Source organism: Pseudoalteromonas rubra, from assembly GCF_000967655.1.
In the GTDB taxonomy this organism is placed as follows: domain Bacteria; phylum Pseudomonadota; class Gammaproteobacteria; order Enterobacterales; family Alteromonadaceae; genus Pseudoalteromonas; species Pseudoalteromonas rubra_A.
In genome coordinates this window covers 1-57,671 of the sequence record NZ_JXYA01000047.1, presented here as the reverse complement: position 1 = coordinate 57,671, position 57,671 = coordinate 1, and the positions used below count along the sequence as shown (strand labels likewise).

Genomic DNA, 57,671 nt, shown 5'->3' with positions numbered 1-57,671 from the left:
AAGCCCTATGTGAAACAGATCATTACCTTAGACCACCGCCGTGTACCACTGCCAAAAACCAAGGATATCAAGATACTGTCGATCCGTGCCAGCGACTTTGCGGCAGACCCGGGCGTGTTACCCAGCGAGGCAGATCAAGCCGAATTTGGTAGCTGTGTGGTGACCATCCCCAAGGCGCGCCATGATGATATTGCCGACTTTGGTCCTGGCTGGTTGAAGGATAAGATCACGCAACTGGTGAGCCTGCATCTTGCTGGAAAACCATGTGCTGTATTGAAGGGCACGTGAACCAGGTAGTAAGCTAAGCAGTAAAGTGCCTCTGAGGGTCAGAGGCACCGGCAAGTTAAGATAATTGGCAGATCAACATCACCTGATTGTTGAACCTGCTGAGAACGGGGTAGTAGCCATTGGCTTTGCCCCAGATTGCGGCGCGCTCGGTTATGGCACCAACGTGCAGGGCATAGTCAATAGGCTCTGAAATGAGGATCGGTGGTCTTGCGCCCATGCAGCGGCTTTTATCTCCGTATAACGCTTGGTGTTTGTATTGGGCCAAGTCCATAGCTGCGAGCGATTTGAAGGGGAGCATCCATAATGCGCCCAGTAGCAGTGCTGACTTTAGTTTCATAAAAGTATCCTTCTAATTTTGGTTAATAGGTGATTTCTTTTATGTTATCAGGCTTGTTCATTTAATAAACACATAATGTGGTGTTTTTAATACTGTTGTCTTGGGTGGCGGTGGTTTATCCCCGCTACAGATGTGGTATGCAGCTTTAAAGTGCAGAGATAATCACTTTACCCCTGCTCAATCTCTGTTAAAAACTGACTCAGTATTGCTTTACTCTCGGCCAGCCGCGCCGTTTGCGCTTCAACCGCTTTGATTTCGCTGTGTAGCAGGTTTCTGAGCTCGTCACAGGGCTCGAAAATAGGTCTGTCACCACGAATACAGGGCAGGAACTGTAAAATGGTACTGAGCGTCATGCCCGCAGCACTTAAGAGCTGGATACGTGTCAGTGTTTGTATGTCCTTTGAGTTGTAGTCTCGATAGCCTGAGTGGGTGCGCCTGGGGTGCAACAAGCCCTGCTCTTCGTAGTAGCGCAGCATACGTATGCTGATCCCTGTTTGTTTCGATAATTCACCAATTTTCATTTTGCTCCCTTGACTCTCACAGTACTGTCAGGGTTTATAGTACTGGCTTCCATCAATGCATTCAAACCGGGAGTTAATTGTATGAATGAACACACCTTTACACCGCAAACTGTACTTAATGGCCAGTTAATTCAAGAGCCACAGATGAGCCCCCTGGCCTTTGCCGGCTTTGCACATTTTACTGCCATGCAGGTACGAGATGGCAGAGTAAAAGGTATGAACTTGCATCTGGACAGATTACGTAACGCGTCGGTGGCGCTGTTTGGACAGGCCCGGCCTGACGCTGACATTCTGGCTTCAGTGCGCGCTGCTATGGCTGCATCGGACAAAGACGCTTTTTTGACCGTAACTGTGTACTCTGCTCATGGAGAGTTCACCTCTGCCAGCATGCATGGTCAACCTGAGATAATAGTGCGCACTGGCGCGCCTGCAAACGGGCCAACCGGACCGCTTACGCTGCTGGCTACGGAATATAGTCGGCCATTGCCAGACATTAAGCATGTCGGCGAAATCAGCAAAACTTACTATCTCCACAGGGCGGTAGAGCAGGGTTATGATGATGCGGTATTCATAGATAACACCGGCTGTTTGAGTGAGGGAACCATCTGGAACCTGGCCTTTTGGGATGGCGAAGCGGTGATTTGGCCACAGGCTCCAAAACTGCAAGGCACTATGATGAGTGTGCTACAGCGGCAGCTAAGGTTACTTAATATCGAGCAGCGTACCGAGCCGGTCACCTTGAGCCGTGTGCCATCGCTGCGCGGGGCTGTAGTGATGAACTCCTGGACGCCGGGTGTGGCGGTGGCAGAAATTTCCGGGCACAGCCTGAGTGAGTCTGAGTCTTTGCGCACGCTGCTTCATCAGGCTTATCAGGCGGAGCCTGCTCAGGTAATCTAGTGCGCTGAGCCCCGGTAAGCCTGCCGGGGCTCAACGTGATGTGTTTATTCGTTGCTCAACTCATTAAGCTGCTGCTCCACGCGCGTAAGCAAAGGACCAAACCTTTTTTCGGCAGCGCGTTTATTCCAAAAGTAGATCCCCACCATGCCAAACAGTACCAGCAGGTAATACACTTGCATATGAAGTGCGAGTCGGATCACCCCTTCGTCATCCATATTGGCACCCAGTGTGATCAGCATGACACTGACAAAAACCGGCGCAATATACCACCAGACAATGTTCTCCAGTAGTTGCTTTTGCTGAGCAAGCCTTTGCCGCTCTTGGTGTAAATACGCACGGATACTGTCATCTTTGCAGGGGGTTAGACGTCGGGCTTTAAGCAGTTTATATGGAATATACAAGCTGGTGAGTGTTGCCAGCACACAGCCCAAAGACTGCATCCAGTTTACACTGATAGTCAGGCCGTATAGCCAGACGGGAATAAGCAGCAATGAAATGGAGATCTCCATAAAATCGCGTACCTTAATGTCGCGCTGATATTTTTTTGTTTTGGCTTTCAGTTCGTCGACCTGTAATGTCAGTTTTGCCTCAGAGCTGCTCGATTGAATTTGTTGCTCGAAATTTTGCTTTAGATCATCCAGTTTCATGACTCATCTCCTACAAAGTTTTGCTCAAACTCACGCTTAATGCGTTTGATCCGCGAACGCACTGCGTTATCGCTTATTCCCAGGACCTCTGCAATATCCTCCGATTTAAGCCCGTCCAGGTACATGATGAGGACGCCCACATCAATATCGCCCAGCCGATCCATAAACTGCGTCAGAATATCGGCCTGGCAGCCTGTATGCTCAGCTTCAGATTGCTGCGCAACGTGATTTGATATGCTGTGGTGGAGGTCGTTGCGCTTGACCCTGTTTCTAACAAATGAATTGGCGGTGTTGAGCGCCACTTTATACACCCAGGTGCCGATTGATGCGCGCCCGGAGAAGCTTTCATAGCTGCGCCACAATTGCAGTAGGATCTCCTGGTACATATCTTCGCGCTCGCCCGGGCCGCCATAGCGTGAAGCGATATACCGTATTCGCCCGTCGTTCTCAGCGAGCATTTGTTCGAATGAAGGTTGCGTATCCACTTTGTCCCTGCTTTTTGTTGTTGATGTTATTAGGTTAGTCGTGTCCAGGACCTGAATGTGTCATGCCTGTCAAAAAAAGTGCAGCGAATTTAAAAGCGGGAGAGGTATGCCATAACTTTACAGATGGTTATGGCATCTATCCCCGGTTGAACAACCGGGGATGAGTGTAACGAGCGTGCTAGAGTTTGCCTTCAGCCAGACCAATGATAAAGCCATAGCTCAGGGCAATATCATTGATGCGCTTAAAGCGGCCCGATGCGCCACCGTGACCGGCTTCCATATCGGTTTTTAACAGCAAGGTGTTGTTGTCTGTTTTATACTCGCGCAGCTTGGCTACCCACTTGGCAGGCTCAAAGTATTGTACCTGAGAGTCATGCAGACCTGTGGTGACCAGCATGTTGGGGTAGTTTTGCGCGCTCACCTGATCGTACGGAGAGTATGAGCGCATATAGTCAAAATAGACCTTCTCATTCGGGTTGCCCCACTCGTCGTATTCGTTGGTGGTCAGTGGTAATGAATCGTCCAGCATAGTGTTGATCACATCCACAAAAGGTACCGCAGAGTGGACACCGTGATACAGCTCAGGTGCTTGGTTGATCACCGCGCCCATCAACAGGCCGCCGGCGCTGCCACCGCGGGCATAAAGACGCTCAGAGTCGCCATAACCTGACTTAACCAGTGCCTTGGTGACATCAATAAAATCATTAAAGGTGTTCTTTTTATTCAGCTTTTTACCGTCTTCATACCAAGGTCTGCCCAGTGCCTGTGAGCCACGAATATGTGCAATGGCATACACAAAGCCACGGTCCAGCAAGCTCAGGGTGCTGACACGGAAATAAGGGTCACGGGTTGAGCCGTAAGAGCCATAACCGTATTGTAACAGCGGGTTAGTGCCGTCCTTTTTGAACATCGACTTTTTATAGACCAGCGTCACTGGTACCTTAACCCCATCTCTGGCTTCAATAAACAGGCGCTCAGAGGCATAGTCATCGGCATTAAAGTCGCCCAAAACCTTGGTTTGTTTACGCTGTGTTTTTTCCAGCGTATTGAGGTCAATATCATAAATGGTATTGGGCGTGGTCATGCTCTGGTAGCTAACCCGGACAAACTGGCTGTCCAGCTCGTAGTTACCTGTCATCGAGGCCATATAGGCAGGATCATTAAAGGTCAGCGTTTGCTGTTTTTGGGTTTTCAGGTTTAACACATTCAGTGTGCCTATGCCTTCAACGCGAGACTGATACACCAGGTGATCATTAAACAGCTCTACTTCTTCGAGCTTAGCGTCTGGGTTATGTGCAATGATGGTTTTCCACTTACTTTTGTCCGCTACGTCATTCTTGTGGGCTTTCATAAGCTTAAAGTTGACGGCGTTGTCGTTGGTGTAAATGAAATAGAAATCGCCCTGTTTAAGCATACCGTACTCGTGGCCTTTAGTACGTGGCAGCGGACGTTGCGGTTTGGCTTTAGGGTTATTGGCATCCAGGATAGAGAGTCCTTTGGACTCGGTCGCATGGTGGACGATATGGACTTCACTGCCGTCTTTGCTTTTGGTCAGATAAGTGTAGTAAGTATTATCTTTTTCTTCGTAAACCAGTTCATCTTTTGACTGGTCCTCACCTAATACGTGGCGAAAGACCTGGAAACCCAGCAAAGTAACCGGGTCTTTTTTGATGTAGTAAATGCTGCGATTGTCGTTGCCCCATTCAATGCTTTGTGCAGCGCCTTCGAGCTTATCTGTGTAGATTTCACCGGTTTCCAGGTTTTTCACGCTGATTGTGTAGATACGGCGGCTGAGGGTATCTTCCGCAAACGCCATGAGTTTACCATCCGGGCTCACACTCAGTGCCCCCAGGCCGTAATACGACTGACCTTCGGCGCGCTCATTGGCGTTAAAAATCTCCGTGGCATCACTGCCATCGGCGTGTTGGCTGCGATAGTAAGTACGGTATTCCTGATCGCCCTTTACTTCACTGAAGTAATAATAATCACCGCGTTTTAACGGTACGCTACGATCGTCTTTGGCAATTTTATTTTTTATTTCTTCAAACAGCGTTGTGCGCAGCGTATCAATCGGCGCAAGCTTTGCGTCGGCGTAACGGTTTTCCTGCTCCAGGTGAGACAGCACCTCAGTTGAACTGCGCGTGTCATCCCGCAGCCAGTGATAATTGTCGACCAGCTTGTAACCGTGGATCTCGGTTACATGAGGTATTTTTTTTGCAACGGGTGGCTGAACCTGTTGTTGGCTAGCCTGAGTGTCTGTGTTTTGCGTAGGAGTCGTCTGGCTGCATGCGCTGGCCAGTAAGACGGCTCCAGCGAGAGCGCTTAGTTTTATTGTTCTCATGTCTGTCCTTTTTGACATTCGGGAGCGGCCCGTTGATTGGTAAAGCGAGCGGGGCCCAAAATGTGCTTAACTTAATTGTTGTCGGATTGTAATCACATTCGAAACAAAAGTACAAAAAGGCTGAGACAAGCGGGGGTTAGCGAGTAAATAAAGGTAAACGAAGGGGCCAGCTCAGTGTTGAGCTGGCATGCCCTCTGCTAGCAGTTTTCGTTTTCTGCATTAAGGTTTTCTTTGGCTTCCTCGCACAGGTCTTCAGCCTTGTTTTGTACATCTGTGATGGCTTCATCTACGCGCTCGCCTGCATTTTCTGCCGGGCCGTCAGAACAACCGGCCAGACCTAAAACGGTGATAAATAAAGTGGCTTGTAGTGCAGTAATAATGTGGTTCATAATATGCTCCTTAATAAATTCAATGAGGTTACTTTTGGCTGCTAAGCGTTTGGCTTTTTAATCACAGGCAATACAAACGACAGCAAAACCAGGACGATAAACACAAAGAACAGTATCTTCGCTATGCCTGCTGCGGCACCCGCGATGCCCCCAAAGCCTAAGATGGCACTGATCAGTGCAAGTACTAAAAATCCAAGTGACCAACGTAACATGTGAACCTCCTGTCGGTGTTTTGTTAAGCAGGGCAACAGCCCTGCTAAGTCTGTGATGTGACCTGTACAACTAGGCGGTCAATTCCTGAAGTGCTTTCATTTCGTCATGGCAAGCCTGCATGCGGACCTGAACTTGTCTTAAGTCCTGAACACACTGAGGCGGCAATTGTTGCTCTAACGCATCGGCCACTTTATCCAGCACCTTATCCTCGACTTCTTCCAGCTGAGCGATGTAGGTGTGTGTTTTGTCAGTACTCAATACACCCAGCACCTTAGTGTAATGCTCGCGTAACGTAACCAGCATGTCAGAGTCAGTTTCGCGCTCGCCTTCGTCAATCAGCGCGTAGGTTTGCAACTTCGAGATTGCCTGAACCTTTTCAGTGATCATGGTGTTGAAAATGGCACTGATACGCTCATCGTCTACTTTGTCTTTGGCGTCTTTGTAAAACTCCACGCCACCATTGAGCACCTTGACTAATTCCTTCAAAGGTTCCATATCGTAGTTCGAATGTGTCATCGTTTAACTCCTTACTTGATTGCTTAAGTTTGTTTGTTGCTTAGACTAATGCATTGCCCGTACCAGTTTTAAATTTCTTTAATATCAGTGGTTTATGTTTTTGTGATTAAACGGGTGATGCAAGCTTTACCCTGTGTATGTAACTTTTACGTTTAACTACTCTGTACTTCTTTCTCACCTTGCTGTTTGTGTGTGCGCTGGCGCATATTGATTTGCATGTCCTCCAGATTGGCACCGCCTTTGGCGTTAAAATCCAGCGTACGAATTGGAAAGGGAATAAGAATGTCGTTTTCTTCCAGGGTTTTGTGGATTGCAATAATGGCTTTGTGGCGCATCTGCATAAAGCCAATCTCACCCGGATAGTCAATCCAGAACCACACCAGAAGATTGACAGAGCTGTCGCCAAACCCGCAGGCATAGACATCGGTTTCGTGTTGTTTTATCACGCCATCCAGCTCGTTTATGGCTTCCACTATCACAGTTTCGGCCTGCTCAATGTCATCGGCGTAAGAGATCCCTACTTCTATTTCTATTCGTCGGGTGGCCAGGCGGGAGTAGTTGATCAGTTCATTTTTAAACAGGATCTTGTTGGGCACTATGGCCAGCTGACCATAAAAGTTCTCAATTAAAGTATTGCGCAGGTTAATTCGGCGGACGGTGCCGAAGGTGTCGCCGGCTTCTACCACATCGCCAACCCGAAAAGGTTTGCGAATGCCCATTACGACCCCGGCTATCATGTTTTCGGTCATATCCTGAAAAGCAAAACCGATTGCCAGGCCTATGATGCCGGCACCGGCAAGTAGTGACGCCACTGCTTTTGACAGCCCCATAATATCCAGGGCAAAGAAAAACCCGATCGCAACCAGGATCACACGACAGATCCCCGCAATCAGCCCGGCTATCTGATTGGACTCAAACAGGCGTTTAAGCAAGGTCAGCAGCCAGCGAGCAAGGAATTTAGAGAGGACCACAAACACAATAAAAATGAGTGTTGCTATGACCAGGTTGGGCAAATTCTTGATCGTCAGTTCGGCCCAGTGGACGAGCTTTTCATTGATCAGCGACCAGAAGTCTTGTGGGGTAAGTGTAAATGACATAACGCCTCCTTATTTGTATCTGGTGATAGCAGCAGGGAGCGTGCCATTGAACGATGTTTTTAATTTCAATGAGTTAGTAAAAATCGCGCTGATCTGTGTAGAAATTGCCAGTAAATAGTTCCGTGCCGGTATGTAAAAGATACAGACAAAAGGATGAAGGAATTACCTAACTGTATGATTTTAAATGGTTAAGGAAATTGGCATGTAAGCTGCACCTGTGAAAGTGAACTCATCCACAAGGAGAATGATTATGAAACGCACAATTTTAACTCTTGCTTTTGCTACGGCTTTTTCAACAACTGCGGTTAATGCTGCTGACAATCAGTGGGAAAAAGAGGCCAGCGATGCCTGGATAGACGGTAAAGCCGAAGCTACTTTGCTGTTCAATGGCAACTTGAATTCGTTCGATATCAACACAGATGTAAAAAACGGTGTAGTGATCCTCACAGGTAAAGTCGACCATAGCGTTGATAAAAAACTCGCAACTGAGCTGGTGATTGGTATAGACGGAGTAAAAGAAGTAGACAACCGTTTGACTGTGGTACCAGAGGACGAAGATAAAGATGACAAAGGCGATGTTGAGTCTGACTTTGTTGATGCCAAAATCGCGACAGTGATTAAAACACGTCTGCTGTTCGATACTGACATCAGTGGTACCGACATTGATGTTGATGTCGACAATCAAACCGTAACGCTCACCGGTGAAGTAGAGTCAGACGCCGAGAAGCAGTTGGTGGTAAATATTGCAGCCAACGCAGATGATGTAAAACGCGTTAACAACAAGCTGACTGTTGTTGATGAACGCTCTTAGAGCAACACAGATTACTCCCTGGACTTTTAGGCACGCTTGGCGTGCCTTTTTTATGCGTTTTGCACAATGGCGGCTAAATCGGGAAGTGAGACGGGTTTAAGTAACACCTGGCTGACCGGGTAGGAGAGCAGGGCGTCCGGGTCGGGTTCACTGCCGCTGACCACCACCAGTTTAGCCGGGCTCTGGCGCTTATGAACCGCTGCAACCAGTGCCAAGCCGGAGCCATCGGGCAAATTCAGATCCAGCATTACCACATCAAAATCAGCGTGTTTGTCCAGCTCGCTCAGGCCCTCAGCGCAGCTACCGGCAGCGATGACCTCACACTCCAGAGACTCCAGCAGCAGCCTCATTAAGTTGCGCGCATCCGGGTCGTCTTCAACCAGTAAAATCCGCTTATTTTTGGCGTGTGAATCACCCGGCTGTATAGTGAGCGTGTCTTGCGCGGGTTGCGCGGATAAATAGCCCTGTAAACAGGATTCAAGCTGAGTAACGTTAATGGGTTTGGTCAGCGTATCGTTAAAGCCGAGGGCTTTGAGGGTATCCAGGTTACCCTTCTGAGCTGCGGCTGTCAGTGAGATAATCGGTGTACTAATGCCCTGTGCGCGCAGTTTTACAATGGCGTCTTTGCCGTTTAATACCGGCATGTGTAAATCCATAAACACCAGGTCAAAATCCGCATCAGTCTGAGTGAGTAAATCACACGCAACTTTGCCATTTTCCGCAAAGCAGACCTGGGCACCCGTGGCTGTAATGAGTTGCCCCAGCAACTGGCGAATTTCGGGCAAATCTTCGACGATGAGCACCTTACCAGATAAGTTCGTTATCTTTGTCGAAGGCCTATTTACTGTGGTGGCGAGCAGATCTAGCTGACCAAGCTGGCCGGAACATTGACCCGGCTCAATAGTAAAGCTGAAGGTACTGCCGCTGCCCACGCTTGACTCAACCTGTAAACTTCCTCCAAGCAGGCGGATCAGGGCTGAGCTGATGGCCAGTCCAAGGCCGGCACCTTCCTCAGAGCGCGTGGTACTGTCCTGCACCTGCTCAAAGGGCTTAAAAATATGTGTCAGTTTATCCTGAGGAATACCAATGCCGGTATCCTCAATAGAAAAACTGAGCTTACCTTCAGCGGCTGGCCGCACCTCAATTGACACCTGCCCACTTGGTGTGAATTTTATGGCGTTATAAACCAGGTTGATTAGCACCTGCTTAAGACGTTTCTCGTCAGACTCGATATAAGCGGGTAAGGGCACATCGGTGTGAATGGCAAACTTAAGGCCCTTTTTATCCGCCGCCATGGAAAACAGGCTGTGCAGATCGGCAAGTAACGAGGCCAGGCAGATCTCACTGGGCTCAACTTGCAGGCTGTTGGCGTTGATTTTCGACAAGTCCAGCACGTCATTGAGCAGGTTCAGTAAGTGCTGGCTGTTGTTGTGAATGATAGACAGCTCAGGTTTGATATTGTCCAGTTCGCTGCGGGTTAGCAACAGATCGGTGTAGCCCATTATAGACGTCAGGGGGGTACGCAACTCGTGACTCAGGTGCGCCAGAAAGCGGTCTTTGGCGCGGCTGGTGGCCTGTGCCCGCAGCCGCTCCAGGCGTTCACTTTCAAGCTCCCGGCGGGACAGAGCATAGCGGATCGCGCGAATAAAGCGCGGGCTGCTGATCTCAGATTTTAGCAAGAAATCTTCTGCACCCAGTGCCTGTGCATCTGCATCCAGCAGCTCGTCGGCCTGGCCTGTGAGCATCATAAACGAGGTGTTGATGGGCAGCGATTTGGCAGCTTCAAGAATGGTCAGGCCGGTATGTCCGCCAAGCTGATGGTCAAGCAGGCAGAGATCGAACTGATCAGATTCCAGTGCCTGAAGCACTTCGTCGAGTTCACTGAGCCAGGTTACTTCAAACAGATAGTTAGGTATTTGCTGTAAGTAATCCAGTGCCAGTATATAGTCGTCTTCGTCGTCCTCTACCAGCAGTAGCTTAACCACCTGCGCATGTTGCATCTGTGCCTCCTAAGGTAATTCGACGATTTCGATCCAGTATTTACCAAGCTGACGCATCAGCTCCACCAGGCCATCAAAATTCACGGGTTTGGAGATGTAAGAAGCCGCGCCAAGGTCGTACCCTCTGAGTTTGTCTTCTTCTTCTTTTGAAGTTGTAAGGATCACCACAGGGATTGAACGCAGTGTGGGGTTGCTCTTGATTTTTTGCAGCGCCTCACGGCCATCCATACGTGGCATGTTCAAGTCCAGCAGGATAATACTGGGCCGAGGGTGTTTGGTTTTGTCTTCGAACGGCGCTTCATTGTTTAGATATGCCACCAGTTCAACGCCATCTTGCACAAAGTTCAGGTTGTTCAGCACCCGGCTTTCCTGCAGGGCATCCTGGGTCAGCAAGCGATCGTCTTCATCATCGTCTGCCATCAAAATATTAATGCGTTTGGTCGGTGAACTGCTCATCGGCGTTGTCCTTTAATGTAAGAGAAGAGGCAAGGTCGGGCAGCAGGATCCGAAAAGTTGTGCCCTGGCCTTCTATACTGTGTGCGCTGATCTGTCCGCCATGACGCTCAACAATACGTCGGCATACGGCCAGACCAATCCCAGTGCCTGCATAGGTTTTGCGATTGTGCAGGCGCTGAAATGGAGTAAATATTTTTTCGCTGTATTCGGCGGCAAAGCCAATGCCATTGTCGGTCACATCAATTTCCAGCCAGTCGCATTCAATGTCTTCAAGCAACTTATTAGGTGCGGTGGTCTGGCTCATGGTAATGGTGATCTGTGGCGGTACGCCCTCGCGGCGGAATTTCATGGCGTTGGATAACAAATTCAAAAATAGCTGATGGAGCTGGCTTGGGTCGCCTTCAATGGTTGGCAAAGGGTCGACCTGAATGCAGGCATTAGCGTCGTTGATTGCGATTTCAAGGTCATCCAGTACTGTGTTAATCAGCGGGTTCAGTGCCACATCTTCAAATTCTTTGCCTTTGGTGGTCACGCGGGAAAGCGCGAGCAGGTCAGTAATTAACACCGACATGCGGGTTGCGGCGTTGTCCATTCTCGACAGGTAGTCTTTACCTCTGTCATCCAGTAGTGTTTCGTAATTGGCTTTGATGCGATCGGAGAAGGCGCGAATTTTACGCAGTGGCTCTTGCAAATCGTGCGAGGCAATAAAGGCAAAGTCTTCGAGCTCCCGGTTACTGCGGGCCAGCTCATCGGCGTAAAGCTCCAGTGCCTGAGTGCGCTCTTTGACTTTGTCTTCAAGTTGTTCGTTGTAGCTCTCGAGCTGTTCTTTGGCACGACGAACACTGTGCAGGTGCTTGAGTAAAAAAAATAAAAACAAGGTACTGACCAGAATGCTCAGCACAGTAAACCACACGAGGTTGTCCTGGGCGGTTTCACGCGCCTGTGTCAGCCGCGCCATCAGCAGGTTCCGGATCTCCATTTCTTCGGTCATGATAGTGGCATACATAGCACGCAAATCTAGTCCGGTACTTCGCACGTCGTCCAGCATTCTGTGTGGCACAAGCTGCTCATTGTCACGAGCAAGCGCAACGCTAGCCGACAGTGCCTCAAACTTTATCTGGGCATGCTGAATGTATCGCTCAAGGCGCTTTTGCTGTGGTGGACTTTCCGACTGAATGGTCTGCGCCTGTTGCAGACTGTGCTCGAACTTTTTTAGCGCAATCTTATATGGGTTCAGATCGCTTTCACGCTGAGAAATAAGGTAGCCGCGTTGCCCGGATTCAGCATTAAGAATATCTATGTGCAGCTGATCGACTCTAAGCATGACCTCGCCCGTATTTTGCAAACTACCCTGGATCCGGGCGATTTCATCGGTATTTTTTAATCCCAGCGTGGCCACTAACACGATCCCGATAAGGATCAGCAGTGGGATCAGCCAGATCAGTTTTTGGATACGGTTTGGTTGAGTGAGTGAGTGCAAGTCAACTCCCACTAGTCTTGTGTCATCAGGGTCTGTAACAGTTCGCTACAGGCCTTGCTGGCTTTAATGATGTCGTCGGCTGATTTCTGGATTTCGGCTTCTGAGCCCGGTTGTTGGCTCAGGATTTTGATAAGCTCCGCGTGCATCGAAATATGGTTAAGTGGCTTTCTGGCATCATGGATCAGGGTTGCTAAATCGGGTTTGTCTGTCATTGTTGCCCTCACTTCACTGAGTGTCTTCAGAAGTTGATTGCTCGTAAGCATTCAAGCGGTTATAGAGTGTTTTGGTGCTGATCCCGAGCATTTTGGCCGCCAGGGTTTTGTTACCATCAACCGAGTTTAGGGTTTGATAAATCAGCTTTTTCTCGACTTCTTCGATGGTTTCTCCGACTTTAACGGGGGCGGACGGGGCTGCCACGCTGGCGGTTGTTGCAGCAGGCTCAGCTGGCTGGACTTGTCCTTGGCTCTCCTGTTGAGTTGTAAATGGTGAGCTGATAATCTCGTCTATCGTGAGTGTTGTTGTATCCGGGTCTGCCATAATAAAGGCCCGATGGATGCAATGCTTAAGCTCACGTATGTTACCCGGCCAGCTGTGTGCGGCCAGTACTGAGTGAGCCTGCTCGCTCAGCTGATAGTGGGTCTTGTATTCCTCATTAAGCTGGTGCACAAAGTACTCACTGAGCAGCGGAATATCCTCAGGACGTGCGCGCAGTGGCGGAATTTCGATGGGAAATACTGCCAGACGAAAATAAATGTCTTCTCGCAGAACATTTTTATGCGCAATTTCAGCAAGAGTTCGGTTGGTAGCAGACACCACCCGGCAGTTGACCTCTATGGGTTTTGCGCCACCTACCCGGGTAACGGTTTTTGTTTCCAGTGCCCGCAACAGGTTGGGCTGCATTTCTATCGGCATTTCGGTGACTTCATCCAGGAACAAAGTACCATCCTGGGCCAGTTCAAAGACCCCTTGCTTTTGGCCGACTGCGCCGGTGAAAGCGCCTTTTTCATGACCGAACAATTCGCTGCCGATTAGATCTTTGGCTATCGCACCACAGTTAATCGCAACTTGCTCGCCACTACACTGGCTGGCGTTATGAATGGCCTGTGCAACCACTTCTTTACCTGCACCGCTTTCTCCCATCAACATCACGTTGGCATTGGTTTTGGCAACCCGCTCTATCATAGTGACCAGCTTTTTCATGGCCGGAGAGTGGCCAATAAGGCAGCCAAAATGACGTTCAAAGGGGTCTGCCTGGCTCGGTTTTGCCGCGGTTTTTCTGTTCAATACGCGCTTAACGTCATCGGCTTCAATGGGTTTGGTCAGGTAGTTAATTTGGTCGTCGCACATGTTGGCCAGCGCGGCTTTAACAGACGGGTGGCCGGTGATAAGTGTAATATGCGCTGACAGCTTTTGATTGCGAATATGGTCTATCAGGTGCAGGCCACTGCCATCGGGCAACATAAAATCAAGAAACAGATGATCAAAACGCATATCCGCAAGCCATTGTTTTGCTTCTTCAATACTGCCTGCGGTGTAAACGTCACAGCCAATAAACTCAATGATCCGTGCGGCGATTGTGGTAAATTCCTGGTCATCATCAACCAGTAAAACGGTTTTCATTCAGGTTCCTTGTTATTAATTTGGTGCTGGCTTTGGTGCCATTATCCACAGTGAATCCGGGTTCACCTCTATGTTCAGGTTTTCGGCACTTTTTACTTCACCATCAATACTATACTGTATTTGTTCTGCATCTGCGTGTAAAGCCACTTGCTGGCAGCGGGTGTGCGAAATGGCGCTTTCCTGAGCAGTTTTGCCAGACAGACCCGTTGCAATGAGCTGTGCCACACTCAATGCACGCGATGTCGACTCCGGCTCGTGACGGATCAGCGTCAGGTCCAGCAAGCCATCCTGATAATCTGGCTCACCAGCGCCCTGGGCCAGCACTGTGGTGACAGGAGCTGCGTTGGCCACCACCAGGCTGGCAATATCCAGGCTTTGCTGTGGTTCGTTATCGACACTGAGTGTCACGCGTTGCTTTTGACCATCAGAGACGGCATTAATAAAACCGCTGATGTAAGCCAGCTGACCACTGCGATTTTTTTCACTGCGGTTGGCATGCTCAATCATCTGGGCTTCAAAGCCGAAGGCTGCAACCAGCAGGCCGGTTTCGCCGTTACAGCGCATGGTGTCTATGCGGATGTGGTGTTCGCTCAGCAGAGTGTCACAAGCACAATTAATGGGGTCGACCTTACTGCGTACGCCCAGCAGTACGTGCGCCAGTGCATTGGCAGTTCCCAGCGGAATAAACCCCAATTTACAATCGCTGTTAACCAGTGCATGGGCAACGGCAGTCAGTGTGCCATCACCACCACAGGCAACCAGACGTTCTGTGTTTTGGCTCAGTTTGCTTGCCAGTGCCGCAACATCGGTGTCTTTTTCTGTAAAGTGCAGCTGAGGAGTGTACTGGCTGCACAGCAAGCCAATCACCTGATTATCGTATTGATGCCACTTTCCCGAGCCTGAAACGGGATTGATGATCATCGGCAAGGCTGGGCTCGGGGTTTCGTGCACCTGCTGCATGAGGGCACTGAGACGGCGGTGCTGGTAACGGTTTAAGCGCGCCGTCTGACGCTTGCTGTTGATAAACTGCATGGCATCATCCACAGACAAAGATGGGTCTTTGGCCATCAGGTACGCTGCAACCACAAACACCGAGCGGCCACGTCCAAGCGCACAGTGGACCACCACCTTTTTGTTGAGTTGATGCATAACACTGAGCCAGCTCAATGCCTGCCTCAGCTGAGCTTCGCTGGGCGTTTGATGATCTAAAATAGGGATATTCAGATAATACAGGCCCTGCTCTTCGGCAGACCAGTTTAGTCCGTCAAATTCGGCGGTCACATCTAAAATGGCTTCAACCTGTTTGGATTGCAGCATAGGAATGTCGCTTGGAAATAACCGACAAGCCAGAAACAGATTGTCTTGCACTTCCTGAACGGGCGGTACACTGTCCTGATATCGTTGCCAGGCGTTATAAAGCTGAGCCCCCATAAAATAGGGCATGAGTAAAACCTTGATATAAAAAGGTACTTGTCCTGTGGTCCGTTTTCGAAATAGCCCCGGTCTGTCCAGGGCGTAAGCCACATAGACACAGCCAACAGAAGCACAGAGCCAGATGGAAGGCAACAGAAACACGCTGTCCAGGCTAAGCATGGTTAGTAACAAAGTAAACAGCCAGAGAGTAAGATAGTAGTGCGCAGTGCTCATGAATACTCCTTAATTGAGAGACAGATAGACACTATTCAATTTTCATTCCGCTTTGAGGGCCATGAAAACCGGGTATATTCACTTCAATGTAGGAGAGATTTACAGAGTGTGTAAAATTTACCGACTCATATTGGCGCATAACAAACTTGCATCTCTGACATAAGATATGAATGAGTTGGAAGAAGGGTCACAGATAAATTACTTTGCCAGCCAATCAACCACAAACAGGGAGCCTGACAACCCCGTCTGTGGCAACAAGGATCAGGCTCTGGCTAGTTTTTTCAGCGCAGAGCGGGCTTTTTTCTGTAGCTGGTTACTTAGTGTTTCTGTCAGGACTTCGTTCAATAATTGTTTTGCCATCGCGGTTTTGCTGCTGTCTATGGCTAACTCGGCCAGCCTGAATTTGACCTGGCTTTTGTCGGGTAAATCGTAGTAGTAGACCGCCTCTTCAAGATACTGGCGCAGTGCTGCCTCACCTTCGCTGTGATACTTGCCTAATTCTTTGCTAAGCAGTCCGATAAGGACCAATGCCTGGTACTTGGCCTTTTCCTGCTGCGTGTGGGTTGTTTTCAGGGTTGCGGCTTTGCGCAATTCAATCAAGGCTTGTTCGTTTTGCTCGCGTTCGCGATATACCTGGCCCAGGGTATAAAAGAAGCGTGGATCAGTGTCAAAGCTCTGCTGGCCAATGGCAATTAAGCGGGCGAACTCTTCGCTTTGATCTGACATGCCAGCGAGGTGCAAGCGGGTCAGGAAGGCTTCAAAGGGTGCGGTCTTTTCTAACTCTTTAATATGTGCCAGAGCGGCCTGCTTATCGCCACCAAACATGGCTGGGGCATTAATGTAAAACTTGATAAGCGCAGTGCGATACTCAGCATTGTCCGGGGCCAGTTCCACGGCTTTGATAAACGAGGCTTTGAGCTTTTTAATATAACCGGAGACGCTGAAAATACTTGCCTGCTCAGCGATTTTGGCGACTACTTCAACATGGGCAAAATAGAGCTCGGGATTGTTGGGGTGCTGAGCGAGTGCATTTTCTATGTGTTGCAGCGCGGCTTCGTCCTGATCTTTTTTTAGCGCAATGCGGGCCAGAAGCAACGGCTTTTGATAGTCAGTGGTGTGTTGCTGTATCAGCAGCGTGTGCGCCAGGCGCAGATCCCCTTTTTCGAATGCGGCAAGACTGCGCTCCATACTGGCAGAGGCTGTGGTGCTGCAAATAAGCAGTGCGAGGGCTGTTAAAGAGGCGTTTTTCATGTGTCTGTTTCCTTCTGAGTATTTTAGAGTCTGCGTGTTACTTTATCCCTGAGTGCGTTGGGCGTGCTCTGAGCTAACTTATGGTGCTTCCCTGGGGCAATGTAGCCGGCGCGCGCCATCGGAGGGTTGTCCAGGCAATGGCCAACAATAAGCTAAGCTGAATGGCGGCCAGAAACAGATAAAACGGATCTGTTTCTACACCACTCAGTACAAACACAAAGGTCAACTGGACAGCGACAAGATTACAGACGCGGTTTAGCTGGTAGCCGAGAAATTGAGAAAAGAGGATCATCATAATCGGCACTTCGATTAGCAAAGCCGAGACCAGTAGCAGTGGCTGAGATAGCTTAACAGAGCCGGAATATCCACTCATCAGCGTATCGATAACGCCGGGTGTAATAAAGGCCGAGACAAAGGCCAGAATATCGGCATAAACCATATTCAGCATGACCAGCAGCCACAGTGTGGCAAGTTTGCGGCGAATATGGGCATCCTGTGATGTGTCAGCGGTTGTCATTGAGATTGTCATACGTGGTTCCTTAAGTCATATTGGGGTCCATGTCACGGTGTTTGCCCTGATGTATCAGGGCTGCACTCAGACTAGCCGCGCTGAATGAAGGTGTCGTCCTGGCGTAAAGGCTCGGACAGTTTTGCGACAAAGAAAAAATTAAAAGCAAACAAAACAAATAACTAGGAATGACTTTATATTGAGTGTCAGGGGAGAGAAGTGGCTGAATCTATTGTGATGGTGCTCACGGCAATGCTGCTTGGGCAAGTGGTAATGAGTGTTCCGGTGTTGCTGATCAACCGTGCAACGCGTGCGTATCGATTGCCGCTGGCGTTGTTTCTCATTGCCTGTGGCGTACTGGCGCTCAATGCAATCGTGCCCGTTGCATTCCCCGACTGGTATCAGGTTTATACTGTGGTTGGGTTTCCCATGCTGTTTGTACTGTGTCCTGCGTTGCGCTTGTACATTGAGGGGCTGACAGCACAAACACACTGGACCCTGAGCAAAGCGACATTAAAGCAATTCGTTTTAATATGGCCTGCACTGGCAGTATCTTGTTTGATGGCTTTATTACCGATGCAGCAACACCGGGCATTGTTTGTCACAGATGAGGTGCCAGGCGGGCTATACGCTGTAATACTGGCCGGTGCTATGCTGGTGCTGATGTGCTTGTGGTTGTTCGAGTGTGGGCTAACCCTGCTGATGATAGCAAAGCGGCTGCTGGCTTTCAGAGCGGCACTAAAAGAACGTTATTCCAATCTTGACGACCCCAGAATATTTGCTGCAAAAAGGCTCGTTTTTATCGCCATGTGTATCTGGGTGTTGGCACTGAGCTCGGCTTTTTTGTCCAGCTTGCTGGGACATACCATACTAACGCTGGGCAGCGAAATGCTCATTGCACTGATACTGATCTGGAGCATCACTTTTTTTGCCATGCAGCAAACCTCGCCATTACTTGCGCCTGAAGCGGATTATGCGGTGAGCAAGCAGGGGGCGTTAAGTGAAGGCACTGGCAGTAAATATCACAAATCAGCGCTGGATGAGTCCCAGTCTGCCCGGATAGTCAACAAAATCACGCACGCCATGCAAGATAACCAGCTCTATCTGGATGCCGATCTGACACTGCAAAAACTTTCGCAAGTAAGCGGTGTCTCTCCTAACTACCTTTCTCAGGTGTTAAACGAAACACTGCGAATGAACTTTTTTGATTTTGTCAATCACTGGCGCATTGAAGCCTCGAAAGCGCGCCTGCTGACCAGCCAAGACTCAGTATTGCATATCGCACTTGAGGTTGGGTTTAATGCCCGCTCTTCATTTTATAAAGCATTTAAGAAAGAAACGGGCCTGACACCGGGGGAGTATAGGCGTGAGAACGTCTCGACAAGCGAATAATGGGCTTGCCTATTTTAGTGATGAGCAGGCGGGTAAATCAGTAAAACTTACACATTCCCAGTCCCAGCGTTTCGCCGTTGCGCAATGCGTAGCCGTAGCGTAGGTAGAAGGCCTCTTTGCCCTGTGCTGCCAGCAATGCCGCGGTTGCGCCGCTGTGGCAATGTGCCGATAAGTATTGCTCAATGCTATCCATAATCACATGACCCAGGCCACAACCCTGATGATCCGGATGCACTATGACGTCCTGGATGTAAAAGTACATTTGCCCATCGCCGACCACCCGGCCACAGGCCACCAGTTGTTGCTCTTTACGACATTGCACCCAGTACAGTGAGGCCGCAATGCTGGCTGTGACTTGTTCATGGGTTGGGTTTTGCCAGCCAACACTTTCGCGCAGCGCGCTGAACTCAGTCGCTGCGGGTGGGGTACTTAATATCTCAAGCTCAGTCATCAACATCAAACCTGTCCACCAGTTGGTCAAGGTTATTGGCCAGCTCAACTAATTGGGTTGCGCCGGCGTGCAACGCATCGGCAGAATCCCCCACTTGTTGAACTGACTGGCTGACGCCCTGAATGCGAGACTGGGTTTCTTCGGCGGCTTCACCCTGAGCGTTTGCCTGGCGGGAAATGTCAGCAATGATGTTTTTCACACGAGAGACCGAGCTGGCGATGTCGTCGAATGCCTGATGTGCCAGCTCCGATTGCTCAATGGCCTGTTTGGATTCATCGACACTGGCGGTCATGCGCTCAGACACGCTGCGAGTCTGCTCTATCAGTTTTGTCAGTACCTGTTCGATATCCTGAGTTGCATCGTGAGAGCGCTGTGCCAGTGTTCGCACTTCGTCTGCCACCACGGCGAAACCGCGACCTTGTTCGCCAGCGCGGGCGGCCTCAATGGCGGCGTTCAGCGCCAGCAGGTTGGTCTGCTCGGCAATGGTACGGATCACTTCCAGAATATTGGTGATGTTGTTACTTTCGTTTTCGAGCTTGCTCATGGCGGTTGCTGAGTCGCCCAAAGAGTCGTTGAGCTTGGCGACCTGCGTCACTGTGTTTTGGATCATCTTATTGCCGGTCTCAGTGTGCTGCTCTGTGATGGATATTTCGTTGAGTGCATCGCCACAGTTGTCGCTCACCGTCATGGCCATGCTGGCCATCGACTGCGTGGTATCTGTGGCGGTTTGCGAGGTTTTTTCCTGATGGCGGCATTGGTTGCGGATATCATTGATCCGCGACTGCGAATTATGGGCTTCACTGTTGAGTGTGCGGGCATTGCCCTGAATGTCTTTGACCAGCGCATTTATTGAATTTAAAAATTGATTAAACCAGGTTGCCAGTTCACTGATCTCGTCATTGCCTATCACCTGTAGCCGTTTTGATAAGTTGCCCTCACCCTGGGCAATTTCTTTGAGGCCGTCCGAGACCATTTCAATGGGGTAGACAATTTTGTTGGCCAGTACAATAGCAATGACGACAAACAGCGCCAGCATTACCACTGCGATAATACTGATGCTGTAAGTCATGTTGTAAGACGAAGTGAGGATCTCGTCTTCTTCAATAATGGCAATAAAGGTCCAGCCGAGTTCGTCAGAGCGATAAAACTTGGCGTTGAACATTTTGTCCTGGTGCTCCAGCGTAATAAAAGGCGCATTCCCCGCGTTGCGGATTGCTTTATATCGGGCGTCGCTCAGGTCGCGGATATTTTTGAAGTTGTTATCGGCATTTTTGGGATCGGCCAGCACGGTGCCCTGATTGTCGAGCAGCAATAAATAGCCGGTATTGCCCAGTTTGATGTTGCTAACAATGTCGGTAAGGGTCGATAAGGTCACGTCTAATGATTGAACACCCAGCAGGTCGCCGTTTTTCAGGATCCCGGTGGCCACAGAGACCATGGCCTGTCCGGTAACCCCTTTATAGGGCTCAGTGATCACCACCTCAGATGGCTTGGCGCTCACTTGCTGATACCAGGGCCGCTTGCGGGGGTCGTAGTTGCCAAGTGGCTCGGCCGGGTACTGGATAAAGCCGCCGTCGCGGGTGCCCAGGTACACAAACAACAGCTCCGGATGGGTTTTGCCAAAGGTGGTGTACAGATCAAAAATGGCGGCCTCTGCTGCCCCGGAGGCTTCTGGCGTCATCATTTTCTCTGCGCCAAAATAAGTGGTGGTGTCTTTGCCTACGGATTGCACGGTTTTGCTTTGTGCTAAGAATCGGGCATTGCTCTTCATCTGGTCAAAAAAGATGATAAAGGCGTTTTCTATTTGTCGGATCTCGTTGACCGATGTTTCTAAGAATCGGTCCAGTGACTCTTGTTTGGTGCGCGAGATACTCATGATGGATATAGCAAGAATTGGAATGATAACGGTCATTACAAAGCTTAAAATCAGCTTTCTACGCATTCTCATGGGCAACCACCTCGGTTTTTATTGTAATAATAGTGTAGTTGTGAACAGAGCTGTTTGCCCCGAATTAGCCCAATTTATGGGCTTTGAATTAATATTACAAACTTCTGTGGACTGAACAAGGCGTGCTGTAATAAAAGTGACAGCTGCGGGCTGAGGTTGGGTGATGCAGGACCCTAAAAAGCGGGGGCCTACATGATGAGTTGGCTCGGTGGGGAGATTATTGTATATCGTGTTTTTTCATCAGCTTATAGAAGTCTGAGCGGTTTCTTTGTGCCAGCTTAGCGGCTTGCGGCACATTGTTCTGACATAACGCCAGTACTTTCAGTATGTAATCTCGCTCAAACTGACGCTTGGCATCATTAAGCCCGATAAACGCCTGGCGGTCGTCCTGCGCCGGCAAGGCATTGAGTACACTGTCCTCAGAAATATGGCTGCCCGGCGTCATTGCCACGCAGTACTCAATCACATTGTGCAACTGGCGGATATTGCCGGGCCAGGCATAGCTTAACAGGGCGGTCATGGCATCCGGGGAGAGCCGTTTGGGTGTTTTACTTAACTGACTTAAAAACAGGTTCGCCAGCAAGGGAATGTCTTCAACACGTTCTTTGAGCGAGGGCAGCGATAACTGCACAACGTTAAGCCGATAATAAAGGTCTTCTCTGAATTTACCTTCGCTGACCGCCTGCGCAATGTTTTTGTGGCTGGCCGAGAGAATACGCACGTTCACGGTTTGCTCCTGATGCCCGCCAATCGGGCGCACGGTTTTTTCCTGCAAAACCCGCAGCAGCTTGACCTGCAAGTCGAGCGGCATATCACCGATCTCATCCAGCAGCAGTGTGCCCTGATCGGCGCTCTGAATGAGTCCCTGTTTATCTGCAATGGCACCGGTAAACGCGCCTTTTTTATGACCAAATAATTCGGATTCCAGCAAGTGTGCGGGCAGGGCACCACAGTTTATGGCGATAAATGGCCCCTGGGCATGGCTGCTTGCCCGGTGAATAGCCCGCGCGGTGACCTCTTTACCGGTACCGCTTTCGCCCTGGATCAGAATATTAGCCTGACTGGGGGCGATGGCTTTAATTTGTTGCACCAGCTGGCGCATGCTCGCGCTCTGGTGATACAAACCATGAAAATTATCTGGCTCGGAAGCGTGTGACGTACTTTGCTCCGGTAGGGCTTTGTTAATTGCCGCCAGCAGCTCGTCACTGTCGATAGGCTTAGTAATAAATGCCGTGATCCCCTGCTGAATGGCATCTACCGCATCGGGGATAGAGCCGTGTGCGGTCATCATGATCACCGGCAGGCCCGCATAGCTAGCCTGTAACTTTTGATTCAGGGCCAGGCCGTCCATGTTATCCATGCGTAAGTCGGTCAGCACCAAATCGATGGCGGTGTTTGCCAGTTGTCGCAGTGCCGCATGCCCACTGCTGGCCAGCGTTACCCGAAAGCCATGACTTTCCAGTCGCATTGCCAGCAGCTCGCTCAGGGCCGGGTCGTCGTCTACCAGCAAAACAGAGGTACTGTGCGTTGCAGGCTGAGGATCTGTGGTCTCGATTTCTGTGTAAGACATTATTGCTGCTCCTTGGGTGTCTGAAGGGACTCATTCAGGGGCACGTCCTGAAGTCTTTGTTGCTCAATATCGGCAAGCTCCTGTTTGAGGGTCATCAGGGCCTGATTGGTTTGGCTCAGCTGTGATTGAATTTGGCTCAGTTTGGCATTGCTGCGATGCAGGCGGATTTTTTGCCCCCGCAGCACCTGAGTGTGTTGTTTCAGGGTGTTAAACCACAGCTGGTAGTGCTCCGGCCAGGGCTGACTTTGCTCAAGCGCGGTGATCAGTTGTAACTGTCTGGTGGTCGACACGGTGTTGCAGTAGTCGTGCATAAAGGTTTCAATGGCGGCCTGACCAATATAGCGCGCCGATTTGTTATGCTGTGGCGGCAAACCCTGCTGGCAAACTTGCAAATAACGCTCGAGCAGAACGTTCAGTGACGCATAGTCCGGGCTCACTGTTTTACTTGGCCCGATAAAGCTACTTTTGTGTGTATTGGGGCTGAGCTGACAGCCACTCAGAACGACAATGAGCACTAAGCTCAAAAGCGGGATCCTCATTTGCTTTTTCCTTGTTTTGGCAAAGTTATACTAAATTCGCAGCCCGGATGGGTATTTTGCCACCCTAACTGGCCGCCAAACTGGGTCACGCACTCCTCAACTATGGCCAGCCCCAGTCCGCTGCCTGCAACCTGATTACGCTGTTTGCCTCGAACAAAGGGCTTAAACAGGTGCCTGGCTTCTTGCGGGTCGAGCCCGGGCCCATCATCGCGGACATTGACTTGCCAGTGGGCTGGGGTGTCTGTTAGGTCTATGCTGATTTGGCTCTGGGTATACTGAATGGCATTGCCAAGCAGGTGTGTTAGCGCCAGTTTGACTGGCATTTCGGGTAAGTGAGTGAGCGCAGGGTCAAAACGCCAGTCAATCTGGATACCTGCGCTTTGCAGCCGCTGTGCAAAGTGCTCTTCAAGCAGCTCTTTGATTGCCTGGGCGCTACAGCGCGCCTGTTGATTATGCGGATGGCTGGCAGCGCTGAACGTGAGCAGATCTTCAATCAGTTGAGTGAGTTTGGTCACTGAGGTGCTCAGAATACCGGTAACGCGCCGCTGCTTGTCGTTCAGCTGGCCCAGATGCGGCGTATTCAGTAACTCAGTGCCTTCTTTGATTGAGGCTAGCGGGGTTTTTAGCTCGTGCGACACATGGCGCAAAAAGGTTTCTTTTTGTTGCTTGCTGGCGGCCAGCTCATTACGTAACTGCTCGAGTCGCACACCCAGCTGAGTAAACTCATGACTGCCGGACAGTTGAATGGGCGTGGCAAACTGACCGGCACCCACGACCTCAATGGCCTGCTCCAGCTGAAACAACTGGCGGGAGATCCGTTTTATCAGCCAGATACTGAGCCCGATCAAAACAGGTAACAGTATGCTCAGTCCGATTAAAAAGCGTTGCCGGATCTTACTTTGTTGCGCCAGCGCTTCGTTGAGCGTGTTATCGAGGGCCAGCTGGAGCGATTGTGACTCTTGGGCCAGGACATTGACCATGGCTGATAAGGTTTTACTGTCTGGTGCCTGAGGCTGTGACAGGGGCTGTTGCCAATTTGCAACGGCTGCGCTTTTTTCGAGCTTTATCAGTAGTTTTTTGAGCGAATTTTTACGCTTTTGCCAGTTTTCGTTGATACTTTTTTGCAATTTTTCGCTTTGTAGCAGCTGATTGTTCAGCTGGGCCTTTTCGAGCGCCTGTAGCGCGTTTCTCAGCTCATTAAACTCTGATGTAACCTTCTGATTATTAGCATAAATATCCTGTACTACTCGTTGCTGATAGGCAACCGATTGAATAAACCACAGGGTGAGCAGTAACAGGGGCACCAGGGCCAGTAGCAGCGCCATCAGTGCCTGTTTCCACAACGCCTGAGAAAAAAATTGTTTGAGCGGCTCACGAGCGCGCGGTTCTGAGCTGGCATGCTGCATAAAATATCTGGCTTTTTAGTGCGATTTCGGTCCGCTGTTGCTAAATAGCAACAGGTCTAAGTTGTTGATTTTTAAAGTTGAGCCAAAAACGCAGGTTAAACAATGTTGCCATTTAGCAACAAATCACCTTAATCCCACCTGAACTTTTTTACCCACCTTTTATTAACTCATTGAAAATAAATAACTAAATAAAGCTGGCATCAAAGTTGGAATAGTCTTGTCAAACGCAGCCAACAAACCCCAAACGGTTTCGCGGCAGCAGCATTAACAGCAAATACGAAAAACAGAAGGAAAGTAACATGAAAACATCTATGACAATGATTGCGGCTTTGGGTCTGACTGTACTAGCAACCGGAGCGATTGCAGGCGGTGACTTCGAGAAGTATGACACAGATGGTGATGGCGCTATCAGTCTGAGTGAATCAAAAGCAAATCCCAGATTGATGGGCCAGTTCAAAGACCTGGATAGCAATGGCGATGGTCTGCTGAGCAAAAGCGAATTTTCTGGCTTCAATAGCTAAACACCGCCCCGACAGGAGGATTTATTATGCAACTAAAACATGTATTTGTACTAACAATCGGAATGTTTACCAGTGCACTGGTACTTGCCTCTGAGGTGGATTTTGCACTACTGGATGCCAACAATGATGGCCTGGTCAGTATGTCAGAAGCGAAACAGGTCCCAGCCGTAGCAGAAGCATTCAGACGCCTGGACAGCAATCGCGATGGTGCGCTGAGCGCCAAAGAATTTAGTCACTTTTAACCAAAGTTAGTGAGGAAATAATGATGAACAAACTCATGTTAAGCACAGTATTGATGGTGGCCAGCCTGGGCGCACACGCCGCGAGCAGCTCATTCTCTTCCTTTGATACCGACGGTGACGGGTTTATTTCAAAGTCTGAAGCTGCAGGCTCAGAAACCCTGACGGTTATTTTCGACAAGTTAGACAGCAATGGCGACGGTAAGCTTTCCGAGCAGGAATTTCGCCAGTAGCTGAATGAGGGCAATAAACCAAGTGGCGCCATTGTCGCGTCACTCCCCTCAAGGTTAGATAAAACAGATTAAAATCTTACGCTAAGGAGCTAAGTATGAATAAGTTAATGATCACAGCAGCCCTAATGATGGCCAGCCTGGGTGCACACGCAGCAAGCACATTCTCATCGTTCGATAAAAATGACGATGGCTTTATCAGCAAATCAGAAGCGGCTGTATCGACTGAACTGAGTTCAGATTTCGATAAACTCGACAGCAATGGTGATGGCAAGCTGTCTAAGCAGGAGTTTCGCCTGTAACCGGCTGATATAACTCAGGCACACTCTCCCAATTTTGTATTTTTACGCAACAGTCTTCATGGGTCCTTCCATGAACCAAGGCACCTGATAAGGGTGCCTTTTTCGATTCTTATACCAATTTGCTTAATTAAGTGTTCTATTTTGAGGCGAGAAAATATTGTCGATAACCAGGCAAAAATTTTGTTATTTAGTTGTTCTAAATGAGAAATTTTTAACGCCGTTAGCGTCATATTTGCTCCGTCAAATTGAACAGGTATTTAGTGAAATTGGTATTATGCCGTTGCAGCCATGCTATGCTCACTGCGCAACAGGCCGTACATATAGCCATCATAATAGCCGTGACTGAATTTGAAGTGCTGGCGTAAATGCGCTTCCTGCTGCATCCCAAGCTTTTGCATCAGTCGCCACGAAGCCTGATTTTCAACCGCGCAAAATGCACAGATCTTATTGAGTCCAAACTGCGCAAAGGCAGCTTCTATCAGGCCATTTGCAGCCTCAAACGCGTAGCCCTGACCGATATATTTTTCATTCAGGCGATAACCGATCTCAGCCGTTTTGGTATTGTGGCTCAAAAACTTATACATGAGTTCACCGATCAGCACATTGTCTTCTCGTCTGACTACAGCCAGCAGCAGCCGCTCATGTTCCTTGGCCTGCCAGGGGGCACTTGCCTGATCAATGCGGGCCTGAGCATCTTCCAGTGTGGCCGGTTCGCCAATATATTTGGATGTCTTGGGGCTGCGTCTGCTTTCGTAAATGGCATGCAGATCACCTTGCTGCAATGGCCGAATGGTAAGGCGGGCCGTGTTAAAATGAAGTTTTTCGAACATGAATGATCCCAAAAAGTATACGTTAAGTGTGTTCAAAATGTGGTCGCTGAATGCGGATAGTACGCCAGCTTAATAACAACAGCGCGGCGCACACGGCTACCAACAGTGAGAGAGTTTGTGTGTTGTCTGGCAGCCACAGATTAACCAGCCAGGCAATCACAGAGAAAATCAGTAACTCGATGGCCCCGACCAGGGCGTTGGCAGTGCCCGCCTGAGTGGGGTGAAGCAGGCCAATCAGGTGCATATAGCTTGGAAAATAGCCGCCAAACACCAGCATGATGGCGGCATACGCCAGTAACACCGCCAGGGCGTGGTCGCTGGCCAGCAGAAAAGTCAGTGCGCTCATAAGTAAGACCGGCCACAACCACAGGACAATTTTCATATAGCTGACATGACGCTGCAAAACCTTAGCAAACACGGCACCCAGCAACAGGCCCACCATGGGCAGCATCATCGCCTGCCCGGTCTGGCTGGTGGTGAAGCCAAAACGCTCCTGAAGTAAAAACGGCAAGTGCAGTTGAAGCGTTAAATACAAAAAGGTTGGCACCCATTTGAAGCTGGCCAGAGATAGAAAAACCTGGCATCTGGCCATATTTTGGTAATGCCTGATGAGGCTCATCGGGTTAATCGCAATAGGCTGAGGTGCGCGGGTCTTGAGCAGGCTCAGCCCAAATAGCGTGATAAACAAATAGTAAGTGATGAGCACCAGGGATAACCCCTGCCAGCCAAACCAGCTGCTAAGCATGCCACCGAGCAGCGGCGCAATAATGGCAGTGACACTGGCTGAGATAGCCACCGTTGCCATGGCACTTTTTAGTTTGGCGCCAGACAGCCGTTGAGCCAGTAAGGTGCGGCTAATTAACACCGGTGATGCGGAGCCTGCGCCTTGTAATATTCGACCAATTAAAAAGGTGCCGTTGTCTGGTGCCAAGGCGCATAACAGGGTGCCTATCAGCAGAATGATTTGCCCGGCGATAAACAAAGGCCGATCACCATATTTGTCGCGCAGCGGGCCGACGATCAGCTGCGCCGCGCCCAGGGTAATAAAATAGCTGATGATCATTGCCTGACTCTGGCCATTGGACAGCATCAGGCTGTCTGCGATATCAGGCAAAACAGGCATATACACCTGGCTGACCAGCTGAGAGCAGGACATCAGTAAAACAGCGAGCATAGTAAACAAGTACACAGGCACTCCAGGCGCAGAGGATTTGACCCAGGCACTATACGCCGCTTTCCTTGTCCTAAAAATAAGGTAATAATTAAAATACTATTTCCTTGTAGGAATTAATTGAATGGATTGGTTAACAGCAACACGCAGTTTTTGTGTTCTGGCGGAGCTGGGCAGCTTCACCAAGGCGGCAGAACATCAGGGGATTTCGGCATCAGCCATGAGCAAGCGGATTGACTGGCTGGAGCGGCATCTGGGACAGAGTTTATTTATTCGCACCACCCGGCAGGTTAATCTGACTGAGCAAGGGCTGCACTTTTTCCCTCGCGCCAGAGACTGGCTGGCACAGTTTGAAGCCCTGATCGAAACCGCACAATCTGAGCAATCTGAGCTACAGGGGAGCCTGAAAATTGCTGCTACGCAAGCGGTGGGCAGCAGTGTGTTGATGCCTAAAATAGAGCAGTTTTTAGCGCAACACCCGCAGATCACCATTCATCTGAACGTACTGGCACCGGGCGAGCCACCGGATCTGCAACACGATGTGGTGATCACCCGTTACAACGAGTCGTTCGATTCGGTGTCGCACAAAGGCACCCGGTTGTTTGATTATCAAATGCAGTTATTTGGCGCGCCCGAATATCTGGCCCGTTGCGATGAGATAACCTGCGTTGAGGACCTGGCAGCGCATAAAATGTTGCTGAGCAGCTATTATCACAAAGTGGGTGGTGTGGTGCTCGAAGATGGCCGGCTGTTTGAGTTTACTAACTATAATTTTGTGACCGATCATCTGGATGCCATTTTAAAGGCGGCAGTGCAGGGGATTGGCCTGCTATTTATTGCGCCCAGTTATATTGAGCGGGAATTAAGCTCAGGCGCACTGGTGCCGATTTTGCCGGATATTCGCTCCGAGGTTAAACAGCTCTGGGCTTATTATCCCAAGGCGAGCTACACCCCCCGCAAAACCCGGTTGTTTATTGAGCATTTAAAAACGACGTTGTAATACAGTGGAGCAGGGCATTCCTCTGTTTAAAAATGCCCATCGAACGCGCTGTTTAGGCCAACGATCCGGGAGCTACTTACATTCAGCGCAATTGGCTGTGGTGGCATTGGTGTTGCAGTTTCACCAGGTATGCGATGACCGACGAAATAACGCCGGCCGAGCGAGTTAAAACCGGTAAGTCAGGCCCACATTCAGCTGGAACTGGTTTAGTACATCGCCGTCGAAATGCCATGCACAGACATCCTCGTCGCTGCCATCACAACGTACTTTAGACGAGTTTTTAATTGCAGACGCGAGCCAGCGTATCTCAGTTAGCGCGCTAAATCCGGCGCCCAAATCATATTTCAGGCCGCCATAAAAGCCCGCAGCAAAAAAGTGATCCGGCTCTTCAAAGTTAGGAGTTACTTTATTCACACCGATTTGGGCACCGATGTAGCTATCGAGATTATCTGTGATTTCCACATCTATGGCGCTTTGAAACATCAGATATTCCATATCCACTTTCTGGATTGGCGCATCTTCAAATTCAGTTTCGAGCATGCTGTAAAACAAGCCATAGCGTTTATTATCTAAATAGCGATCAAAGCTGACCCCAAAGTGGTTTTCATCGGCCAGATTAACCACTGCTTTTTGACTGGTATGCAATTCCTGGTTGCTGCTTTTACCACCATATAAAGTGACACCAAAGCCGTTATCGGCCAAAGCAGAGCCGGAAAAAAGCCCTAAACCAAGTGCTAACCACACATAGCTGCGCATAATAAATCCTTGTTATCTCGTGTGTTGTCGGATGAGTTTAAGTGCCAAGAAAGTAACATGCCTTTGCGGCCAATAACAGGCATTTAATGACTTAATTTGCGCTGGTTTGTAGATTTGTGCCATCAGCATTGGCACCGCCTTGCAACCTCAAGTACAATAGGGGTTTTCGATTGCAATACACCGGAACCTTCCCCATGGAAATCAAAGTAAATTATCTCGATAATCTTCGAATTGACGCCAGATTCGATGATTTTTCTGTCATTGCCGATCAGCCTATACGCTACAAAGGCGATGGCTCGGCGCCCAGCCCGTTCGACTATTTTCTGGCTTCGTCTGCGCTGTGTGCGGCTTACTTTGTGAAAGTGTATTGTAATGCGCGCGACATTCCGACCGACGGCATTCGCGTGGCGCAAAACAACATTGTTGACCCCGAAAACCGCTACAACCAGATCTTTAAAATTCAGGTAGAGCTGCCAGAGAGCATTTCTGAAAAAGATCGTCAGGGCATTTTGCGCTCTATTGACCGCTGTACTGTGAAAAAAGTGATCCAGACCGGCCCTGAGTTTCAGGTTGAAGCGGTAGAGAGCCTGGATGACGACGCACAGGCTATGCTGATGGTAAATACAGAGTCAGATGCCAGCACTTTTATCCTCGGTAAAGACTTGCCACTTGAGCAGACCATCGCCAATATGACCGGCATTTTGTCTGATCTGGGCATGAAAATCGAAGTCGCGTCGTGGCGTAACATTGTGCCTAACGTTTGGTCATTACACATTCGTGATGCGGCATCACCGATGTGCTTTACCAACGGTAAAGGTGCAACTAAAGAAAGCGCACTGTGCTCAGCACTGGGCGAGTTTATTGAGCGCCTTAACTGTAACTTTTTCTACAATGATCAGTTCTTTGGTGAAGAAATTGCCAACGCCGAGTTTGTTCATTACCCCAATGAGAAGTGGTTTAAACCGGGTGACAACGACGAACTGCCAAGCGAGATCCTCGACGGCTACACGCGCGAAATCTACGATCCGGAAGGCGAGCTGCGCGGCTCAAACCTGATAGACACCAACTCGGGCAATGTCGAGCGTGGTATTTGCTCTATTCCTTACACCCGTCACAGCAACGGTGAAACGGTTTACTTCCCGTCTAACCTGATCGAAAACCTGTTCCTGAGCAACGGCATGAGTGCGGGTAACAACCTGTTTGAAGCCAAAGTGCAGTGTTTGTCTGAGATCTTTGAGCGCGCGGTGAAAAAGCAGATCATAGAGCAAGAAATTGTACTGCCGGATGTACCTGAAGACGTACTTGCCAAGTTCCCGGGCATTGTGGCGGGCATTAAAGGGCTTGAAGAGCAGGGCTTTCCGGTTGTGGTAAAAGATGCTTCTCTGGGCGGTCAGTTCCCGGTCATGTGTGTGACCCTGATGAACCCCAAAACCGGCGGTGTGTTTGCCTCTTTTGGTGCGCACCCAAGCCTGGAAGTGGCGCTGGAGCGCAGCCTGACTGAGCTGTTGCAGGGCCGCAGCTTTGAAGGTTTGAACGATGTACCAAAACCCACGTTTAACAGCATGGCAGTATCTGAGCCGGAGAACTTTGTAGAGCACTTTATTGATTCAACCGGTGTGATCTCCTGGCGTTTTTTCAGTGCCAAGCACGATTATGAGTTTGTGGAGTGGGACTTCACTGGTACCAACGAAGAAGAGTGCGACAAACTGTTCGCCATTTTGAAAGACTTAGGCAAAGAAGCTTATATCGCTGAGTTTACCGATATGGGCACAGCGTGCCGTATTCTGGTGCCAGGCTACTCAGAGGTTTACCCGGCAGAAGACCTGATCTGGGATAACACCAACAAAGCCCTGCAATACCGCGAAGACATTCTGAACATACATTCGCTGGAAGATGAAGCACTGGCCGATTTGGTTAATCGCCTTGAAGAAAGTCAGCTTGATAACTACATCGACATCATCACCCTGATCGGCGTAGAGTTCGATGAAAACACGGTCTGGGGCCAGCTGACTATCTTAGAGCTGAAGATCCTCATTTATCTGGCGCTGGGCGACATTGAGGCCGCTATTGAGCTGGTCGAAACCTTCCTGCAATACAACGACAACACCGTTGAACGCGGCCTGTTCTACCAGGCAATGCACGCGACGCTGGAAGTAGCGCTAGACGAAGAGCTGGAAATTGAAGACTACATCCACAGCTTTACCCGCATGTTCGGCAAAGAAGTCATGGATGCTGTGATAGGCTCAATCAATGGAGACGTGAAATTCTATGGCCTGACACCAACCAACATGCAACTGGAAGGCCTGGACAAGCACCTGCGCTTAATCGACAGCTACAAAAAGCTACACGCCGCACGCGCTAAGTTTGCCAAGGGGTAAATCGCTAAGTGTTCTATTAGTCCGCCCGTCGCAAGGGCTGGCGGACTATGATCAGTTAGTTGATAGGTGCAGGTTTAAGTATTTTGGCTGCCATTCTCCACAATGGTAGCTAGTTCTTTCTGAATCGCTTCGCTCATAGCTTCAACTTCGGATTCCCCTGTTCTGAATGCTTGCTGTACTTTAGGGTCTGTAAGGCCAAACGTATCAAAGAAGTTCTGGTAATTTTGCTCGTTTTTCTCAAGGATGTAGTCCGCAATACTGCCATCATGGATGACATTAAAATTTGCGGAAAGGGTTGGGGCTGGTTTGTATTCCTTTAAATTAGGGATTAACAACTGTGGTCTAGATAGGTTATTAGAAACTTCGTCTGCAAGCTTTTCGATTAATTTAGATTTAAAATCGCCTGTTGCACCTGCTGTTATAAGAAAGTCAAACTCTTCATCACTTAGTCCAAAGACTTCCGCAACTTTTCTAGGGCTCCTGTTAAACTCATTTGATACCTGTTCAACAAAAACCAAATTGTAGATTAAAGCCAGTAATGGAGCCTTAGGTTTAATATTTTTTTCCATCATTTTTCCTTATCTAGTGGTTAATAATAAATCGCATCATCCAATGAGACAGATCACTATCAAAATTGTCTTTGACTCGGTGGATTAGAGATGTATAAAAAAGAAGAATGTCACCTTTTTCAAGTCTAATGTTCACTTCATTGTGTGTGTACTTTTCTAGTTCAGGATCATCAATCCTAATAAGAGGTCCAAACAGCGTATGTTTTAATGGGCCAATGTTATGTGTTTTTTCTAACAGCACGATGAGATCAAGTGAAGAATCAGATATGGGCGTAATTGCATGTAGTCTGCATGGTTTTCGGTTTTCTACGGCTTCATCTTGATGATATTGCACTTTGTAACCAGTGAGTTCTGTTGGATAAAGCGTAATTACGCTACCACCACGCTCATATGAAAAAACCTTGTCTAATCTTGCTGAAAGGTAAGGAATTACATATTGAGTGGCGATAATTGAAATTTCGTTATCTATCTCCTCATTCTCAAAACCCATTGGCAGGTATTTGACATTTTTTGTTTCAAATAGATTGTGAAAGCCATCTAGTTTAGAAATTTCTGTGTTTAACTTTGTTGTTGTGACTGCATTTTTTATTACAGCGTTTTTAACATTCTTCAGTTCATTTTCGTCGATGAGTCTTCTTAAAACAATGAACCCTAGTTCATCGAGAGTGCTTGCAAAATCATACTCTTTTGAGTTTACTTCCTTGGTGTTATTCATATTTTTAGTTTTTTAGAAAATAGTTGAGTGTCATTTATGGCTTCAAATATACAACCCTTGCTGATTAATCGTCTGCTCGGTCAAAGCATCACCCAGCCACCCTAGTTTTACGGGTGTCTGGTACAGTCTTGGATTCCCCAGCTGCGGCCAGATATGGCATAGCCCGGGTACAAAGACTTTAGCAGTGCTCAGTGGAATAGGCGAGCGGGAATAATCCAGTGCCAGTGTTTCCATATCCAGGCTGTGTAATTGTTCAACAATGGCCAGAATGTCATCTTTCAGATCGCCGCTCTGAGCCAGCTTATAACTTCCCCTTGGTGCCTGCGCAACTGGCAGTAGAAAGCTGTCGTCTGTAATGGCATCAAAATCAAACGGTGCACCATTTTGGTCCCGGATAGGAATAAGCTGGCATAACTCAGTAAGCGCCCGTTGAGCCGCCATTTCTGGTTTTAAGTGACAGCCAAACCCAAATACATACCCCTGGGTTGTTTTGTTACGGCCAATCGCTGCCATGACAGGTACGCCGGTGTCCACAGTGAGGTCCAGCACCCAGTAGTCGTGTTCTGCGGTGATGGTTTCGTGCAGCGGTGCCAGATAATCTGGGTCCAGACCGTTTAACTCAAACTGTGGGCGCGGCAGGCGGTTGTACCACCAGATAGCGGTTGCATCACGCTCAAGCAACTCAAATAAAGCCTGTAAAATGGCTTCTTCTAGGTTATTACCGGCCGCACAGCCATTGGAATGCCATTTTCCAAAGCGGTCTTCCTCAAACGGTGTATTGGCAAAGCAGCAAACGGTGGGCACGTAAACCTTTTCATCGCGCGTGAGTGACCAAAGTGCAGTCCAATTGACAGCTTCCCCAGTATAAGGCAACGCGGCTTGTTTACGCTGAGATTCAGAATCAGCGGGGTCTGAGAATCGTGCATATTGTTGCTCGCTGTAGGGCAACAGCTGTGCAAAATCATAACTGCGCGCATCAAGTTGTTGAGCCTGCGCCACATGACTTGGCTCATCGCCAATATACTGAGCGTTCTTGCGTTCTATTGCTTCACACAGAGCACTGGCTTTGGATTGCTCGTGCGTGACGCCTTTGCCTAGCGTTTGTTGGGCAAAATCGGCACCACTAATTAGCTTCGGAGCTTTCATCGGGCATTTGTAAAATCCTGAAGTGAATATCTTAATTGAGTCCAAAGGGGAGGACAGTTTAGTTTCAGGAAAAATATAACCCAGTTGACGTCCAATAAATGGTGCGAGCTTTTTGAGTGTGTCTTCTGCTTTATACGCTCTTGAACCTCCATCTGTGTCATAGGCGATTGGAGTGCTTTTAAGCGATAATTCTGATGTGTTATCAGAGAGCGATATGCGCTCCAAATTATCAAAATTATACTTGGCAGATGAGCCATGCTGAATATCAAAAACCAACACTTCAACGTAGTTGAGTGTATTCACTAGCGAGCATAGCTGTTGTGGTATTTTCGGGAAAGACAACAAGCGACCTTTACCTATACCAAACTTATCCATAAAGAGGTCGAGTGGACGGCTGGCAAAAATCCATGCCAAGTAACTCTCTAATTTGTCAGCAGATGTCAAAGTTGGTGAAATATAAATACTATTTTTATATACCTCACAAAGCCTCAGGGGGAAATGCTCCTGTAGATGTGTTGCTTTGCTTATATCTTCGATTAGTACGCAAGGATTTTGTAAGTGTGACGATATGCGCTGCCAGTTCTCTGCGAAATTTTGTATGAAACAACTTGATCCATATATCTCATCGATAAGTTCCAGTTTCGTATCTTGTAGATCAGCCTCTTCAACTAGCCAGCCTCTTTTTGTTGCGTTTTCTACTTGATAATAAAAGTGTGCCAAAAGTTCAGCAGGAACACTCTTCGCTAGCTCATCAATATCTGTTAGATTTTTAAAGTGTGGGAAGTAAGGGAAATTTTTGGCATCCAGAACAAATTCATTTGTTTGGCTATTAAGCAAAACATTATCATGCTTATCTACAAAGATGCTGAATTTGCTATTAAACTTGAGTTTCATAATGATAGCTACGCTTCTAAATTAAAGTGCTTTTGCAAAAACAGAATACTTAGGAAGTGGCAAACAACAATGTCTTCTGCAAACTCTAGCTGAGTCCGATTTTTTACAACAGACTCAAAAAAGGTGATGACTTTATCTATATCATAAATACCCAATTGCGACTCTCTGTTAGACAATTCATGCAATTCATCTAGCAGATAAAGTGTAATGTTTTTGGTTAAGTTAGCTGGAGCTAAAAAAGGCTTTTTGATTTGCTCTACATGCAAATGAGGGAAATTCACAGTAAATGCATCCCTTAAAATTCTCTTATTTTTACCGTTGCAATACTTGAAGGCAGTTGGGAGTGAGTGAATGAAAGCTACCAACGAGTTATCCAGAAAAGGCTGACGACCTTCAATTGAGTTTGCCAGTTCAGTTTTATCTCCCAGAGCAAGCAAGTTGTAATCCTGATATACAGTGTTGTAGTGGAGCCATTGACTGTATCCAATGGAGGAGTTGACTATGTCACTGTGCGGTGCGACTAAGTGCGTTGTGTAACAAGCCTCAGAGAAGTCAGCAGAGCGCAGTGATTTAAATAACTGGGCGTTTGATGTAGCACTTATAGTTGCGCTTGGCGTAAAATTCAGTGCAGCCTCAAGTGTGGCTTGACCTTCAAAAAGCGGAGTAGGTCCACTTTGTTGTGTTAAGGGAGAGCTCAAATCATATTGAAAAAACTGATAGCCAAGCAATGATTCATCTGCCCCTTCTCCTGTTAGCGCAATTCTAATTCCGTTTTCTTTTACTTTACGGCTCAATAGGTATTTGGCGGCAACATTTAAATTTGGCACTATCGATTCTGCGTGATAGATAGATTTTTCAAATGAACCAATGAGATCGTTGTGCTCTAGTTGAAGTATATGGTGTTTAATCCCGAGCTGCTTAGCAAATTTCTCAGCTGCCAAGCTTTCATCCAAAGGGCTATTAGGAAATCCAATGCTGAATGATTCAGCTTTGTCACTCAGTCTAGCTGATAAAGCGCAGATGTATGATGAGTCTATGCCCGAGCTTAAGTAACAAGCGAAACGCTCTTGAGGTATTCTCTTGTTCACGGCTTGCTCAAACTGCTGGCTAAACTCTTGCGTTGCCTGTTCGTAAGAAATATCACACTGTTCAAATAAATCGGGGTTAAAAGGGGATTGCTCGCAAAATGGGTAGCTTTTCAGCTCATTATTTGTGTACTCAACTATATGACCAGGGGGGACAGAAAAGACTCCTTTTACAAATGTTTCTTTGGCTCCTACTAAAAACCGTTCATTTGCAACTAAATAGTGCTTATTCCATACTGCTGGTACACCTGCAGACAGTAGAGCTTTAATTTCTGAAGCGGCTATAAAATAATCATCATCATTATGGTAGTAATAGAGTGGCTTGCTGCCATTTCTGTCTCGGGCAAGGTATAGCCTATTGCTCTCTCTGTTGTAAGTACATAGTGAAAACTCACCATCGAGACTCGATAAAAAGCTGATTCCAAAAAGCTCTATACCTTTGAGTACATATTCGCTGTCAGAATTTGTTTGAAATACAGCTCCTTTTGCCTTTAGTTTTTCTCTGTCATTATATATCTCACCATTTACAGAGATTATCCATGGGGTATTATCGGACAGCATTGGTTGGGTTGCTATTTTGCCACCATTAATTGCCAGTCTATTATGACCTATGTAAGTGTTATGGTTTTTATCTGAATAGAGTCCCGTTTGATCTGGCCCCCTGTGCTTCATAGATACAAGAGCTTGTGGGAGGTTCAATGATGAGGTTTTACTATATTGAGCTGCTAATATTCCACACATAAAAACTAACTAATGTAGAGGGGTAATAGAGTTTTACATGTAAATTCACATGTAAAACTCTAATGGATTTATGTTTTTAACAGGTGAATGGGAAACCTGGGCCATCGTTGTTATAACGAGTTAGAGCAACAGGTTGACTCGCTTTATCATCTGGTGCTTCAGGGAAAGATAAAATAATACCAAGAGGAGTTTTTTGAACCTGCTGGTAATTTCCTTCACTTTCAACGCACCAAACCCACTTATCAATTGTAATGGTAGACTCTGATACTGAAATGGATTCAATATCTTTGGGTGAAATCTGCTCATCGAGTACAAAAAGAAGTTTGTCACGAGACGCAGAGAGATCTCTCGCACTTAGTTTAAAGGTTGATTCATCAAGCAAGTATGCAACTGTTCCCCGAAGCTGTTCACCGGAACGCAGTGTCAGTGCAGCATCAAAAGTTCTTGCATATTTAGCAAGCTTATCTTTCTTTACTATTAGGTCTACATCCCAAGGGTAGTCATAGTCTAGCCAATCCTTTAGCAATTTAGTGGCATGACCAATAGTGTTTGTAGAACTATGAGAGATAGTTTCTTCAATGAGGCTATTGCTAAATTTAGTGTTTGACCATGCGAGAGCAACAGCTGCGGCCATTACTCCACCAAACTCAACGAAGTGTGTGTTGCTGTTACCTAGGTCGTAACTTGCTTCTGGGATCAACCCATCTTTCATAGAGGGAAATATGAAAGCACTTTCAGGGTGGTCTTTGTGCCCTGAAGCACACAATGTGTCAAAGACTTGTTGCAGTGAAAGGTTGGAATGATTTACATCGTCAGTGATACTCTCTAATATCCAAGAGTTATCGAAATAATAATGCGAAAGTGCTTCTGCTGGGTTTGGAATAGCGGGTTTTTCCGGCACGGAGACGACAAACTTATCGAAAGATAAAGAGTCGGTCATATATACGCCTCTTGCCTCATTATAGAAAGGCCCTTCGCCGAGATCTTTTATAGAAAATTGAATATTCCATGGGCATTTATAACCGAAGTATTTGTCTAGGACAGATAGTGCATTTCCGGGCAAGCATAGCTCTTTTCTAAATTCTTCGTCATTCCATGCTTTTGCAATGGCTTTTAAGTATGTTGCACGAAAGTCAAGCAATTGTTTCGTTAGTTCCATTTTTTCTCCTTGTTAAATGTATAACCCTTGTTGGTTTATTGTTTGCTCTGTGAGTGGCTGTTCTAACCACCCGAGTTTTACTGGTGTCTGGTAAAGCCGGGGGTTACCTAGTTGAGGCCAGATGTGGCAAAGACCAGGGACAAAGACTTTTACGGTGCTTACCGGTGAGAACTTTCGCGTGTATTCAAAGGCTATTACTTCCATATTTAGCTCATGTAGTGAGCTTACTATATGAGACACACAATCATTTATACTCATATTTTCGCAGTCGGTGTATGCTGTTGTCGACGCCACATGTTTGCTAGGGTATAAAAAGTCTTCATCTTTTACAGAGTTAAAATCAAAGGGAGCGCCGTTTTGGTCGCGAATTGGTATCAATTGACATAATTCTGTTAGTGCTCTTTGTGCTGCCATTTCTGGTTTTAGGTGGCAACCAAATCCAAAAATAAAGCCATTGTCTTTTTTATTTTTGCCAATTGCTGCCATGGCGGGGATACCTGAGTCATTGGTAATATCCAGCACCCAAAAATCGTGTGTACTACCAATGCTCTGTTTTATTAAAGCAAGACTGCTCGACTCGATTCGAGAAATATCAAACTCAGGCCGTACCAATTTGTTATACCACCAGATAGAGGTCGAATCCCTTTCTATTAATTCAAATAGTGCTTGCAGTATAGCTTCCTCTTTGTTGTTGCCAGCAGCACAGCCATTTGAATGCCAAAAACCGTATTTCACATCATTAAAGGGTGTGTTTGCAAAGCAGCAAACAAGGGGGATATATGCGTACTCACTATTTGTGAGGGACCAAGCTTTGTACCAATTGACAGGGCTGTTTTCATAGCTCACAACAGCTTGCTTACGGTTGAAATCCTGAGAGTTTGGGTCAGCAAAGCTCTCGATTTGAGTCTGGCTATATGGCAAAAGCTCAGAAAAGCTTATATTGCGGTGAGGCAAGTCTTCTGGACATAATAAAGTACTAGATTCGTTTCCACAATATTGGGCATTCTTTCGCTCAATCGCTTCACAAATACCACTTACTTTAGATTGAACTGGATCAACTCCTTTACCCAAACATATTTGTACGAGTGAGGTGTTATGACGTCCGAGCGAGGTATATGGTCCCTTGTAAAACCCTGTTCTATAAATTTTAATAGGGTTGCCCTGAGAGTCCGAAAACTCTTCTATATGAGTTACAAGACCAAGCTTGTTTGATACGAATGGCAGAAGCTCATTCAAGGTTGCGTCTGGGGATTTAGATCTTGAGCCGCCATCCTGGTCAAATATGCATTCTACAGGATTTAATTTTAGTTCAGGCTCTTGCTCATTTACGAGAGAAAAAGGGTCTACTGTTAAGTGCTCTGCATTATGACTCTTCGAAGAGCAGTCATGAAGCGAAATTTCAACAATAATTTGTTTGGAAGATCTATTAACCTTTTCAATTGATTTCTCAATGAGTTTACTTAGGATAACCGCATCCAACTCTGATTTCTTAATGAAAGGTGGTTTTTTGTTCTCAACGTTAACGTTATTTACGATGTTCCGAATTGGGTTGTTTGAGAGCAGGAGTTGTTCAAGTGCATCAACGAATTCGATGTTATTCTTTGCTATGAACACCTGTCCAAAAATATAAATAAGTCGAGATTTATACTTCTGATAACCAACTTCCAGAACTTGACAGTATAAGTTGTCTTTTGAATTGAAGGTTTCAACTTCTGACTTTTCTAAAGCAGTCTTAATATCCTGCACTGATATTGAATCATTGATTTCCTCGTCTATCTCAACGAGAGAAAAACGCTTCATTAACTCCAAAGTACGCATGAAAGCAATTTCGCCGTCGATATCAAGCTCATATACATTTGGTTTTCCAATGAGTTCTAAGTTGGGGAACTGCTCAGCAGGAAATTGATATAGGATTTCTTCGTAAATAACGAAAAAATCCTTGTTTGCTCCAGAGTAAACTATAGCTTTGTTTTTCCATTTGTAATTTGAATAATGCATATTAAATTAAGGCTTTATAGTTGCTATACAGTATCTTGTCTATTTCAGAGGGAGTCAGATAATCAAGCTCATTTCTTATGTTGATATCATTCAAATGCAGGTGGTCAGGGTGCGGAAAGTCACTACCATATATTAGGTTGTCAACCCCTACTGTTTTGATGCAATCTTCGATACTGGGTTCCCCAAGCTCAATTGTTAGCCAAAATTGTCTTTTAAAGTATTCAGAGGGCAACATTTTTATGTTGTGTTGAATCAGACTCGGGAACTCGGTATAGCATATATTGTCAAGCCGCCAGAGCCAGTAGGGGACCCATGAGCAGCCAGCTTCCAGTAGTAAAAACTTTAAGCTTGGATATCTCTCTGTCACACCTGACTCGACTAGAGATAAGAAAGCCATTTGGATTTCAATAGGGTGTGAGCAGGCATGTAATCCAAATCGGCTAGTAAACCTGTCCGTTCCAACTGTACTGCCCGCTAAATGTGTACCACCATGCAGTGCTACTGTGATGCCTAACTGCTCGCAACGCTCCCAAAAAGCTTCATAATCAGGGTGGCCAAGAGATCTGCCCTTGATGATCTCAGGGCGCAGTTTGATCATACGCCATCCAAACTGAGCGATTGTCTCTAACTGTGCCACCATTGTTTTAGGGTCATGGCGACTGATCACGCCTACGCCGTGCAACCTATCGGTCTCTGAACCTATATAGTCAAATAACCAGCGGTTATATGCTGCAGCAAAATCAAGCGACGCTTGAGCGTCAATTTCACTATGATTGACTATGTACATGGCGAAACTTGGAAAGAGCAAAGCTTGCTCAATACCAGAGTCATTCATTGATAGAAGCTGGTCTTTCGAACAGGTTGCAGCGAGCCTTTCCGCAATACTGTTTTCATTTTCGATTGCGGCAGCAACTTGAATGTCGGGTCCCCAGTTGCTTAGGACTGAGTGTTCTCCAATCATCAAAACAGGTGGAATAGTGAGCTCTTTATGCGGGACATTTTTTAAATATATAGGATATTTAGAAAATGTTTTCTCACTAGTATATTCTTTCCAAAGCGAAACTGGCTCTATAACGTGCCTGTCTCCATCAAAAATCTTATTTGGCATATTTAATTCTCAAGGAGGGGAAACCCCTCCTGCAAAGTTGATTTTAGCAGCAGCTAAATGGCATTTCTTTTCCTTTAGCTTCATAATCGGCTAAAGCATATGCCTTTATGTCATTATTCTCTGGAGCTGGAGGAAGTGTAAAAATTACCTCAGTAGGAAGGTGATCTGCAGTTTCCAACCAACCATTGATCGGATGTTGTTTCTCTAAAAAGCTAGCGTCATAGCTATATCCAATCAGGCTTTCTTTGTTAAACTCGTTGTAAGGAGGTGTTTCAATAACTTCTTTATTGCTTTTTAGGCCTCTGAATCGGATATATAAACCAGAAGGAGGCGTGTAATCAGACAGTTTGCTCATCATTTCTATTGGATTATCAATGACTTCTTGAAGTTTTTCATCAGATACCCATGAGTAACTGATAAGTCTTCTAAAAGCATTTCTCCACTCTGCATCTTTCTCAAAACCCCATAGCGGGTTTTCGTCTCCATGAGAGTTATCTTCTTGTATAGTTGGAGTTTGATCTGACATGTTTTTCACCTTAGATATTAGGAGTAGATTTAAGCCGGTTTTTGGCTTCGTTTAAGAAAAATAAATTACCCTGTTCTGTGCTTAACTCAATAGATTGCTCTATTACTTCTTTGGCTTCTGAGTAATTGCCAAGTTCTCTTTCGACCAGGTATAAAGAGTTCAATATAATAGGGATGGCTGGTAGCTCCCTATTTTCTCTTGACTTTTCTAAAGAGTATATAAGTATTTTCTTTGCTCTTTTATAATCACCATTCTCAGCAATCTTCAGTGCTAGGAAAACTATATACCACCCAGTGGCATAGTCTTGAGGGGACTCAGCAATACTCATGATAACTTCTTCTGATTCGTCAATTTTACCTTCATAGCAAGAAAGGAGGAAGTTTAAGTAGACTTGGTAATAGGAGAAGTTTCTTTCTTCATAAATTTTTGTGAAATATAGTTTACCAACTTCAATGACTTCTTTATCGTTATTCAAGAAAGCATTCAAAAGCGCCCTGAATAAGTAAGCCATAGCGGTAGCATGGCACGCAGAATGGCCAGAAGATTTGTCAATGGCTGTTAATGTGCAGTGATCTGCCTTGCGAATATCATTTCTATGGAGATAACTCAGTGAGGCAACAGAGTATGAAAATGGTTCAATATCTATTCCATATTGATGGAGTATGTAGTCTCTATCTGTCTTCTCAAAAAGTTCATCTTGTAGTATTTTAAAGCATTCTAGTGACTCGTCGATTCTTCCCTCGAATAGATACGATAAGATCAAATGTGCTAAAGTAACAGCTTGCTTGTTATAGTCTTTACTGCTCCGATATAACTCAAGCAATTCAGTACCAAAGAGAATGGTCTTAGGACCTCCACCACAATAAAAAAGCTCCATGAATTTGATCCAATCCAGTTTGCTTTTTATTGAAAAGTGTATATCTGAATTAGTTTTTATCACATCTGATTGGAATACACTAAACAGTTTATCTCGGAACTCAAAGGTTTGAGGAGAGGCAGTACCATAAGTACTTACAAAGCATGGATAAATCGCATCGAGTAGTTGTCCCTTGAGTAAGTCCTTTTGCTCTTTACTATTAAAATGCTCGGCAAGTTCTTCGGTATGTTGAGCGACTTCAAGTGCATGCCTGTAAGAGTATTTTGAGATTAACTCTAAAGTAAACTTTTTCGACCACTCAGCAGCGGCTTCGAAGTCACCAGCAATTTCATAGTGAAAGCTAATAACACTTGGTTCAATAACTGATTTGCTTTCATATAAGATATCCAATGATTCAGCAACCCTATGGTGTATTTTGCTTTTGGTCGAGTCCAATATACTTTCGTATGTTACATCCCTCACCAGCGCGTGTTTAAAGATATAGCTATCGCTCTCAACTCGGCGTTGTTGAATGATGAGGTCTTTCTCGATCAGTTCATTCAGGTCGTTTTGGATCTGATCTTCGCTGAGTGAAGATGCGGCGACGAGCAGGTCGTATTCGAATTCGCGGCCTATGGTGGCGGCGAGTTGTGCGGTTTCTTTGGCGTGTACCAGGCTGTCGAGTTTTTGCTGTAGCGATTCGCGCAGGCTGCTGGGGACCTGATCGAGTTTATCCGGGCTGACGAAGTTGACTTCGCCGCTTTGCTCGCTGACCAGTGCTTTTTGTTTCAGCATATCGACCAGCTCTTCGATAAACAGTGGGATGCCGTCGGTGCGGCTGACCAGGATGTCACGTACGTTTTTCGAGACGGCTTTGCCTTCGAACAGTTGCTCGATGAAATCTTCGGTTGCTTTGGCGGTGAGCTTATGTAGCTCCAGCTCCAGCAATGTCAGGTCGTGCAGGCTGTCTGGCTTAGGCTGGCGCGAGGTGCTGATCAGCACGCTGCCATCGCCAAGATTGGCTGCAAAGTGGTGGATAAACTCCAAAGTGGTGGAATCTGCCCAGTGAATGTCTTCTATGATGTACAGCTTGTGGTTGCTGAGGCTGAATTTGTGCGACAGCAGCAGGGCACTCAGGCCTTTGAACAACAACTCTTTCTGTGCATCCGGCGCCAGTGACGATGGCTGCATGTCTTCGGGCAACTCAATATTCAGCCACACCAGCAGGATAGGCAAAATGGTCTCTGTGTTGAGTGTGCTGTCCTGTTCATTAAGCAGCGATACAAACAGCTCTATGACCTCGATATTGCTGAGGTTGCTGGTGTTAAACAGGTAACGCACCAGCGTCAGAATAGGGTAGAGCGCGTTGTTCTGGTGCTCGGGCAAACACTGGGCAACCAGGTGCTGGTATTTGCCGGCGTTGGCACGAATTTCTTGCAGTAACCGCGACTTACCAATGCCGGCTTCACCGTAAATATGGGCAACCCGGGTGGTTTGTTGTTCGTTATTAATGATAGACAGGGTTTTGTCCAGTTCGCTCTGGCGGCCAATCAGCTTGTGATGATGGCGTGTACCACGCATAAAGCCAAAGGCCTCTACACGTTTTTCGCCTTTAAGGTTATAAATGGCTTGCTGTTCAAACGCCATACCCAGCTGCATATTGTCGAAATAATCGAACTCACTGTATGGCTCAAGGATGGCGCGTGACTCTGCGGTACACAAAATCTGACGTTCGCCAGCATGGCGAGCCAGTTGCATGGCTGTGTTGGCAATATGGCCTTCTGGTACGGCATTGGCGTAAGTGACAAAAATACCCGAGTGCAGGCCAATATGGGCGTTGAGTTGCACGCCGTGGGCTTCCTGCATCAGCGCATTACGCTTGCCCAGTTCGCTGATCACATCCAGTGCGGTACGTGCGCTCAGCCGCGTGTCGTTGTCGCTGGCAATAGGGTAACCAAAGTAGAACAGCGCAGTATCGGCCAGATTGCCCACATGATAGGCACCAAAGCGGGTGGCAATATCAATGCAGGTGTTGCGCTGCGACTTAAACAGGGTGTCGATGACATCCAGATCTTTGGTGTTTTCATCGAGCATTTTAGCGCTGAGGCGCAGTGCCATAACGGTGATCTGTTTGCGCTCTGTCAGCGTGGTGTAATCCTGCTGGCCGGGATGGCTTGGGTCGTCGGTGCGCAGCACCACAGTGGCATCGTCGTAACCATGTTGCGCCTGTACATCTGCCAGTACGCCCACCAGGTTCGACACATTCATAGAGTTTAGTTCATTGAATGCCTCCTCCCCTGAGATCACCCGCTCTGTGGCATTCTTTTGTAGCACACGACGCAATAATCCCGATAACGGGTGGCCAAGCAAGGCACTGGGTAGTGGAATATGCACATCGCTCAGTTGTTTGTGGTAAATCGAGGCAATGCTGGAGCCGGTAACGGCCGGTAAACCAGTTAGGCATTCTAAAAAGACCAGGCCCCAAACATAGATATCGGTTTTGGCTGAGGCTGGTTCACCACGCAATTGCTCGGGCGCACTGTAAGAGGGCGTACCCAGAGTTTCCTGGGTGAGCGTGAGTGTGGCGAAGTCCTGATGGCGGCTTTCCTGGCTGAGCGTGCCGATACCAAAGTCGAGGATCTTGGCGTAGGTTTTTGCGCCTGCCTGCGTCAGCATGATGTTGGCGGGTTTAATATCCCGGTGGACTATGCCTTTTTGGTGCGCATGGATCAGGGCATCCAGTACCTGCAACATAATGTCGGTGGCGTCGACTGCATCTAAGGCACCTTCCTGGATGAGGTGCTCACGCAAAGATTGGCCTTCTATATATTCAAACACGCCGTACAGCAGGTTTTCGTCTACCTGGCCTTTGTCCAGCAGTCGCACAATGTGCGGGTGTTGCAATTGGCTGCTGAGCGAGGTTTCACGCTTGAATCGCTCAATGTAGCGATGCTTTTTGGCTTCGTCCAGATGTGGCTCAAGTGCCAGAAACTTGATTGCCACTAGCTGATCGGTGTTTTTATTCTTTGCTTTGTATACCTTACCAAAACCGCCTTCGCCTATCTTGTGGATGAGCTCGTATTGTGTCGACTGAAAGCGATCCTGAATGTAAGGATCAGAAAATTGAGTTAGTGGCATAGTCTTTTATTTTTATCTAATTTGTTAACAGGGCTCGAACCTAAGCTCTAAATTATTGTTAAGAATTACGATTATTACAATGTTTTTTCAACATTCTTGCCATTAGCATGGCTTTATTTGACATCAGACAGATTTCACAAAGATGAAGGTCGTATTGATTATCGGCAACTAATCACGTTACTTGAGTAAAATTCAACAATATCAAGCGTTACTAAACAGTCTGAACATGCTGTTGTTCTCTGCTAGTAATCTTTACCGATTATCAATAGAGGGTCAAATGCTTCTGGCTGAGGGTTGGCAAAAATAACGGTTTAAAAGTTATAAATTACTATGTTTATCTTGCCTGTTGGTACTTAATTGGTAGGGGGAGCTTGCGGTGTAATGTCGTGTAATGTCCAATTATTCAGCAGTTTGTAATAATCTGCTGGCTTTTTGGTAGTTAAAGGTATTTATAGATGGAACGTCGTACTTTTCTTAAATCAGGCTCGCTCCTATGTGCCAGTGGTGTACTGCCCGCCAGTGCATTCGCAGCTAACACCAGTACATTTACATTTTCTGAACAAGATACTCAGCGTGTTGATGCCGGCACGTTAGATAAACTAGGCCTTACGGCACCAAAAATGTCTGTGCAGGCGCCCAGTGGCGAACAGGTTACCTTAACACTTAAGCCGTCCGTTAGCAGGCGCTACGGCGAATTACTGTATGTTTACTTCGAAATGAGCAAAGAGATTGCGGTGTTTGATGCTTATGGCAATCAGCAAGGGGCAATCGCTCTGCCGGAAGGGGTTGATATAGTCAGTGATTTTGCTATCGAGCCTTCGCAGCAGCTGGTTTACCTGATTGTTCATGGCAATCATCACATTACCGTAACGAGTTTTTACGGTGAAAAACTCGGCCAGATTGGCGAGTTTGGTATTGATATGGTTGAGCAGCTAAACGGACCTAAAAGTATTACGCTTGATGCGCATGGCCATTTGCACATTCTGGAAATGGGCACCCACAGCATCAAAGTGTTCAACAATAATGGTGCGTTTTTGTACACCTACGGCCAGGCACGACTCGCAAAACAGCCTTTTTACAGATCACTGGATGGTACACAAAATGTTGTTGTCAGTGGCGGGCAGCTGGGCGACAGAAAATGGATTTTTAATAAAGAAATTCGCAAATTAATGGCACTCAACTAGACTGAATCATGAACGCTGACAAGCGCTGAGGGCTGGCGGTTTTGCTTCTCTTAGTGCCTTGTAATTATGGAATTATCATACTTAGGTAGCGCCGATGGAAAAACATCAGACGCATTCTGTGACAACCGCAGATTATGCAGACCCAAAAGTCGACCAATTATTAAAACATACTGTTCGTAACCAGCTTGAGTCTTTGCTCAAGGCTAAACTCACCACAGCCCAGCGGCAACAAGCGCTCACCCAAAGCTTCACTGAAGCGATGACACTCATTTTTAGCACCACCCAGGCCACTCACGCTCAACTGAGTGCTGCATTTGAGGCCATGTACGAACAGGCTGTGCAGTCAATGACACAAGCACAGCTCAGCGAAGAGCTATTAACACGACAGTACATCTCTCCCACCGGGTTGATTATGTCGCCAATCAACTGCCGCCATACAATCAAAGACATCTATCGTATTCAGGGTTATGTAAAAGGCATAGATAAAGCCGTTCGTGGCATGTTGTCTCACAAAAAATCTCTTACTATCTTGTACCCCGCTTGTGGCCCGTTCGCGCCCTTGTTGTTACCGCTGCTTAGCTACTACAAAGAGCAGCATGCGTTTAACGGTGAACAAATTAAGGTGTTGTTCGTTGACACTCACCCTGGCGCCATTGTCTCACTAAGACAACTGATTAGTGATTTACAGTTAGGGGAATTTGTTGCCGACATAATAGAAGAAGACGCGACAACCTATGAGCCGCAAGAGAGCATTGACTTGCTTGTGCTCGAGGCGATGCAGCATGGTTTTACGCGCGAAGGCCAGCTGGCGATTGCAAAGCATTTGGTTAAATTCCTGGCAATGGATGGTTGGATGATCCCGCACTCTGTGTCTATTAAAGGCATGATGGTTCACGGCGAAACTGAATTTAATCAGCAATGGAAAGACGCTGAATATTGTCACTCCGGGCACTTGCAAGAGAGTGCTTTGCAGGAGCGGGTGGAGCTGGGAGAGTTGATGCGTATCGACAAATCAGCATTGTTGCAGATGCAGGAATTGGCGCTGGAGGATGGTGTTCGGGTGGTTGCAGCTAATACCATTACTTTGCCAACCGGGGTAGAGGATATGCCTGAGCGTATTCTGGCCGTGTATGCGCAGATCACCACGTTTGATGGCGAAGGGCTGGATCAGTACGATTCAGGCATTACGCATCCTAAGCCAGACATGAGTTTTTATGTTGATGCAAAGCCCAGAGAGCTCGACCATATGCACTTTGTGGCTAACAGCGGTGACACGGTCCAGTTTTATTACCAGCTCAGCGGTATGCCTGGGTTTGTGCCCGTTAAAGTATAGGAGGCAATGATGGAATCTAAGTATGCTTTATTCAGTGGCAGCTGTTTGTGTTTGGCCGCGGTGCAGTATTTGCTGCAAAGGGGTCAGCTGGGCTGTGTAGTGCTGGTCGAAGCAGAGCCGAACCCGGATCTTGTTCAGTTGCAGCAATTTTTGCACCACCATCAAATCCCTATGCTGCAATATAAAACCGAATCAGACGATGCGCTGATTGCCGAACTCGACAGGCTGGGTGTCAACAGTGGCTTGGTTTATCTGTTTAGACACAAAGTCCGCTCTAAGCTCATCGACTATTTTGCCGGGCGTTTTCTGAATATCCATCCGAGTGCATTGCCAGACTATCGTGGTCCAATGCCGGTGTTTTGGCAGCTCAAAGAGGGCGCAGAAACTATCAGGCTCACGCTTCATGAAGTAACTGAGCAATTAGATGGCGGCGCAATTGCAACGCATATTGATTTGCCTGTTCACCCGTTTGATACCTCTCAGTGTTTGCATCAGAAGATTGCCCAGATGGTACCTGCATTGCTTGAGCAGTTTACCCAGCAGCAGGCGGCAGGCACATTAACCTGGCAAGCACAAAGCGAGGACATTGAGGTTGATGGTGAACGGTGTGAGCCACGATATGCCGCATTTGTTCAGGTTGATGATTTACTGATTGACTGGCAGCGCCATACAAGCAGTGAAATAGTTAACCTGGCTCGTGCTGCCAATGCTGAGCTCGGTGGTGCCCGGTTTAAATTCCGTGAAGGTATGTTGCAGCTTATGCAGGCCAGCAGCATGGATTGTCAGCTAACGGGTATTAAGCCTGGCACCGTTTTGGAGCTCGACAGAGTGAAAGGACTGTTGGTTAAAACGAAAGATGGCGCTGTGCGCCTGGATACCGTATTAACAGAGCAAGGTATTTTTGATGGCTATCGTTTTGCAATTTTGTTTGGGTTGGAACCTGGGTTGGCCGTTGCCCCCACTTCCTCTGCGCGAATGTAAAAACATAGTTTGTGATGATTTTAATGCGCTAAATCAATTGCAAACCGATACCTTTGTACTAAATTTTACAATGGTAGCTTAGTTGAGAAGGACTCGTGAGTGGCCTGGCCGATGTACTTATTATCCTGCATTTCTAACTATGCTCTGAACTTTAACTCAGAAGCGAGATAGATATGAATATAAAGATCAATCTGACCAACCGATATGGTTATGATCTTACGCTGTTTCCTTATAACGGAGGCGATGTACCAAGTGGTGAAGGACAGCGTATTGCGAAAGTTGAAGGCACTGGCGAGATAGTTGTCGCACAGGGCGAGAGCAGTATTCTGGAAGTACCCGGAATGGGAAGCTTGTTAGTCCAGTTTTTGGGAGAGCAGAAGCTCGTTGACTGTCACGAAAGGTTCTGCGATAGCCCCAGCGAATTTGACGGTTACCCGTTAATGGCACTCTTACGTTATAAAACCACAGAATTATACTGGCGTTTTGCAGACAGCGATGATCCGGCGGAGCTCAATGTCAGCATTAATGATATCGGTACAATCTGCCTTGACAAGGTCTTGAGCGGAGAAGCGCGTAGGGTGCAATTGCCTGAGTTTTTCATCCCCCCTGTTTTTACGCCCCATTTACCAGAAGGAAACCCTGATTGATAGCTGAGCAGTGATAGCTCTACAACACATATATGCCTTACAGGCAAAGCAGTAAATAAAGTAGTAGGTGCGAACTTTTCGCAACAAGTCGATAAACCACTGAGTGAATTTTAGTGGTACTGAGCGTTTATCGTTAAAGGGTATGTTTACGAATTAGAGAGGAATTCATATGTCTACTGACCCGTATATTGGCTCAATGGGTACCTTCGGCGGTGCTTTTACAATTAGAAACTTTGCAATGTGTTTAGGCCAGACGATGGCTATTTCACAAAACCAGGCGCTGTTTGCTCTGATAGGAACTATTTACGGGGGTGATGCTCGTACGACCTACGCATTGCCAGACTTGCGTGGTCGCAGTCCGGTAGGTCAGGGTGTACGCCCAGGTGGTATGGATTATCGTCAGGGTGAAAGACAAGGTACTGAGATGGTAGGTATTGAGATCATTCATATGCCTGCGCACTCTCACACTGCGATTTTCACGCCGCTTGGTGGCACAAATCCGGTAAGTGGCACGCTACAGGTCGCAACCAATGGAGCAAATACCAAAACCCCGGATACTAGCTCTTATATAGCAGCAAACAATAGTGACGGCTTCTTCAAACCAGGTTTTGAGTCAGCAAATCTGACGACTATTGAGGGGCTAACGGTAACTGGTGGTGGCTCAGCGGGCGGAACTGTCACTGTCACTAATACAGGTGGCTCTGCACCTTTGAATATATTAAACCCGGTATTACCGGTTAACTGGCTGATTGCAACGGACGGGGTTTTCCCACCTCGTAACTAATCAGTACTGGAATTGGGCTGACCGTGCACTGGGTTGGCCCGCTTTAGCAATGGATTGTCATCAAACTGAGTTGAAATTGAAGCAAATATTAAAACGATAAAATGTCACTGGACCAGATAAATTAACGGAGTAGTAAAATGAGATTAAGTAAAGTTGCCACCGCCGTCACGTCGGCTGGTATATCAGCAGCGTTGTTTTCCGGCAATATCTGGGCAGGCCAAAAGATATTGGATTATTCCTCCGGCACAGGTACGCCAACGGATGTGAGAGATGGCGCCAGTGGCGTACCGGATATTTCTCTCGATACGGCCGGTTCGGTAACCTTTATTTTGGATGGCGGTGAGAGCGCAGACAGTTATACAGCAGAGAGCTTTGCTGTTGCCTTTAGCTCTTTTTATGCTGCAAATTTTATTGGTAACTCCGGAGCCAGCGCGACTGACAAGGCCTATAAACTCCTGGAGAGTTCAGGCACACATTTTAGTTTTGATGGCATTACCTTTGTCCGCGCGACTGCCACTGATGCAGAACACAGGGTTCGATTTACCGGCTTTAAAGACGGTGGGCAAACGGTCACGGTTGACTTAACGCCACCGGTAGGGCCAGGTGTGGGCACGACTTTTAGCTTTACGCGTAGTAGTGATTTTAATAACGCGCTCTGGCAAGACATTGACACCTTAATCATTTCATTCCCGGATACAGATCCCGCCAGTGCTTACGACTCACGCTTCGCAATCCGCAACATCACAGTAGATGATGCACCAGCGTCTGATTCAACGGCGCCTCAGTTTGAAGGTGGTACTTCAACCCCGAATGATAACGCGACCAATGTTTCTCTAAGCAATAACATCATCATAGACTTTGATGAGAATATCGCGCTGAGCAGCGGTAATATCACTATCCGCAATGTCACCGACAGCAGTGATTTTGAGGTATTTGACGTTGCCAGCGAAAGCGATGGCACAACCACTTCGCCTGGAGCTGGCCGGGTGAGTATTACCAGCGACAAAGTCTACGTGAATCCAACCAGTGATTTAACCGGCAACCGGACATACGCTATCCGTATTGACTCTGGAGCGGTAACAGATACATCCAGCAATGCCTTCACGGGGATCAGTGACGACACCACCTTTAATTTTACGACCGCCAACACAACCCCTGTTGTCGATCTGGATACAGGTAGTGGCAGTAATGACAGCAGTGCCAGTTTTTCTGAGGGCAGCGGTGCGGTTAACATTGCCAGCAGCGCCTCTGCAACGGATGCAGACAGTGACACCATAACAACCATAACAATTTCACTGACCAATGATCAGGATGGAGCATCTGAAGGCCTTAATGTGACGGCTGCTGCACAAAATGCTTTGACTGGTGTATCGGGTGCATCAGATATTACTCTGCAAGACACCATTTCTATTACGGGGGCAACGGCGACGCCTGCTGAAGTCACCACCTTCCTTCAGGCAATCACCTATAACAATACTTCGAGTACGCCAAACGAGACGGCACGCACTGTGACTGTGGTGATCAACGATGGTTCTGCGAGCAGTACAACGCGTACGGCCACCGTCAGTGTCACGGATGTCACTGCTGCCAGCTCAACAGCTGCGGGCTTTAATACCAGCAATGGCACAAATCTAAGCCCGGCTATTACGTTTGCGGGAGGGGACGAAACCCTGACTATCGCCAATGCCAGCCATACCACCGGCTCTACGGCAAGCGGTGGAACGGGCACCGATGTTCTCTCTGTACCTACCAGCACTAACCTGGCCAACTTAACGTCGTTGAGTGGCTTTGAGACGCTTACGCCAGATAGCGGCGCATCCATTACGCTGACCGAATCTCAGCATGAATCGTTTACCACCATTAATGGCGCGGGGACCAATCAATTTACACTCAGCAGTGCTGATGGCGATGGAGCGATTTCCGGTGATGCCGACATTGAAACGTATGTGCTGGGTGCCGGGTTCACCTTTACATTGGGTGGTGCTTCACAAAATGTGACGGGCAGCAGCTCGGCTGACACAGTTGTAACAGGCTCTGTAACAGCAACAGGCACATTGTCTGGCAGCGGCGGTACCGACGTATTGCAACTGGGTAATGGTGCCAGTATTGCCGGTGCGACCGTAAGTGGTTTCGAGACGTTAACAGTGGATGCTAATGCATCTGTGACGATGACTGAAGCGCAGCATGATGCCTTTAGTACAGTTAACGGCAGTGCAACAGAAAGCATAACTATCTCTGCAGCGACCGATGGCTTAACAGCAGCAAGCGCGATTGAAACTTATATTTTAGGCGCGGCAAACAGTATCACATTGAGTGCTGCGGGCCAGAATGTAACAGGTAGCAGTGGCAACGATACCATAAACATAGCTGCATTGACTGCAACGGGTACTTTGAATGCGGCTGGTGGTACAGATACCTTGTCAATGAATTCTGGTGCCAGTATTGCTGGTGCAACGGTGTCTAACTTTGAAAACCTGACATTGGCCAGTGGTGCAACCGTGTCAATGACGGCCTCTCAGCCAGCTCTATTTGGCGGTACTATCACAGCAGCAGGCACTGAAACGATTAATATCTCTGGCGACGGTGACTTTACAACGCTGGCTAACATTGAAAACTTCTCGGTCGGTGACTCTTCGACTAATAGCCGTACAGTGACCGTTGCTGCCGCTGGCACTTCTGTGACCGCATCGTCTTCTACTGATGCCGTGACATTCAACGTGGGTACGCTCAGTTACACGGGCACACTTACGGGCGATGGTACAACGGCAGATACTGTGTCTATGTCTTCAGGGGCGAATATTTCTGGCGGTACGCTTGCCAACATTGTGAATCTGACCTTGGCCAGTGGTGCATCCGTCACCATGAGCCCAGCGCAAAATGCCGCGTTTACTGGTACAGTGACGGCAGCAGGCTCTGAGACCATTACAATCAGTGGTGATGGCGACTTTACAACACTGACAGGCATTGAGACCTACTCAGTAAATGACGACACTACCAACACCCGGACCATCACAGTTACCAATGCATCGGCCACGATAGACGCAACCGTGTCTAACGATGCTATCACGTTTGATATTGCTGGCAGTGCCTTTAATGGCTCACTGGTCGGCGACCCAACTACCGGTGATACAGTGAGTGCATCAGATGGTGCGGATGTTAGTAGTGGTGGCTTTACCAACATTGGTACTTTGTCACTGGCCAGTGGCGCAACTGTCGCGATTGACGCAGCCAATGTGGCAAATAACTTTACTACGGCTATTACCGGTGCTGCGGGCTCTGAAACGCTCAAATTGATGGACGGGGGCACGTTTAACTTTACCAATACCAGTGTTTCCGAAATCGAAAACCTGGCAATTGGTACCAATAACATCTTTACCATTACGCTGACAGACAACTTTGACTCCAATGGTAATTCGGTCACTATTTCTAATGCCGTGGGCTTTGCGCTTGCTGGTGCAATTACGCTGAATGCAAGCGCGCTTAGCGGTGATACCATTAATATGACCGCCACGGACTTTGATGGTAACGACACCATCACAGGTGGTAGCGGTACCGATACCATCCGCCCGGGCGGTGGTACAGACTCGATGACAGGTAACGCAGGCAACGATAACTTTGTTGGCGACGCGTCGGATCTTAACGGCGACACCATTACCGACTTGAGTGTGGGTGACATCATAACTATCAATAGTGTCACTGGCCTGACAACCAGCAACGTGCGTTTTAATGGTACCAGCACACTTCAGGTTGATACCAATGCGACTGACTTTAGCTCCATTGAAGTGGCAATTAGCTTGTCAAATGCGCCAGCCAACTCACTTGATTTTACGGTGGCGGACAACGGCGCAAATACCGACATTACCTTCATTACGCCGAATGATGTGCCTGTATTTAGTAACCTCAATGGCGGGCAAACGTTCGTTGAAAACGGCTCGGCTGTGGTGATTGATTCAGATGTTTTGATTGCCGACACTGAACTGGACGCGCTCGACAGCGGCGCGGGTAACTACAATAACGCAACCTTGACCATTGCTCGCAACGGCGGTGCCAATGCACAGGATGTGTTTGGTAACAATGGCCTGCTGGGCACCCTGACTGAGAGCAGCACCTTTACTTACAACTCGACGACGGTCGGTACAGTTACCACTAATTCATCCGGCACGTTAGTGTTGACGTTCAACACTAGCGCAACATCTGCAATCGTAGATTCTGTGTTGCAAAATATCACTTATCAAAACAGCTCAGAAGCACCACCGGCATCTGTAACGCTCGATTATACCTTTAATGATGGTACTGCTAATAGTACGGGTAGCAATCAGGCATCCGTGACCATTACTGCGCAAAATGATGATCCAACCGATATAAGCTTGGATACGGCATCAATTAATCAGTCAGCGACTGGCGCAGGTGCAAATATTGGCACTTTGAGTACCACAGATCCTGATACCAGCGATAGCCACACTTATACTATCGTTAGCAGTGGCGCCAGTGCCAATGGCACGTGTAGTGCAGACACCAACAACGGTAGTTTCCAGATCAATGGTTCGAACCTTGAAACTCAAGCGGCATTGTCGGCTGGAAGTTATGTTGTTTGTATACAAACCAGCGATTCTACAACGACATTCCAAAAAGCATTTACGATTACCGTGAATGATGATGTGGCACCCAATGCACCGTCGACGCCAGACCTTGATGCTGGTTCAGATACTGGTTCTTCAAACACCGACAACAATACCAATGACACTACTCCAACCTTCAGTGGTACTGCGGAAAGTGGTTCAACTGTAAGGCTTTATAGTGATCAAGAAGGTGGCGGCACAACCGTTATAGGCACTGGTACTGCTACAGGTGGCAACTGGCAGATTACCACCAGTGCTCTAACTGCTGGCGTAACACATGCCATCACAGCAAAAGCAACGGATGCCAGCAGTAACGAGAGTGCGGCATCCAGTAGCTTAAGTGTCACGATAGACACAACCGCGCCTTCAGCGCCAGGCACACCTGATCTGGATGCAAGCAGCGATACTGGTACATCTAATACGGACAATATCACCAACGATACTACGGCGACGTTTACCGGCTCTGGCCCCAATGGCGGTGCTATTACGTTAATTTCAAGCATTGATGGTACTGTGGGAACCGGTACTGCAACCTTAGGTACCTGGACTATTACAACGTCTGCTTTATCAGCGGGCACACACACGATGACAGCTCGAACGACTGATACTGCAGGCAATACTGCCGATGGCTCAGGCCTGTCTGTCACAGTGGACACCAGCGTGGCAGCGGTCAGCATCACCACGCCTATCGAAGTTGATGGGCTCGTCAACGCGGCTGAAGACAACGATGTGCTGATCGCGGGTTCCGGCGCGGAGTCGGGTAACAGTGTGACCGTGACCATCACGGACAATAACAGCTCAGTGAGCCGTACGGTGACTGCTGATGGATCTGGTAATTGGACGCTGAGTGGCAGTGAGCTGGATGTTAGCGGTCTAAATAATGGCACACTCACAGTCTCGGCGACTCAAACTGATACCGCTGGTAATACCTCCAGCGCAGCCACCCAAACTATTACCCTGGACAATGCGGCGCCTTCTGCGGTGACCATCACCACGCCGATTGAGACCGACGGACGCGTCAATGCAGCTGAAGACAATGATGTGCTGATCGCCGGCTCGGGCGCCGAAGCGGGTAACAGTGTCACCGTGACCATCACGGATAACAACAGCTCAGTAAGCCGTACGGTGACTGCCGATAATTCCGGTAACTGGACGCTGAGTGGCAGTGAGCTGGATGTCAGCGGCCTGAACAATGGCACACTCACCGTATCAGCGACCCAAGCGGATACGGCGGGTAATACCTCTACGGCTGCGACACAAACCATTACCTTGGATAATGCGGCGCCTTCTGCCGTGACCATCACCACGCCGATAGAAACCGATGGCATTGTGAATGCGGCTGAAGACAACGATGTGCTGATTGCCGGTTCTGGTGCTGAGTCGGGTAACAGCGTTACCGTGACCATCACGGATAACAACAGCTCGGTGAGCCGCACCGTAACCGCCGATAGCTCCGGTAACTGGACGCTGAGTGGCAGTGAGTTAGATGTCAGCGGCCTGAACAATGGCACCTTGACGGTGTCGGCGACCCAAGCGGATACGGCGGGCAATACCTCTACGGCTGCGACGCAAACCATTACCCTGGATAATGCCGCACCTTCTGCGGTGACCATCACCACGCCGATCGAAACCGACGGACTGGTCAACGCAGCCGAAGACAACGATGTACTCATTGCCGGTTCTGGCGCTGAGTCGGGTAACAGCGTTACCGTCACCATCACGGATAATAATTCATCAGTCAGCCGCACCGTGACCGCCGATAACTCCGGTAACTGGACGCTGAGCGGCAGTGAGCTGGACGTCAGTGGTCTGAACAATGGCACCTTGACTGTGTCGGCAACACAAGCGGATACGGCGGGCAATACCTCTACGGCTGCGACGCAAACCATTACCCTGGACAATGCTGCGCCGTCTGCGGTGACCATCACGGCACCGATAGAAACCGATGGCA

50 protein-coding genes (1 of these 50 running past the window's edge) are annotated in these 57,671 nt (G+C 47.8%); 16 read left to right on the top strand and 34 right to left on the bottom strand.

Annotated features, from left to right (window positions below):
• On the top strand, positions 1–288 hold the end of the coding sequence (locus tag TW77_RS18745; protein ID WP_046006508.1) for an alpha/beta hydrolase. Its footprint begins 471 nt before the window's first position; 288 of the gene's 759 nt are visible here — the last part of the coding sequence; its start codon lies beyond the left edge, outside the window; the stop codon is at positions 286–288.
• 55 nt (positions 289–343) lie between these two features.
• Here the strand turns inward: TW77_RS18745 and TW77_RS18740 are convergent, their stop codons facing one another.
• The gene (locus TW77_RS18740) at positions 344–625 is read right to left on the bottom strand and encodes a hypothetical protein (RefSeq protein ID WP_046006507.1); all 282 of its coding nucleotides are present in this window, start codon (positions 623–625) and stop codon (positions 344–346) included.
• A gap of 167 nt (positions 626–792) precedes the next feature.
• Entirely contained in the window at positions 793–1,146 is a 354-nt protein-coding gene (locus TW77_RS18735; RefSeq protein WP_046006506.1) for a MerR family transcriptional regulator, read from the bottom strand.
• A gap of 81 nt (positions 1,147–1,227) precedes the next feature.
• On the opposite strand from TW77_RS18735, the gene TW77_RS18730 reads away from it, so the two are divergent.
• Positions 1,228–2,043, top strand: a complete 816-nt coding sequence (locus TW77_RS18730) for an aminotransferase class IV family protein (RefSeq protein ID WP_046006505.1) — start codon at positions 1,228–1,230, stop codon at positions 2,041–2,043.
• 44 nt (positions 2,044–2,087) lie between these two features.
• Here the strand turns inward: TW77_RS18730 and TW77_RS18725 are convergent, their stop codons facing one another.
• The 7 genes from TW77_RS18725 to TW77_RS18695 form a co-directional block, all read right to left on the bottom strand.
• Positions 2,088–2,690, bottom strand: coding sequence for a hypothetical protein (locus TW77_RS18725; RefSeq protein ID WP_046006504.1), 603 nt, complete (start codon positions 2,688–2,690; stop codon positions 2,088–2,090).
• A complete protein-coding gene (locus TW77_RS18720) occupies positions 2,687–3,175 on the bottom strand; it encodes an RNA polymerase sigma factor (RefSeq protein ID WP_046006503.1) in 489 nt (162 codons plus the stop codon). The genes TW77_RS18725 and TW77_RS18720 overlap by 4 nt, the downstream gene beginning before the upstream one ends.
• Positions 3,176–3,353: 178 nt before the next feature.
• Positions 3,354–5,516 (bottom strand): S9 family peptidase, encoded by a 2,163-nt coding sequence (locus tag TW77_RS18715; RefSeq protein ID WP_046006502.1) that lies wholly within the window; start codon positions 5,514–5,516, stop codon positions 3,354–3,356.
• Between the two features lie 197 nt (positions 5,517–5,713).
• The gene (locus TW77_RS18710) at positions 5,714–5,905 is read right to left on the bottom strand and encodes a hypothetical protein (protein WP_046006501.1); all 192 of its coding nucleotides are present in this window, start codon (positions 5,903–5,905) and stop codon (positions 5,714–5,716) included.
• 41 nt (positions 5,906–5,946) lie between these two features.
• A complete protein-coding gene (locus TW77_RS24615; protein ID WP_046006500.1) occupies positions 5,947–6,117 on the bottom strand; it encodes a DUF1328 family protein in 171 nt (56 codons plus the stop codon).
• A 70-nt stretch (positions 6,118–6,187) separates the two neighbouring features.
• Positions 6,188–6,634 (bottom strand): PA2169 family four-helix-bundle protein, encoded by a 447-nt coding sequence (locus TW77_RS18700; protein ID WP_046006499.1) that lies wholly within the window; start codon positions 6,632–6,634, stop codon positions 6,188–6,190.
• 152 nt (positions 6,635–6,786) lie between these two features.
• Positions 6,787–7,731 (bottom strand): mechanosensitive ion channel family protein, encoded by a 945-nt coding sequence (locus tag TW77_RS18695; protein WP_046006498.1) that lies wholly within the window; start codon positions 7,729–7,731, stop codon positions 6,787–6,789.
• Positions 7,732–7,981: 250 nt separating this feature from the next.
• Between TW77_RS18695 and TW77_RS18690 the strand changes: the two genes are divergently transcribed.
• Entirely contained in the window at positions 7,982–8,542 is a 561-nt protein-coding gene (locus TW77_RS18690) for a BON domain-containing protein (protein ID WP_046006497.1), read from the top strand.
• Between the two features lie 50 nt (positions 8,543–8,592).
• Here TW77_RS18690 and TW77_RS18685 read toward each other — a convergent pair whose 3' ends face one another.
• From TW77_RS18685 to TW77_RS18650, 8 genes are all read right to left on the bottom strand, one after another.
• Positions 8,593–10,542: a response regulator gene (locus tag TW77_RS18685; protein ID WP_046006496.1), complete on the bottom strand. Its 1,950-nt coding sequence runs from the start codon at positions 10,540–10,542 to the stop codon at positions 8,593–8,595.
• Between the two features lie 9 nt (positions 10,543–10,551).
• Positions 10,552–10,998 carry a response regulator gene (locus tag TW77_RS18680; RefSeq protein ID WP_046006495.1) on the bottom strand — a complete coding sequence of 149 codons (447 nt, stop codon included), beginning with the start codon at positions 10,996–10,998 and terminating at the stop codon, positions 10,552–10,554.
• The gene (locus TW77_RS18675; protein WP_046006494.1) at positions 10,970–12,478 is read right to left on the bottom strand and encodes a sensor histidine kinase; all 1,509 of its coding nucleotides are present in this window, start codon (positions 12,476–12,478) and stop codon (positions 10,970–10,972) included. The genes TW77_RS18680 and TW77_RS18675 overlap by 29 nt, the downstream gene beginning before the upstream one ends.
• A gap of 11 nt (positions 12,479–12,489) precedes the next feature.
• Positions 12,490–12,690, bottom strand: a complete 201-nt coding sequence (locus TW77_RS18670) for a histidine kinase (RefSeq protein WP_046006493.1) — start codon at positions 12,688–12,690, stop codon at positions 12,490–12,492.
• 13 nt (positions 12,691–12,703) lie between these two features.
• Entirely contained in the window at positions 12,704–14,098 is a 1,395-nt protein-coding gene (locus TW77_RS18665; protein ID WP_046006492.1) for a sigma-54-dependent transcriptional regulator, read from the bottom strand.
• A gap of 15 nt (positions 14,099–14,113) precedes the next feature.
• On the bottom strand, positions 14,114–15,745 hold the full coding sequence (locus TW77_RS18660) for a diacylglycerol kinase family protein (RefSeq protein ID WP_046006491.1): 1,632 nt from the start codon (positions 15,743–15,745) through the stop codon (positions 14,114–14,116).
• A gap of 261 nt (positions 15,746–16,006) precedes the next feature.
• Positions 16,007–16,996, bottom strand: a complete 990-nt coding sequence (locus TW77_RS18655) for a tetratricopeptide repeat protein (protein WP_046006490.1) — start codon at positions 16,994–16,996, stop codon at positions 16,007–16,009.
• Between the two features lie 73 nt (positions 16,997–17,069).
• Positions 17,070–17,525, bottom strand: coding sequence for a DUF6326 family protein (locus TW77_RS18650; RefSeq protein ID WP_046006489.1), 456 nt, complete (start codon positions 17,523–17,525; stop codon positions 17,070–17,072).
• Positions 17,526–17,723: 198 nt separating this feature from the next.
• Here TW77_RS18650 and TW77_RS24455 point away from each other — a divergent pair, with 198 nt between their 5' ends.
• Positions 17,724–18,896, top strand: coding sequence for a helix-turn-helix domain-containing protein (locus tag TW77_RS24455; RefSeq protein ID WP_052713268.1), 1,173 nt, complete (start codon positions 17,724–17,726; stop codon positions 18,894–18,896).
• 37 nt (positions 18,897–18,933) lie between these two features.
• Here the strand turns inward: TW77_RS24455 and TW77_RS18640 are convergent, their stop codons facing one another.
• The 5 genes from TW77_RS18640 to TW77_RS18620 form a co-directional block, all read right to left on the bottom strand.
• Positions 18,934–19,347: a GNAT family N-acetyltransferase gene (locus TW77_RS18640; RefSeq protein WP_046006488.1), complete on the bottom strand. Its 414-nt coding sequence runs from the start codon at positions 19,345–19,347 to the stop codon at positions 18,934–18,936.
• Complete coding sequence (locus TW77_RS18635; RefSeq protein ID WP_046006487.1) at positions 19,340–21,295, bottom strand: methyl-accepting chemotaxis protein; 1,956 nt, start codon at positions 21,293–21,295, stop codon at positions 19,340–19,342. The genes TW77_RS18640 and TW77_RS18635 overlap by 8 nt, the downstream gene beginning before the upstream one ends.
• A gap of 217 nt (positions 21,296–21,512) precedes the next feature.
• Positions 21,513–22,865, bottom strand: a complete 1,353-nt coding sequence (locus tag TW77_RS18630; protein ID WP_046006486.1) for a sigma-54-dependent transcriptional regulator — start codon at positions 22,863–22,865, stop codon at positions 21,513–21,515.
• Entirely contained in the window at positions 22,865–23,404 is a 540-nt protein-coding gene (locus tag TW77_RS18625; protein WP_046006485.1) for a hypothetical protein, read from the bottom strand. The genes TW77_RS18630 and TW77_RS18625 overlap by 1 nt, the downstream gene beginning before the upstream one ends.
• Positions 23,401–24,810, bottom strand: coding sequence for a sensor histidine kinase (locus TW77_RS18620; RefSeq protein ID WP_046006484.1), 1,410 nt, complete (start codon positions 24,808–24,810; stop codon positions 23,401–23,403). Before TW77_RS18620 ends, TW77_RS18625 begins: the two co-directional genes overlap by 4 nt.
• 299 nt (positions 24,811–25,109) lie before the next feature.
• Here TW77_RS18620 and TW77_RS18615 point away from each other — a divergent pair, with 299 nt between their 5' ends.
• The 4 genes from TW77_RS18615 (at position 25,110) to TW77_RS18600 (ending at position 26,102) form a co-directional block, all read left to right on the top strand.
• Complete coding sequence (locus TW77_RS18615) at positions 25,110–25,331, top strand: calmodulin (protein WP_046006483.1); 222 nt, start codon at positions 25,110–25,112, stop codon at positions 25,329–25,331.
• A 26-nt stretch (positions 25,332–25,357) separates the two neighbouring features.
• On the top strand, positions 25,358–25,573 hold the full coding sequence (locus TW77_RS18610) for a hypothetical protein (protein WP_046006482.1): 216 nt from the start codon (positions 25,358–25,360) through the stop codon (positions 25,571–25,573).
• Between the two features lie 20 nt (positions 25,574–25,593).
• Entirely contained in the window at positions 25,594–25,803 is a 210-nt protein-coding gene (locus TW77_RS18605; RefSeq protein WP_240479519.1) for an EF-hand domain-containing protein, read from the top strand.
• Between the two features lie 95 nt (positions 25,804–25,898).
• Positions 25,899–26,102: an EF-hand domain-containing protein gene (locus TW77_RS18600; protein WP_046006480.1), complete on the top strand. Its 204-nt coding sequence runs from the start codon at positions 25,899–25,901 to the stop codon at positions 26,100–26,102.
• Between the two features lie 272 nt (positions 26,103–26,374).
• On the opposite strand, the gene TW77_RS18595 is transcribed toward TW77_RS18600, so the two are convergent.
• Both TW77_RS18595 and TW77_RS18590 read right to left on the bottom strand, forming a co-directional pair.
• Positions 26,375–26,932 (bottom strand): GNAT family N-acetyltransferase, encoded by a 558-nt coding sequence (locus TW77_RS18595; protein ID WP_046006479.1) that lies wholly within the window; start codon positions 26,930–26,932, stop codon positions 26,375–26,377.
• Between the two features lie 22 nt (positions 26,933–26,954).
• The gene (locus TW77_RS18590) at positions 26,955–28,121 is read right to left on the bottom strand and encodes an MFS transporter (protein WP_240479518.1); all 1,167 of its coding nucleotides are present in this window, start codon (positions 28,119–28,121) and stop codon (positions 26,955–26,957) included.
• 106 nt (positions 28,122–28,227) lie between these two features.
• Between TW77_RS18590 and TW77_RS18585 the strand changes: the two genes are divergently transcribed.
• The gene (locus TW77_RS18585) at positions 28,228–29,103 is read left to right on the top strand and encodes a LysR family transcriptional regulator (protein ID WP_046006477.1); all 876 of its coding nucleotides are present in this window, start codon (positions 28,228–28,230) and stop codon (positions 29,101–29,103) included.
• Positions 29,104–29,268: 165 nt separating this feature from the next.
• On the opposite strand, the gene TW77_RS18580 is transcribed toward TW77_RS18585, so the two are convergent.
• Positions 29,269–29,859 (bottom strand): hypothetical protein, encoded by a 591-nt coding sequence (locus TW77_RS18580; protein ID WP_046006476.1) that lies wholly within the window; start codon positions 29,857–29,859, stop codon positions 29,269–29,271.
• 194 nt (positions 29,860–30,053) lie between these two features.
• On the opposite strand from TW77_RS18580, the gene TW77_RS18575 reads away from it, so the two are divergent.
• Complete coding sequence (locus tag TW77_RS18575) at positions 30,054–32,237, top strand: OsmC domain/YcaO domain-containing protein (RefSeq protein WP_046006475.1); 2,184 nt, start codon at positions 30,054–30,056, stop codon at positions 32,235–32,237.
• Between the two features lie 74 nt (positions 32,238–32,311).
• Here TW77_RS18575 and TW77_RS18570 read toward each other — a convergent pair whose 3' ends face one another.
• The 9 genes from TW77_RS18570 to TW77_RS18530 all read right to left on the bottom strand — a co-directional run bounded on the left by TW77_RS18570 (position 32,312) and on the right by TW77_RS18530 (position 46,172).
• Positions 32,312–32,806: a hypothetical protein gene (locus TW77_RS18570; protein ID WP_046006474.1), complete on the bottom strand. Its 495-nt coding sequence runs from the start codon at positions 32,804–32,806 to the stop codon at positions 32,312–32,314.
• Positions 32,807–32,819: 13 nt separating this feature from the next.
• Positions 32,820–33,521: a hypothetical protein gene (locus tag TW77_RS18565; RefSeq protein ID WP_046006473.1), complete on the bottom strand. Its 702-nt coding sequence runs from the start codon at positions 33,519–33,521 to the stop codon at positions 32,820–32,822.
• Positions 33,522–33,563: 42 nt separating this feature from the next.
• Positions 33,564–35,561: a YcaO-like family protein gene (locus TW77_RS24450; protein ID WP_052713267.1), complete on the bottom strand. Its 1,998-nt coding sequence runs from the start codon at positions 35,559–35,561 to the stop codon at positions 33,564–33,566.
• A gap of 8 nt (positions 35,562–35,569) precedes the next feature.
• Positions 35,570–37,387: an asparagine synthase (glutamine-hydrolyzing) gene (asnB, locus tag TW77_RS18555; RefSeq protein WP_082078977.1), complete on the bottom strand. Its 1,818-nt coding sequence runs from the start codon at positions 37,385–37,387 to the stop codon at positions 35,570–35,572.
• A 76-nt stretch (positions 37,388–37,463) separates the two neighbouring features.
• The gene (locus TW77_RS18550; RefSeq protein ID WP_046006471.1) at positions 37,464–38,546 is read right to left on the bottom strand and encodes a BMA_0021/BMA_0022 family TOMM bacteriocin; all 1,083 of its coding nucleotides are present in this window, start codon (positions 38,544–38,546) and stop codon (positions 37,464–37,466) included.
• A 12-nt stretch (positions 38,547–38,558) separates the two neighbouring features.
• Positions 38,559–40,544: a YcaO-like family protein gene (locus TW77_RS24445; protein WP_052713266.1), complete on the bottom strand. Its 1,986-nt coding sequence runs from the start codon at positions 40,542–40,544 to the stop codon at positions 38,559–38,561.
• A gap of 1 nt (position 40,545) precedes the next feature.
• Positions 40,546–41,652 (bottom strand): amidohydrolase family protein, encoded by a 1,107-nt coding sequence (locus tag TW77_RS18540; protein ID WP_046006470.1) that lies wholly within the window; start codon positions 41,650–41,652, stop codon positions 40,546–40,548.
• A gap of 43 nt (positions 41,653–41,695) precedes the next feature.
• Positions 41,696–42,178 carry a hypothetical protein gene (locus tag TW77_RS18535; protein ID WP_046006469.1) on the bottom strand — a complete coding sequence of 161 codons (483 nt, stop codon included), beginning with the start codon at positions 42,176–42,178 and terminating at the stop codon, positions 41,696–41,698.
• A gap of 10 nt (positions 42,179–42,188) precedes the next feature.
• Entirely contained in the window at positions 42,189–46,172 is a 3,984-nt protein-coding gene (locus tag TW77_RS18530; protein ID WP_082078976.1) for a TOMM system kinase/cyclase fusion protein, read from the bottom strand.
• Positions 46,173–46,627: 455 nt separating this feature from the next.
• Between TW77_RS18530 and TW77_RS18525 the strand changes: the two genes are divergently transcribed.
• From TW77_RS18525 to TW77_RS24440, 6 genes are all read left to right on the top strand, one after another.
• Complete coding sequence (locus TW77_RS18525) at positions 46,628–47,356, top strand: hypothetical protein (protein WP_046006468.1); 729 nt, start codon at positions 46,628–46,630, stop codon at positions 47,354–47,356.
• Positions 47,357–47,450: 94 nt separating this feature from the next.
• Positions 47,451–48,689 (top strand): hypothetical protein, encoded by a 1,239-nt coding sequence (locus tag TW77_RS18520; protein ID WP_052713265.1) that lies wholly within the window; start codon positions 47,451–47,453, stop codon positions 48,687–48,689.
• 6 nt (positions 48,690–48,695) lie between these two features.
• On the top strand, positions 48,696–49,670 hold the full coding sequence (locus TW77_RS18515) for a methionyl-tRNA formyltransferase (RefSeq protein WP_082078975.1): 975 nt from the start codon (positions 48,696–48,698) through the stop codon (positions 49,668–49,670).
• 173 nt (positions 49,671–49,843) lie between these two features.
• Positions 49,844–50,317: a hypothetical protein gene (locus tag TW77_RS18510; protein WP_046006467.1), complete on the top strand. Its 474-nt coding sequence runs from the start codon at positions 49,844–49,846 to the stop codon at positions 50,315–50,317.
• Positions 50,318–50,486: 169 nt separating this feature from the next.
• The gene (locus TW77_RS18505) at positions 50,487–51,101 is read left to right on the top strand and encodes a phage tail protein (RefSeq protein WP_046006466.1); all 615 of its coding nucleotides are present in this window, start codon (positions 50,487–50,489) and stop codon (positions 51,099–51,101) included.
• A 137-nt stretch (positions 51,102–51,238) separates the two neighbouring features.
• A partial coding sequence (locus tag TW77_RS24440; protein ID WP_205623885.1) for an Ig-like domain-containing protein occupies positions 51,239–57,671 on the top strand: 6,433 nt, incomplete at its 3' end.

Excerpts from the sequence above, each read along its gene's own strand:
- TW77_RS18740 (WP_046006507.1), bottom strand. The coding sequence starts at position 625 with ATGAAACTAAAGTCAGCACTGCTACTGGGCGCATTATGGATGCTCCCC.
- TW77_RS18735 (WP_046006506.1), bottom strand. The coding sequence starts at position 1,146 with ATGAAAATTGGTGAATTATCGAAACAAACAGGGATCAGCATACGTATG.
- TW77_RS18730 (WP_046006505.1), top strand. The coding sequence starts at position 1,228 with ATGAATGAACACACCTTTACACCGCAAACTGTACTTAATGGCCAGTTA.
- TW77_RS18725 (WP_046006504.1), bottom strand. The coding sequence starts at position 2,690 with ATGAAACTGGATGATCTAAAGCAAAATTTCGAGCAACAAATTCAATCG.
- TW77_RS18715 (WP_046006502.1), bottom strand. The coding sequence starts at position 5,516 with ATGAGAACAATAAAACTAAGCGCTCTCGCTGGAGCCGTCTTACTGGCC.
- TW77_RS18710 (WP_046006501.1), bottom strand. The coding sequence starts at position 5,905 with ATGAACCACATTATTACTGCACTACAAGCCACTTTATTTATCACCGTT.
- TW77_RS24615 (WP_046006500.1), bottom strand. The coding sequence starts at position 6,117 with ATGTTACGTTGGTCACTTGGATTTTTAGTACTTGCACTGATCAGTGCC.
- TW77_RS18700 (WP_046006499.1), bottom strand. The coding sequence starts at position 6,634 with ATGACACATTCGAACTACGATATGGAACCTTTGAAGGAATTAGTCAAG.
- TW77_RS18695 (WP_046006498.1), bottom strand. The coding sequence starts at position 7,731 with ATGTCATTTACACTTACCCCACAAGACTTCTGGTCGCTGATCAATGAA.
- TW77_RS18690 (WP_046006497.1), top strand. The coding sequence starts at position 7,982 with ATGAAACGCACAATTTTAACTCTTGCTTTTGCTACGGCTTTTTCAACA.
- TW77_RS18685 (WP_046006496.1), bottom strand. The coding sequence starts at position 10,542 with ATGCAACATGCGCAGGTGGTTAAGCTACTGCTGGTAGAGGACGACGAA.
- TW77_RS18680 (WP_046006495.1), bottom strand. The coding sequence starts at position 10,998 with ATGAGCAGTTCACCGACCAAACGCATTAATATTTTGATGGCAGACGAT.
- TW77_RS18670 (WP_046006493.1), bottom strand. The coding sequence starts at position 12,690 with ATGACAGACAAACCCGATTTAGCAACCCTGATCCATGATGCCAGAAAG.
- TW77_RS18665 (WP_046006492.1), bottom strand. The coding sequence starts at position 14,098 with ATGAAAACCGTTTTACTGGTTGATGATGACCAGGAATTTACCACAATC.
- TW77_RS18660 (WP_046006491.1), bottom strand. The coding sequence starts at position 15,745 with ATGAGCACTGCGCACTACTATCTTACTCTCTGGCTGTTTACTTTGTTA.
- TW77_RS18655 (WP_046006490.1), bottom strand. The coding sequence starts at position 16,996 with ATGAAAAACGCCTCTTTAACAGCCCTCGCACTGCTTATTTGCAGCACC.
- TW77_RS18650 (WP_046006489.1), bottom strand. The coding sequence starts at position 17,525 with ATGACAATCTCAATGACAACCGCTGACACATCACAGGATGCCCATATT.
- TW77_RS18640 (WP_046006488.1), bottom strand. The coding sequence starts at position 19,347 with ATGACTGAGCTTGAGATATTAAGTACCCCACCCGCAGCGACTGAGTTC.
- TW77_RS18635 (WP_046006487.1), bottom strand. The coding sequence starts at position 21,295 with ATGAGAATGCGTAGAAAGCTGATTTTAAGCTTTGTAATGACCGTTATC.
- TW77_RS18630 (WP_046006486.1), bottom strand. The coding sequence starts at position 22,865 with ATGTCTTACACAGAAATCGAGACCACAGATCCTCAGCCTGCAACGCAC.
- TW77_RS18625 (WP_046006485.1), bottom strand. The coding sequence starts at position 23,404 with ATGAGGATCCCGCTTTTGAGCTTAGTGCTCATTGTCGTTCTGAGTGGC.
- TW77_RS18620 (WP_046006484.1), bottom strand. The coding sequence starts at position 24,810 with ATGCAGCATGCCAGCTCAGAACCGCGCGCTCGTGAGCCGCTCAAACAA.
- TW77_RS18615 (WP_046006483.1), top strand. The coding sequence starts at position 25,110 with ATGAAAACATCTATGACAATGATTGCGGCTTTGGGTCTGACTGTACTA.
- TW77_RS18610 (WP_046006482.1), top strand. The coding sequence starts at position 25,358 with ATGCAACTAAAACATGTATTTGTACTAACAATCGGAATGTTTACCAGT.
- TW77_RS18605 (WP_240479519.1), top strand. The coding sequence starts at position 25,594 with ATGATGAACAAACTCATGTTAAGCACAGTATTGATGGTGGCCAGCCTG.
- TW77_RS18600 (WP_046006480.1), top strand. The coding sequence starts at position 25,899 with ATGAATAAGTTAATGATCACAGCAGCCCTAATGATGGCCAGCCTGGGT.
- TW77_RS18595 (WP_046006479.1), bottom strand. The coding sequence starts at position 26,932 with ATGTTCGAAAAACTTCATTTTAACACGGCCCGCCTTACCATTCGGCCA.
- TW77_RS18585 (WP_046006477.1), top strand. The coding sequence starts at position 28,228 with ATGGATTGGTTAACAGCAACACGCAGTTTTTGTGTTCTGGCGGAGCTG.
- TW77_RS18580 (WP_046006476.1), bottom strand. The coding sequence starts at position 29,859 with ATGCGCAGCTATGTGTGGTTAGCACTTGGTTTAGGGCTTTTTTCCGGC.
- TW77_RS18575 (WP_046006475.1), top strand. The coding sequence starts at position 30,054 with ATGGAAATCAAAGTAAATTATCTCGATAATCTTCGAATTGACGCCAGA.
- TW77_RS18570 (WP_046006474.1), bottom strand. The coding sequence starts at position 32,806 with ATGGAAAAAAATATTAAACCTAAGGCTCCATTACTGGCTTTAATCTAC.
- TW77_RS18565 (WP_046006473.1), bottom strand. The coding sequence starts at position 33,521 with ATGAATAACACCAAGGAAGTAAACTCAAAAGAGTATGATTTTGCAAGC.
- TW77_RS24450 (WP_052713267.1), bottom strand. The coding sequence starts at position 35,561 with ATGAAACTCAAGTTTAATAGCAAATTCAGCATCTTTGTAGATAAGCAT.
- asnB (WP_082078977.1), bottom strand. The coding sequence starts at position 37,387 with ATGTGTGGAATATTAGCAGCTCAATATAGTAAAACCTCATCATTGAAC.
- TW77_RS18550 (WP_046006471.1), bottom strand. The coding sequence starts at position 38,546 with ATGGAACTAACGAAACAATTGCTTGACTTTCGTGCAACATACTTAAAA.
- TW77_RS24445 (WP_052713266.1), bottom strand. The coding sequence starts at position 40,544 with ATGCATTATTCAAATTACAAATGGAAAAACAAAGCTATAGTTTACTCT.
- TW77_RS18540 (WP_046006470.1), bottom strand. The coding sequence starts at position 41,652 with ATGCCAAATAAGATTTTTGATGGAGACAGGCACGTTATAGAGCCAGTT.
- TW77_RS18535 (WP_046006469.1), bottom strand. The coding sequence starts at position 42,178 with ATGTCAGATCAAACTCCAACTATACAAGAAGATAACTCTCATGGAGAC.
- TW77_RS18530 (WP_082078976.1), bottom strand. The coding sequence starts at position 46,172 with ATGCCACTAACTCAATTTTCTGATCCTTACATTCAGGATCGCTTTCAG.
- TW77_RS18525 (WP_046006468.1), top strand. The coding sequence starts at position 46,628 with ATGGAACGTCGTACTTTTCTTAAATCAGGCTCGCTCCTATGTGCCAGT.
- TW77_RS18520 (WP_052713265.1), top strand. The coding sequence starts at position 47,451 with ATGGAAAAACATCAGACGCATTCTGTGACAACCGCAGATTATGCAGAC.
- TW77_RS18515 (WP_082078975.1), top strand. The coding sequence starts at position 48,696 with ATGATGGAATCTAAGTATGCTTTATTCAGTGGCAGCTGTTTGTGTTTG.
- TW77_RS18510 (WP_046006467.1), top strand. The coding sequence starts at position 49,844 with ATGAATATAAAGATCAATCTGACCAACCGATATGGTTATGATCTTACG.
- TW77_RS18505 (WP_046006466.1), top strand. The coding sequence starts at position 50,487 with ATGTCTACTGACCCGTATATTGGCTCAATGGGTACCTTCGGCGGTGCT.